The sequence below is a fragment of the Streptomyces sp. NPDC002701 genome (assembly GCF_042889045.1).
GTDB lineage: Bacteria > Actinomycetota > Actinomycetes > Streptomycetales > Streptomycetaceae > Streptomyces.
This window is the reverse complement of sequence record NZ_JBIAQL010000005.1, coordinates 114,849-172,519: the sequence shown is the minus strand read 5'-3', so window position 1 is coordinate 172,519 and position 57,671 is coordinate 114,849. Positions and strand designations below refer to the sequence as shown.

46 protein-coding genes, 2 tRNA genes and 1 riboswitch (1 of these 49 only partly in view) are annotated in these 57,671 nt (G+C 70.6%); of the genes, 24 read left to right on the top strand and 24 right to left on the bottom strand.

The window, feature by feature from the left end; translation table 11 throughout:
* Positions 1 to 8 precede the first annotated feature (8 nt).
* Complete coding sequence (locus ACFYXC_RS16550; protein ID WP_389551980.1) at positions 9 to 1,442, bottom strand: YibE/F family protein; 1,434 nt, start codon at positions 1,440 to 1,442, stop codon at positions 9 to 11.
* A gap of 71 nt (positions 1,443 to 1,513) precedes the next feature.
* Positions 1,514 to 1,670, top strand: a riboswitch (TPP riboswitch).
* Here ACFYXC_RS16550 and thiC point away from each other — a divergent pair.
* Positions 1,663 to 3,537 carry a phosphomethylpyrimidine synthase ThiC gene (gene thiC, locus ACFYXC_RS16545; protein WP_389551977.1) on the top strand — a complete coding sequence of 625 codons (1,875 nt, stop codon included), beginning with the start codon at positions 1,663 to 1,665 and terminating at the stop codon, positions 3,535 to 3,537. Its footprint overlaps the riboswitch before it by 8 nt.
* Before the next feature lie 152 nt (positions 3,538 to 3,689).
* Here the strand turns inward: thiC and ACFYXC_RS16540 are convergent, their stop codons facing one another.
* The 3 genes from ACFYXC_RS16540 to ACFYXC_RS16530 all read right to left on the bottom strand — a co-directional run bounded on the left by ACFYXC_RS16540 (position 3,690) and on the right by ACFYXC_RS16530 (position 7,261).
* The gene (locus tag ACFYXC_RS16540) at positions 3,690 to 4,562 is read right to left on the bottom strand and encodes a hypothetical protein (RefSeq protein WP_388923119.1); all 873 of its coding nucleotides are present in this window, start codon (positions 4,560 to 4,562) and stop codon (positions 3,690 to 3,692) included.
* A gap of 183 nt (positions 4,563 to 4,745) precedes the next feature.
* Positions 4,746 to 5,972, bottom strand: coding sequence for a metallophosphoesterase (locus ACFYXC_RS16535; protein WP_389552806.1), 1,227 nt, complete (start codon positions 5,970 to 5,972; stop codon positions 4,746 to 4,748).
* 176 nt (positions 5,973 to 6,148) lie between these two features.
* Positions 6,149 to 7,261, bottom strand: coding sequence for a LacI family DNA-binding transcriptional regulator (locus tag ACFYXC_RS16530; protein WP_388923116.1), 1,113 nt, complete (start codon positions 7,259 to 7,261; stop codon positions 6,149 to 6,151).
* A gap of 432 nt (positions 7,262 to 7,693) precedes the next feature.
* On the opposite strand from ACFYXC_RS16530, the gene hisC reads away from it, so the two are divergent.
* The 6 genes from hisC to ACFYXC_RS16500 all read left to right on the top strand — a co-directional run bounded on the left by hisC (position 7,694) and on the right by ACFYXC_RS16500 (position 18,114).
* The gene (hisC, locus tag ACFYXC_RS16525; RefSeq protein WP_389551973.1) at positions 7,694 to 8,776 is read left to right on the top strand and encodes a histidinol-phosphate transaminase; all 1,083 of its coding nucleotides are present in this window, start codon (positions 7,694 to 7,696) and stop codon (positions 8,774 to 8,776) included.
* A gap of 389 nt (positions 8,777 to 9,165) precedes the next feature.
* Entirely contained in the window at positions 9,166 to 10,671 is a 1,506-nt protein-coding gene (locus tag ACFYXC_RS16520; RefSeq protein WP_389551970.1) for a cytochrome ubiquinol oxidase subunit I, read from the top strand.
* A gap of 20 nt (positions 10,672 to 10,691) precedes the next feature.
* The gene (gene cydB / locus ACFYXC_RS16515) at positions 10,692 to 11,696 is read left to right on the top strand and encodes a cytochrome d ubiquinol oxidase subunit II (protein ID WP_389551967.1); all 1,005 of its coding nucleotides are present in this window, start codon (positions 10,692 to 10,694) and stop codon (positions 11,694 to 11,696) included.
* A gap of 112 nt (positions 11,697 to 11,808) precedes the next feature.
* Positions 11,809 to 15,303 carry a thiol reductant ABC exporter subunit CydD gene (gene cydD, locus ACFYXC_RS16510; protein ID WP_389551964.1) on the top strand — a complete coding sequence of 1,165 codons (3,495 nt, stop codon included), beginning with the start codon at positions 11,809 to 11,811 and terminating at the stop codon, positions 15,301 to 15,303.
* 58 nt (positions 15,304 to 15,361) lie between these two features.
* Positions 15,362 to 16,942: a GAF domain-containing sensor histidine kinase gene (locus ACFYXC_RS16505; protein ID WP_389551962.1), complete on the top strand. Its 1,581-nt coding sequence runs from the start codon at positions 15,362 to 15,364 to the stop codon at positions 16,940 to 16,942.
* 125 nt (positions 16,943 to 17,067) lie between these two features.
* On the top strand, positions 17,068 to 18,114 hold the full coding sequence (locus ACFYXC_RS16500; protein ID WP_389551959.1) for a murein hydrolase activator EnvC family protein: 1,047 nt from the start codon (positions 17,068 to 17,070) through the stop codon (positions 18,112 to 18,114).
* A 3-nt stretch (positions 18,115 to 18,117) separates the two neighbouring features.
* Here ACFYXC_RS16500 and ACFYXC_RS16495 read toward each other — a convergent pair whose 3' ends face one another.
* The 5 genes from ACFYXC_RS16495 to ACFYXC_RS16475 all read right to left on the bottom strand — a co-directional run bounded on the left by ACFYXC_RS16495 (position 18,118) and on the right by ACFYXC_RS16475 (position 23,676).
* On the bottom strand, positions 18,118 to 19,026 hold the full coding sequence (locus tag ACFYXC_RS16495; RefSeq protein WP_389551957.1) for an HAD-IIB family hydrolase: 909 nt from the start codon (positions 19,024 to 19,026) through the stop codon (positions 18,118 to 18,120).
* A 131-nt stretch (positions 19,027 to 19,157) separates the two neighbouring features.
* A complete protein-coding gene (locus ACFYXC_RS16490; RefSeq protein WP_389551954.1) occupies positions 19,158 to 20,069 on the bottom strand; it encodes an LLM class flavin-dependent oxidoreductase in 912 nt (303 codons plus the stop codon).
* Positions 20,070 to 20,118: 49 nt separating this feature from the next.
* Entirely contained in the window at positions 20,119 to 20,667 is a 549-nt protein-coding gene (locus ACFYXC_RS16485; RefSeq protein ID WP_388923276.1) for an RNA 2'-phosphotransferase, read from the bottom strand.
* Positions 20,668 to 20,915: 248 nt separating this feature from the next.
* Positions 20,916 to 21,860 carry a MerR family transcriptional regulator gene (locus tag ACFYXC_RS16480; RefSeq protein ID WP_389551951.1) on the bottom strand — a complete coding sequence of 315 codons (945 nt, stop codon included), beginning with the start codon at positions 21,858 to 21,860 and terminating at the stop codon, positions 20,916 to 20,918.
* A 46-nt stretch (positions 21,861 to 21,906) separates the two neighbouring features.
* On the bottom strand, positions 21,907 to 23,676 hold the full coding sequence (locus tag ACFYXC_RS16475) for an SDR family oxidoreductase (RefSeq protein WP_389551948.1): 1,770 nt from the start codon (positions 23,674 to 23,676) through the stop codon (positions 21,907 to 21,909).
* 356 nt (positions 23,677 to 24,032) lie between these two features.
* Here ACFYXC_RS16475 and ACFYXC_RS16470 point away from each other — a divergent pair, with 356 nt between their 5' ends.
* The 6 genes from ACFYXC_RS16470 to ACFYXC_RS16445 all read left to right on the top strand — a co-directional run bounded on the left by ACFYXC_RS16470 (position 24,033) and on the right by ACFYXC_RS16445 (position 28,570).
* On the top strand, positions 24,033 to 25,034 hold the full coding sequence (locus tag ACFYXC_RS16470) for an ABC transporter ATP-binding protein (RefSeq protein ID WP_389552803.1): 1,002 nt from the start codon (positions 24,033 to 24,035) through the stop codon (positions 25,032 to 25,034).
* On the top strand, positions 25,024 to 25,953 hold the full coding sequence (locus tag ACFYXC_RS16465) for an ABC transporter permease (protein ID WP_388923079.1): 930 nt from the start codon (positions 25,024 to 25,026) through the stop codon (positions 25,951 to 25,953). Before ACFYXC_RS16470 ends, ACFYXC_RS16465 begins: the two co-directional genes overlap by 11 nt.
* Before the next feature lie 49 nt (positions 25,954 to 26,002).
* Complete coding sequence (locus ACFYXC_RS16460) at positions 26,003 to 26,914, top strand: ABC transporter ATP-binding protein (RefSeq protein WP_389551945.1); 912 nt, start codon at positions 26,003 to 26,005, stop codon at positions 26,912 to 26,914.
* A gap of 11 nt (positions 26,915 to 26,925) precedes the next feature.
* The gene (locus ACFYXC_RS16455; protein WP_388923073.1) at positions 26,926 to 27,645 is read left to right on the top strand and encodes an ABC transporter permease; all 720 of its coding nucleotides are present in this window, start codon (positions 26,926 to 26,928) and stop codon (positions 27,643 to 27,645) included.
* A gap of 303 nt (positions 27,646 to 27,948) precedes the next feature.
* Entirely contained in the window at positions 27,949 to 28,209 is a 261-nt protein-coding gene (locus ACFYXC_RS16450; protein ID WP_388921205.1) for a hypothetical protein, read from the top strand.
* Between the two features lie 274 nt (positions 28,210 to 28,483).
* Positions 28,484 to 28,570, top strand: a tRNA-Ser gene (locus ACFYXC_RS16445).
* Positions 28,571 to 28,696: 126 nt separating this feature from the next.
* Here the strand turns inward: ACFYXC_RS16445 and ACFYXC_RS16440 are convergent.
* The 9 genes from ACFYXC_RS16440 to ACFYXC_RS16400 all read right to left on the bottom strand — a co-directional run bounded on the left by ACFYXC_RS16440 (position 28,697) and on the right by ACFYXC_RS16400 (position 38,832).
* Entirely contained in the window at positions 28,697 to 29,557 is an 861-nt protein-coding gene (locus ACFYXC_RS16440) for an HAD family hydrolase (RefSeq protein ID WP_389551942.1), read from the bottom strand.
* Positions 29,554 to 30,831 carry a serine--tRNA ligase gene (gene serS, locus ACFYXC_RS16435; protein ID WP_389551939.1) on the bottom strand — a complete coding sequence of 426 codons (1,278 nt, stop codon included), beginning with the start codon at positions 30,829 to 30,831 and terminating at the stop codon, positions 29,554 to 29,556. Before serS ends, ACFYXC_RS16440 begins: the two co-directional genes overlap by 4 nt.
* A 545-nt stretch (positions 30,832 to 31,376) precedes the next feature.
* Positions 31,377 to 32,309 (bottom strand): prephenate dehydratase, encoded by a 933-nt coding sequence (gene pheA / locus ACFYXC_RS16430; protein WP_389551936.1) that lies wholly within the window; start codon positions 32,307 to 32,309, stop codon positions 31,377 to 31,379.
* 56 nt (positions 32,310 to 32,365) lie between these two features.
* A complete protein-coding gene (efeB, locus tag ACFYXC_RS16425; RefSeq protein WP_389551933.1) occupies positions 32,366 to 33,739 on the bottom strand; it encodes an iron uptake transporter deferrochelatase/peroxidase subunit in 1,374 nt (457 codons plus the stop codon).
* Positions 33,740 to 33,747: 8 nt separating this feature from the next.
* The gene (locus tag ACFYXC_RS16420; RefSeq protein WP_389551926.1) at positions 33,748 to 35,730 is read right to left on the bottom strand and encodes a copper resistance CopC/CopD family protein; all 1,983 of its coding nucleotides are present in this window, start codon (positions 35,728 to 35,730) and stop codon (positions 33,748 to 33,750) included.
* Positions 35,731 to 35,744: 14 nt separating this feature from the next.
* Positions 35,745 to 36,305, bottom strand: a complete 561-nt coding sequence (locus ACFYXC_RS16415) for a copper chaperone PCu(A)C (RefSeq protein WP_389551923.1) — start codon at positions 36,303 to 36,305, stop codon at positions 35,745 to 35,747.
* Complete coding sequence (locus tag ACFYXC_RS16410; protein WP_389551921.1) at positions 36,302 to 36,976, bottom strand: SCO family protein; 675 nt, start codon at positions 36,974 to 36,976, stop codon at positions 36,302 to 36,304. The genes ACFYXC_RS16415 and ACFYXC_RS16410 overlap by 4 nt, the downstream gene beginning before the upstream one ends.
* A gap of 122 nt (positions 36,977 to 37,098) precedes the next feature.
* Positions 37,099 to 37,851, bottom strand: a complete 753-nt coding sequence (locus tag ACFYXC_RS16405) for a YcnI family protein (RefSeq protein WP_389551918.1) — start codon at positions 37,849 to 37,851, stop codon at positions 37,099 to 37,101.
* Positions 37,852 to 37,980: 129 nt separating this feature from the next.
* The gene (locus tag ACFYXC_RS16400) at positions 37,981 to 38,832 is read right to left on the bottom strand and encodes a hypothetical protein (RefSeq protein ID WP_389551915.1); all 852 of its coding nucleotides are present in this window, start codon (positions 38,830 to 38,832) and stop codon (positions 37,981 to 37,983) included.
* 237 nt (positions 38,833 to 39,069) lie between these two features.
* Between ACFYXC_RS16400 and ACFYXC_RS16395 the strand changes: the two genes are divergently transcribed.
* Complete coding sequence (locus ACFYXC_RS16395) at positions 39,070 to 39,525, top strand: ATP-binding protein (protein ID WP_389551912.1); 456 nt, start codon at positions 39,070 to 39,072, stop codon at positions 39,523 to 39,525.
* 128 nt (positions 39,526 to 39,653) lie between these two features.
* Here the strand turns inward: ACFYXC_RS16395 and ACFYXC_RS16390 are convergent, their stop codons facing one another.
* Positions 39,654 to 41,141: an aminopeptidase P family protein gene (locus ACFYXC_RS16390; protein WP_388921171.1), complete on the bottom strand. Its 1,488-nt coding sequence runs from the start codon at positions 41,139 to 41,141 to the stop codon at positions 39,654 to 39,656.
* Positions 41,142 to 41,251: 110 nt separating this feature from the next.
* The gene (locus ACFYXC_RS16385) at positions 41,252 to 42,763 is read right to left on the bottom strand and encodes a PP2C family protein-serine/threonine phosphatase (protein ID WP_388921168.1); all 1,512 of its coding nucleotides are present in this window, start codon (positions 42,761 to 42,763) and stop codon (positions 41,252 to 41,254) included.
* A 459-nt stretch (positions 42,764 to 43,222) separates the two neighbouring features.
* On the opposite strand from ACFYXC_RS16385, the gene ACFYXC_RS16380 reads away from it, so the two are divergent.
* Both ACFYXC_RS16380 and ACFYXC_RS16375 read left to right on the top strand, forming a co-directional pair.
* On the top strand, positions 43,223 to 43,888 hold the full coding sequence (locus ACFYXC_RS16380) for a bifunctional DNA primase/polymerase (protein ID WP_389551908.1): 666 nt from the start codon (positions 43,223 to 43,225) through the stop codon (positions 43,886 to 43,888).
* Positions 43,889 to 43,995: 107 nt separating this feature from the next.
* Entirely contained in the window at positions 43,996 to 44,709 is a 714-nt protein-coding gene (locus ACFYXC_RS16375) for a hypothetical protein (RefSeq protein WP_389551905.1), read from the top strand.
* Positions 44,710 to 44,953: 244 nt separating this feature from the next.
* Here ACFYXC_RS16375 and ACFYXC_RS16370 read toward each other — a convergent pair whose 3' ends face one another.
* The 3 genes from ACFYXC_RS16370 to ACFYXC_RS16360 all read right to left on the bottom strand — a co-directional run bounded on the left by ACFYXC_RS16370 (position 44,954) and on the right by ACFYXC_RS16360 (position 48,358).
* Positions 44,954 to 45,943 carry a DUF5926 family protein gene (locus ACFYXC_RS16370; protein ID WP_388921159.1) on the bottom strand — a complete coding sequence of 330 codons (990 nt, stop codon included), beginning with the start codon at positions 45,941 to 45,943 and terminating at the stop codon, positions 44,954 to 44,956.
* 836 nt (positions 45,944 to 46,779) lie between these two features.
* Positions 46,780 to 47,322 carry an ATP-binding protein gene (locus ACFYXC_RS16365; RefSeq protein WP_389551902.1) on the bottom strand — a complete coding sequence of 181 codons (543 nt, stop codon included), beginning with the start codon at positions 47,320 to 47,322 and terminating at the stop codon, positions 46,780 to 46,782.
* A 223-nt stretch (positions 47,323 to 47,545) separates the two neighbouring features.
* Positions 47,546 to 48,358: a glycerophosphodiester phosphodiesterase gene (locus ACFYXC_RS16360; RefSeq protein WP_389551899.1), complete on the bottom strand. Its 813-nt coding sequence runs from the start codon at positions 48,356 to 48,358 to the stop codon at positions 47,546 to 47,548.
* Between the two features lie 279 nt (positions 48,359 to 48,637).
* Here ACFYXC_RS16360 and ACFYXC_RS16355 point away from each other — a divergent pair, with 279 nt between their 5' ends.
* Both ACFYXC_RS16355 and ACFYXC_RS16350 read left to right on the top strand, forming a co-directional pair.
* Positions 48,638 to 50,224, top strand: coding sequence for a S1C family serine protease (locus ACFYXC_RS16355; protein WP_389551896.1), 1,587 nt, complete (start codon positions 48,638 to 48,640; stop codon positions 50,222 to 50,224).
* Positions 50,225 to 50,265: 41 nt separating this feature from the next.
* A tRNA-Ser gene (locus tag ACFYXC_RS16350) sits at positions 50,266 to 50,352 on the top strand.
* Positions 50,353 to 50,615: 263 nt separating this feature from the next.
* Here the strand turns inward: ACFYXC_RS16350 and ACFYXC_RS16345 are convergent.
* On the bottom strand, positions 50,616 to 51,482 hold the full coding sequence (locus ACFYXC_RS16345; protein WP_389551892.1) for a bifunctional DNA primase/polymerase: 867 nt from the start codon (positions 51,480 to 51,482) through the stop codon (positions 50,616 to 50,618).
* A gap of 406 nt (positions 51,483 to 51,888) precedes the next feature.
* On the opposite strand from ACFYXC_RS16345, the gene ACFYXC_RS16340 reads away from it, so the two are divergent.
* The 6 genes from ACFYXC_RS16340 to ACFYXC_RS16315 form a co-directional block, all read left to right on the top strand.
* Complete coding sequence (locus ACFYXC_RS16340) at positions 51,889 to 52,200, top strand: hypothetical protein (protein WP_389551889.1); 312 nt, start codon at positions 51,889 to 51,891, stop codon at positions 52,198 to 52,200.
* Positions 52,201 to 52,546: 346 nt separating this feature from the next.
* On the top strand, positions 52,547 to 53,839 hold the full coding sequence (locus ACFYXC_RS16335) for an acyl-CoA dehydrogenase family protein (protein WP_389551886.1): 1,293 nt from the start codon (positions 52,547 to 52,549) through the stop codon (positions 53,837 to 53,839).
* 11 nt (positions 53,840 to 53,850) lie between these two features.
* The gene (locus ACFYXC_RS16330) at positions 53,851 to 54,969 is read left to right on the top strand and encodes a bifunctional MaoC family dehydratase N-terminal/OB-fold nucleic acid binding domain-containing protein (RefSeq protein ID WP_389551883.1); all 1,119 of its coding nucleotides are present in this window, start codon (positions 53,851 to 53,853) and stop codon (positions 54,967 to 54,969) included.
* 1 nt (position 54,970) lies between these two features.
* Positions 54,971 to 56,143 carry an acyl-CoA dehydrogenase family protein gene (locus ACFYXC_RS16325; RefSeq protein WP_389551880.1) on the top strand — a complete coding sequence of 391 codons (1,173 nt, stop codon included), beginning with the start codon at positions 54,971 to 54,973 and terminating at the stop codon, positions 56,141 to 56,143.
* A gap of 17 nt (positions 56,144 to 56,160) precedes the next feature.
* Entirely contained in the window at positions 56,161 to 56,676 is a 516-nt protein-coding gene (locus tag ACFYXC_RS16320; protein ID WP_389552801.1) for a MaoC family dehydratase, read from the top strand.
* Positions 56,673 to 57,671, top strand: the 5' portion of a protein-coding gene (locus ACFYXC_RS16315) for a lipid-transfer protein (protein ID WP_389551878.1). 174 nt of this gene lie beyond the right edge of the window; 999 of the gene's 1,173 nt are visible here — the first part of the coding sequence; its start codon is at positions 56,673 to 56,675; the stop codon falls past the right edge of the window. The genes ACFYXC_RS16320 and ACFYXC_RS16315 overlap by 4 nt, the downstream gene beginning before the upstream one ends.

Here is a 57,671-nt window from a genome sequence, read left to right as displayed (position 1 = left end):
AGTCGTGCTCAGTGCTTGCGGCGGCGACCGCTCCCGCCCCGCAGCGGCGCCCGTGAGCCGGCCTGCGGCTGGGGTTGGGGCGGCGCCTGTTCGACCGGGGTGGTGCCGCCCGGGCGGTCCGCCGACACCACCAGGGCCGCGAGAGCCGTCGTGACCGGCACCGAGGCGACCAGCCCGATCGAGCCGACGAGCGTGCGCACGATCTCCTCCGCCACCAGTTCGCTGTTGGCCACCGTCCCCACGCTGCTCTCCGCGATGGAGAAGAGCAGCAGCAGAGGGAGCGCCGCGCCGGCGTAGGCGAGGACGAGCGTGTTGACGACGGACGCGATGTGGTCGCGGCCGATGCGGATGCCCGCCCGGTACAGCCCTCGCCAGCCCATCGCCGGGTTGGCCGCGTGGAGTTCCCAGACCGCCGACGTCTGCGTCACCGTGACGTCGTCGAGCACTCCGAGCGAACCGATGATGACACCCGCCAGCAGCAGACCGCTCATGTCGATGGACGGGTAGAGCCCGTGGATCAGGCCGGTGTTGTCGTCGGTGTTGCCGGTCAGTGCGGCCCAGTCGATGAACAGGGAGCCGAGCAGCCCGATCAGCAGCAGGGACAGAAGCGTGCCCAGCACCGCGACCGACGTCCGGGCGGAGAGGCCGTGGCACATGTAGAGCGCGATCAGCATGATGGCACTGGCCCCGACCACCGCCACGACCAGCGGGTTCGAGCCCTGCAGGATCGCGGGCAGGATGAAGAACGTCAGGATCAGGAAGCTGACGGCCAGCGCGACCAGCGCCATGACACCGCGCATCCGGCCCACCACGACCACGGCGAGGGCGAAGATACCGGCGAGCAGCGCCATCGGGAGCTTGCGGTTCACGTCGGTGACCGAGTACTGCAGCTCCCTGGGGGCATCGGGTGCGTACGCGACGATCACCTCCTGGCCCTGTTCCAGCTGCCGTGAGGAGTCCGGCTGGACGATCTCGGTGAAGGTACGTCCCTTGTCCTTGCCACTGTCGACCCGGACCGTCGCCTTCTTGCAGGTGCCCGAAGCCTGTTGCTGCGCGGACGAGCCCTCGGCCGTCGAGGTGTCGCCGGTCGGAGTCCCGCCCGAGGCGTTCACCGACTTGCAGTCGACCTTGTCGACCTTCGTCACGGTGGCCTGCTGGGTCTGCCGGTCGAAGCCGACACCCGTGCGCTCGTGCTCGGGGGCGCCGCCGGGCCAGAGCACCGCGAGACCGATCACGACCGCCGCGGCGAAGGGGATCAGTACCGCGGCGATGATCTTGCGCAGGTGCATGGAGACCGGGGCCGCGGGGCCGTGGTTGTGCGAGTGACCGTGCCCGTCGCCGACAGGTCCGTCGCCGCCACCGCCGCCGGGACCATGGCCGTCGGGGCCCTGTCCGTGGGGCGGTTCGGACGGTGGAAGTGGAGGCTGCTGCGTCGTGGTCACCGACCGATCATCGCAAGAACGAGAGGGGCCCACTGTTCACCGCGCCCATTGTGACGCTAGCGTGGAAGCACCTTTGCACACGCGGGAGCTCGGAGCACCGGGCTGAGAGGGCGCTGACCTCCGTATCCGCGATGTTTCACGTGGAACATCGCCGGACGGGAAACGCTGCGTCGACCGCCGAACCTGTTACCGGGTAATGCCGGCGTAGGGAGTAGGTCTCATGACCGACAAGGACGTACGCACGCCTGCCTCCAGCCAGACGAACGGGGCGCTCGCCCCGACCGATGGCACCGAGGTATCCGCCTCACCCGAGAGCGGTGGGGCAACTGCCCCGCCGGAGAACGGCGACGCCGGAAGGTCCATCGGCTGGCACAAGGCGTATGTCGAGGGCTCGCGCCCCGACCTGCGCGTGCCGGTCCGTCAGGTGCATCTCACCAACGGCCGATCGGTCACCCTGTACGACACGTCCGGCCCGTACACCGATCCTGCCGTCGACACGGAGGTGCGCAGGGGACTGGCGCCCCTGCGGGAGAACTGGATCATCGCCCGTGGCGACACCGAGGAGTACCCGGGCCGTCCCGTGCGGCCCGAGGACGACGGGATCAAGCACACCTCACCGCGCGGTGGACTGCGCAACCTCGACGCGGTCTTTCCGGGGCGCCCGCGTCTGCCCCGCAGGAGCCGTGACGGGCAGGCAGTCACCCAACTCGCGTACGCGAGGCGGGGCGAGATCACGCCGGAGATGGAGTACGTGGCCATCCGGGAGAACGTCGCCCCCGAGGTGGTACGCGAGGAGATCGCGGCGGGCCGGGCTGTTCTGCCGGCCAACGTCAACCATCCGGAGATCGAGCCGATGATCATCGGCAAGCGGTTCCTGGTGAAGGTCAACGCCAACATCGGCAACTCCGCCGTCACCTCCTCCATCGAGGAGGAGGTCGAGAAGATGACCTGGGCGACCCGCTGGGGTGCCGACACGGTCATGGATCTGTCGACCGGCCGCAACATCCACACCACCCGGGAATGGGTGCTGCGCAACTCCCCCGTGCCCATCGGGACGGTCCCCCTCTACCAGGCGCTGGAGAAGGTCGACGGGCGCGCCGAGGAACTCACCTGGGAGGTCTACAAGGACACGGTCGTCGAACAGGCCGAGCAGGGCGTCGACTACATGACCGTCCATGCGGGTGTACGCCTCCCGTACGTCCCGCTGACAGCCAACCGCAAGACCGGCATCGTCTCGCGTGGCGGCTCGATCATGGCGGCATGGTGCCTGGCGCACCACAAGGAGTCGTTCCTGTACGAGCACTTCGAGGAGCTCTGCGAGATCCTCGCCGCCTACGACGTCACCTACTCGCTCGGCGACGGTCTGCGGCCGGGTTCGATCGCGGATGCCAACGACGCCGCGCAGTTCGCGGAGCTGCGGACGCTCGGAGAACTCAACAAGGTCGCCAAGCGCTTCAACGTACAGACCATGATCGAAGGCCCCGGGCATGTCCCGATGCACAAGATCAAGGAGAACATCGACCTCCAGCAGGAGATCTGCGAGGAGGCTCCGTTCTACACGCTCGGTCCGCTGACGACGGACATCGCGCCGGCGTACGACCACATCACCTCCGGTATCGGAGCCGCGATGATCGCCTGGTGGGGCACGGCGATGCTCTGCTACGTCACGCCCAAGGAGCATCTGGGCCTGCCCAACCGTGACGACGTCAAGACGGGTGTCATCACCTACAGGATCGCGGCCCATGCGGCGGACCTCGCCAAGGGACATCCGGGCGCGCAGGAGTGGGACGACGCGTTGTCGGACGCCCGCTTCGAGTTCCGCTGGGAGGACCAGTTCAACCTGGCCCTGGATCCGGACACGGCCCGGGAGTTCCACGACGAGACGCTCCCGGCCGAGCCGGCCAAGACGGCGCACTTCTGCTCCATGTGCGGGCCGAAGTTCTGCTCGATGAAGATCAGCCACAGCATCACCGAGCAGTTCGGCGGTACGGCGGCAGCGGGAGCCTCGGCCGAGGAGGTCGCCGAGGGGATGCTCCAGAAGTCGAAGGAGTTCGCCGCCGCGGGCAACCGGGTCTACCTGCCACTGGCCGACTGACCCGGGCACACCCGCCCGCTCCGCCTGTCCGGACCGGGTGACCCCGCCGGCCGCCACGCCGCCGGGGTCACCTCGTCGCCGTTACCGCGGGCCAAGAAAAGATCGACGACGGGTTTCCGTCGTCGATCAGTCTTGGCAGGCGGACCCCTCCCTTATTCGGGAGCGTGCTCCGGCCCCCCGAAGTCCGGGCTGCTGAAGTCCGGGCTCGAGAAACTGGGGCGCGGGCCCGCTGCCGGGCCGCCGTCGGGGCTGCTGAAACCCGGGCGGTTGTAGCCGAGCTGCGGCATCCGGCTGACCGGCGCCGACGGTTTCGTACGACCGAGGGCGGCGGTACCCGGGTCCGCGAGGGCCTCCTTGAGGAACGGCATGATGCCGTGCTCCAGGAGAGCGTCGTGCCAGGCGTGCCTGGCACGGTCGACCTCCTCGCTGTGTTCGCCGTGCACGCCGGCCTGGAGCGAACTGGCGCCGTTGCGCAGGGCGGCGAGCAGCAGGCAGACCGCGGCGACCAGGATCGTGGCCGCCGTGACGGCGCCGAAGACCCATCCGGTGGTGAGGAGGGTCTGGGCGATGCCCGGCTGGGGGTCGAGCATCTTCAGGATGTAGCCGACGAGCAGGAAGATCGCCGCGGCCGTGCCGGCGAGGACAGGGGCGAGCACGGCGACGACCGCGGCGGCACCCGCCCCGGCGGTCTCGGCCACCTCCCCCATGGTGGTGGCGAGCCCCACCGCGCTCGTACCCGGATCCGAGGAACTGGAGGATCCTTCGCGGACGGGTGGGGTGGACGGCGCCGGCTGGCGCAGTTCCTCGCGGACCTTCACATAGTGCTGGTACTCGGTCGCCGCGGCCGCCGTGATGAGTGCGGTGGCGTTGAGCGCCATCGTGCGCAGCTGTTCGGGATTGAGCCGCTGACCCACGGCGGCGAGTTCCGGACGGTGTGGTGCGGAGCGCAGCGCCTCGTCGAGGATCCGCTCGTACTCTTGGCGGTCCTCACTCAGCAGGTGCTGCGGAACGCTGTTCATGTGCATCCCCCGATGCTCCGTAGGGCTGGTGGCTCGGCATGCTGACGAGCCGTCGGGCAGAAACGGAGGGGAGCCTGCTACGGATAATCCGATGGTAGAGCGGTGACGGCACAGGGTGACAGGGGGTTTCCAGAATTTGCCACCGGACCGCACGCGTCCTTCATTCAGGGACACGTGCCCCGTAAACGCTCAACCATCCAGGGGAAGTTGCTGGACCAGTAGCTTTCCGGCCATGGTCACGCCACCGTCCATCGCGATCGCGAGCTTGTCGGCGTACACGTGGGGTTCTTCGACCCGTGGCGTCGACGAGTCCCCGCCGTCCTCCGAACCGACATCGCCGCGGAGGTACGGAATGGGGCTGTGACCGTGGACGATGCGCGAACCGCCGTACGTCTCCAGCAAGGAGCGCACGGCCTGGGCGCCGCCGTCGTCGCGGAACGCGAAGCGCTTGGTGAACTTGCGGAAAAGGTCCCAGCATTCGTCCGCGTCATGGCGGGTGAGGGTTTCCCGGATGGTGTCGTTGACCGCTTCGATGGAGTCGCCGTAGTCGAGATAGGCGGTCGTGTCGGAGTGCACGAGGAGATGCCCGTCCGCCAGTTCCATCGCGTCGAGGCGGGCCATCCACTGCAGATGGTGGTCCTGGAGGCGCTCCATGTCGGTCTTCTGACCGCCGTTCAGCAGCCAGGCGGCCTGGAAGGTGGCGGTACCCGCGCCGGAGTTGACGGGGGTGTCCCCGAACCGCCTGGCGCCGAGCAGCAGCAGTTCGTGGTTGCCCATCAGCGCCTTGCAGTAGCCGCCCACCGCGGCGGCCTCCGCGGACAGCCGCATGACGAGGTCGATGACGCCGATGCCGTCGGGCCCGCGGTCGGTGAAGTCGCCGAGGAACCACAACCGCGAGGTACCCGCCACCCAGCGGGCCTCGGCGTCGATGAGCCCCTTCTCGCGCAGCGCGGCGACGAGCTCGTCGAGATATCCGTGCACGTCGCCGACGACGTACAGCGGCCCCGGCCCCTCGTCGGGCGATGGGGTCCGACCGGCCTCGGGCTCGACCGGCACCTGAACCGTGTCACCGCGGTTGATGACCGGCAGATCGCGCTCCGTCGGCGTGTAACCCTCCGGCACCTCGGCCGGGGCGCCGCCCTCGCCGTGGGGCGGCGGCCCCGCGTACGGGCCGGACCGGACGTACGGGTCGGCCGGCCCGGCGTACGGGTCAGCGGGGCCGACGTACGGGTCAGCGGCCTGGTCGTACGGCTCGGCGGACCGGTCGTACGGCCCGGCCTGTTGCGGAGGTGGTCCGGGCGGCTGCGCGTACGGACCGGCCTCGTGGACGTACGCCGGCACGCGGAAGTCGCGCACCGTCGGCGTCCGCATCTCGGGTTCCTGACCGGCCCCCTGAGTCATCGACCCCTCCACCACCATCGCGCCGCATCTGCACCGCGTCGGACTGCCTGGTCGCAGCGGCCCGCGGTGTCGTCCGCCCATCATAGGAATGCGGATCGCGCCATGTGATGACCCAGGGGTGGTGAATCGGAGCAAGACCCCAGTTCACCGTGGTTTTCTCCCGAATTGGGAGGGCCTTTCCGCGTGGGAGGTCACCCCTCCTCCGGGGACCTCGGCGGGCTGACGGTCGTCCGTGGCGGCCGTCGCTGGGAGGAGGTGCGCACGATCAGCTCCGTCGGTATCACCTGCTCGACCGGTTGGTCCGTTTCGACCCCCTCGATGGCGTCGATCAGGAGCTGGACCACGGCCGTGCCGATGCGGCGCGGTTTGAGCGAGAGTGTGGTGACGGGCGGCTCGGTGTTGGCGTAGACGGTGGACTCGCTGCAGCACACGAGAAGCAGGTCCTCCGGTACGCGCAGGCCGTAGCGCCGGGCGGCCGCGAGGAGGTCGGTGCCGTTCGGGTCGAACAGCCCGTAGACGGCGTCGGGCCGGTCCGGCCGGGCGAGCAGCCGGTCGGCGGCCACCGCCCCCGCGCACGGATCATGCGCGGGATATGCCTCGTACACGGGGTCCTGGCCCACCCGCTCGCACCAGCGGAGGTACGCGGTCGTGGAGAGGTGGGTGTACGTGTCCGTGGTCGTCCCCGTCAGCAGGCCGATGCGGCGGGCCCCGGCGGCGGCCAGGTGGTCGAGGATGCCCAGGACCGCGGCCTCGTGGTCGTTGTCCACCCAGGCGGTGACCGGCAGCGAGCCCGCCGGGCGGCCGTCCGAGACCACCGGTAACCCCTGGCGGACCAGTTCGCTGACGACCGGGTCCTGGTCGGAGGGGTCGATGACGACCGTTCCGTCCAGGGCAACGTTCGACCACACGTCGTGGCGCGAGGTGGCGGGGAGGATGACCAGGGCGTAGCCCCGGGCGAGCGCGGCCGAGGTGGCGGCTCTGGCCATCTCCGCGAAGTACGCGAACTCCGTGAAGGTGAAAGGTTCATCCCCGTAGGTCGTCACCGTCAGGCCGATGAGGCCGGACTTCCCCGTACGGAGCGTTCGGGCCGCCGCGGAGGGGCGGTAGCCCAGCCGGTCGGCGACCTCGCGGACATGGCGTCTGGTGGCGTCCGGAAGTCGCCCCTTGCCGTTGAGTGCGTCGGACACCGTCGTAATGGACACTCCGGCGGCCGCGGCCACGTCTCTGATGCCCGCCCGGCCCGGCCGGCTTCCTCGGCGGGAGGTATCCGACCGGCTCACCTGGTGCTTCCCTGCTGCTGTCATGGCGAGCCGATAGTAGGGCTCATGCGGTGGGGTAGTGCGGACGCATATGCACGCGTTGACAGTCACGTTTCTGCATGGTCATAAATACGCAACTACCTTTGAAAGCAAGGGGGTTGACCAATTCAATGGCAGTACGTCACTTGTCGACGCGCAAGTGCCTGCCAAATGAGCCATGTTTCGAAGAGGTCTCAACTCACCTTCACGAGGGATGCGCGCCACGGCGCGAGCCACCGGCGCGGATTGCGGCGGGCAGCGCGCCCCCTCTTTCGTACGCCTTCGTGCGGTGATGCCCAGGAGTGCGTACGCGGATCCGCGGTGCCGGCCGCGAGGTCGGTCCCGGGCCGTACGCAGTGGGACCGAATCCTCTTAAGGTGAGCAGTATTGGCAGCCGGTGGTGGTGACGAGCCGGAGAAGGTCACGAGGAGGACTGCGGTGAGCGAGACGAGCCCGAAGCTGCGAGCCGAGCTGGAGGGTATCCCCACGTACAGGCCGGGCAAGCCCGCTGCCGCGGGGGACGGCCCGGTGGCGTACAAGCTGTCCTCCAACGAGAATCCCTATCCGCCGCTCCCGGGCGTGCTGGAGAGCGTGACCGCCGCGGCCGGCGCCTTCAACCGCTACCCCGACATGGCGTGCACGGGCTTGATGAGCGAGCTGGCGGACCGGTTCGGGGTACCGCTCACGCATCTGGCCACCGGTACCGGCTCGGTCGGCGTCGCCCAGCAGCTGGTGCAGGCGACCTCCGGACCGGGCGACGAGGTGATCTACGCCTGGCGGTCCTTCGAGGCTTACCCGATCATCACCCGCGTCAGCGGGGCGACGGCGGTCCAGGTGCCGCTGACGCCGGGGGACGTGCACGACCTCGACGCGATGGCGGACGCGATCACCGACCGCACGCGGCTGATCTTCGTCTGCAACCCCAACAACCCCACGGGGACGGCGGTGCGCCGGGCCGAGCTGGAACGGTTCCTCGACCGGGTGCCCGGTGATGTCCTCGTGGTCCTCGACGAGGCGTACAAGGAGTTCGTGCGCGACGTCGAGGTGCCGGACGGTGTCGAGCTCTACCGGGAGCGCCCGAACGTGTGCGTGCTGCGGACGTTCTCCAAGGCGTACGGTCTCGCCGGGCTGCGGGTCGGCTTCGCGATCGCCCATGAGCCGGTGGCGGCGGCGCTGCGCAAGACGGCTGTGCCCTTCGGGGTGAGCCAGCTCGCGCAGGACGCCGCGGTCGCCTCACTGCGGGCCGAGGACGAGTTGCTGGGGCGGGTCGGCGCGCTGGTGGGCGAACGCGCGCGCGTGGTCGAGACGCTGCGCGGGCAGGGCTGGACGGTGCCGGACACACAGGCGAACTTCGTGTGGCTGCGGCTCGGGGAGCGCACCGTCGACTTCGCCGCCGTCTGTGAGCGGGCCGGAGTCGTGGTGCGGCCGTTCGCGGGCGAAGGGGTTCGTGTGACGGTGGGCGAGGCCGAGGCCAACGACATCTTCCTGCAGACGGCGGAGAACTTCCGCAAGGAGTTCTGACCGCCCCCTGCCGAGCGCCCTCTGTCCCCGCTCGCCCTCTGTCCCGGCGTGCTCAGACCGGGCCCTCCGTGCCCGTGGCGGGCCCGCCGTGCCCCGCCCGGCTCGATCCGACCGACCAGGCCCCGGCATCCCGCTCACCCGGGATGCCGGGGCCTGACGTCCATGGCGTAACTCACCTTCCCCTGGCGCGCCTCTGACCTGGCATTTCACGTCGTAGGAGCCCGGCTTCGCGCCGAGCGACCCCCACCTGTCACGTCTCGAACGAGCATGCGGCATAATTGCTTGTGAATGTGAACGCGTTCACAAGCGAGTCCCAGTTACTCCCGTGATGTCCAGGACAAGCGGGACAAACTGCCGCTGTTACGACGGCGACGTAAGGAGATGACGACGTGGAATTGGCTCTGGCGCCGGAAACGGTGGCCCGATGGCAGTTCGGCATCACCACCGTCTACCACTTCCTGTTCGTCCCGCTCACGATCTCGCTCGCCGCGCTCACCGCGGGCCTGCAGACCGCCTGGGTGCGTACGGAGAAGGAGAAGTACCTCAGGGCCACCAAGTTCTGGGGCAAGCTCTTCCTGATCAACATCGCGATGGGCGTCGTCACGGGCATCGTGCAGGAGTTCCAGTTCGGCATGAACTGGTCCGACTACTCGCGCTTCGTCGGTGACGTCTTCGGAGCCCCGCTCGCCTTCGAGGCCCTGATCGCCTTCTTCTTCGAGTCCACGTTCATCGGGCTGTGGATCTTCGGTTGGGACAAACTGCCGAAGAAGATCCACCTCGCGTGCATATGGATGGTCTCGATCGGCACGCTGCTGTCGGCGTACTTCATCCTCGCGGCCAACTCCTGGATGCAGCACCCCGTCGGCTACCGGATCAACGAGCAGAAGGGCCGGGCCGAACTCACCGACTTCTGGCTGGTCCTGACCCAGAACACCGCGCTCAACCAGGTCTTCCACAGCTTCTCGGCGGCCTTCCTGACGGGTGGCGCCTTCATGGTGGGCATCGCCGCGTTCCACCTCATGCGCAAGAGGCACATTCCGGTGATGCGGACCTCGCTCCGCCTCGGTCTGGTCACCATGGCGGTCGGCGGCATACTCACGGCGATCAGCGGCGACACCCTCGGCAAGGTCATGTACGAGCAGCAGCCGATGAAGATGGCCGCCGCCGAGGCGCTGTGGGACGGCGAGGAGCCCGCGCCCTTCTCGGTCTTCGCATACGGAGACGTCGACGAGGGCCACAACAAGGTGGCCCTGGAGATACCCGGGCTCCTGTCCTTCCTCGCCCACAGCGACTTCGACTCGTACGTGCCCGGTATCCACGACACCAACAAGGCGCTGCAGGAGAAGTTCGGGCCCGGTGACTACAAGCCCATCGTCCCTGTCGCCTACTGGGGCTTCCGCTGGATGATCGGCTTCGGCATGGCGTCCTTCTCGCTGGGCCTGCTGGGGCTGTGGCTCACCCGGAAGAGGTTCCTGCTGCCGGCCGCCCATCGGACGGGGGAGGACGAGGTGCCGCATCTGGTGCTGCTGAGGAAGCCGCTCGGGTCCAGGCTCACCCGGCTGTACTGGCTCCTCGCTCTCTGGACGATGGCGTTCCCGCTGATCGCCAACGGGTGGGGCTGGATCTTCACCGAGATGGGCCGGCAGCCCTGGGTCGTCTACGGCGTGATGCAGACCCGGGACGCGGTCTCCCCCGGTGTGTCGCAGGGCGAGATGCTCATCTCCCTGGGCGTGCTCACGACGATCTACGCGATCCTCGCCGTCGTCGAGGTGAAGCTCCTCGTGAAGTACGTCAAGGCAGGACCTCCCGAGCTGACCGAGGCCGACCTCAACCCGCCCACGAAGATCGGTGGCGACCTCCGGGACGCCGACAAGCCGATGGCCTTCTCCTACTAGGCCGAGGGAGCTGCTGAGTCATGGAACTCCACACCATCTGGTTCGTCCTCATCGCCGTCCTGTGGACCGGCTACTTCTTCCTGGAGGGGTTCGACTTCGGGATCGGCGTACTCACCAAGCTGCTCGCCCGGAACCGGACCGAGAAGCGGGTCCTGATCAACACCATCGGACCGGTCTGGGACGGGAACGAGGTGTGGCTGCTCTCCGCGGGAGGCGCGACCTTCGCCGCCTTCCCCGAGTGGTACGCCACGCTCTTCTCCGGCTTCTATCTGCCCCTGCTGCTCATCCTCGTCTGCCTGATCGTGCGCGGAGTCGCCTTCGAGTACCGGGCGAAGCGGCCAGAGGAGCAGTGGCAGCGCAACTGGGAGCATGCGATCTTCTGGACCTCGCTGCTCCCGGCGTTCCTGTGGGGTGTGGCGTTCGGCAACATCGTGCGGGGCGTGAAGATCGACCAGGACATGGAGTACGTGGGCAGCCTCTGGGACCTGCTCAACCCGTACGCCCTCCTGGGCGGCCTGGTGACGTTGACGCTGTTCACCTTCCACGGGGCGGTGTTCGCGGCGCTCAAGACCCTCGGGGACATCCGGGAACGGGCGCGGAAGCTGGCCGGCGGGCTGGGACTGGTGACGGCCGTGCTCGCGCTGGTCTTCCTGCTCTGGACCCAGACGGAGAACGGTGACGGCAAGAGCCTGGTCGCGATGGCCGTGGCGGTGCTCGCGCTGGTCGCGGCCGTCGGGGCGAACATGGCAGGGCGTGAAGGCTGGGCTTTCGCGCTGTCCGGCCTCACCATCGTCGCCGCGGTCGCGATGCTCTTCCTGACGCTCTTCCCGAACGTCATGCCGTCCTCTCTCGCTGACGAGTGGAGCCTGACGGTCACCAACGCCTCGTCGAGCCCGTACACGTTGAAGATCATGACCTGGTGTGCCGTGATCGCGACGCCGATGGTGATGCTCTATCAGGGGTGGACGTACTGGGTGTTCCGCAAGCGGATCGGCACGCAGCACATTGCCGACGCCGTGCACTGAGCTTGATGGGCCTGCTGAATCCAGGGGGCATGTTTCACGTGAAACATGCCTCAATCAGGAGAAGGTGTGTTTCACGTGAAACACACCTGCTTGATCCAAGGGTGTGTTTCACGTGAAACCGATCGACCCGCGTCTGCTTCGTCACGCCCGCGCCACCCGCCTGTTCCTGATGGCGGTCGTCGGCCTGGGAGTCGTCGGGGCGGGGCTGATCATCGCCCAGGCCATGCTCATCGCCGAAGTAGTGGTGGGTGCTTTCCAGCACGGGCTGTCGACGGGCGAACTCCGCACGCCGCTGCTGCTGTTGGCAGGTGTCGCGGTCGGTCGCGCGCTCATCTCCTGGCTCACCGAACTCGCGGCGCACCGAGCCAGCGCGGCGGTCAAGTCGGAGCTGCGGGGACGGTTGCTGGAACGGGCCGGCGTGCTCGGACCGGAGTGGCTGAGCGGGCAGCGGACGGGTTCACTGATCGCGCTGGCCACCCGCGGCGTGGACGCCCTGGACGACTACTTCTCGCGCTACCTGCCACAGTTGGGGCTCGCGGTGGTCGTCCCGGTCGCCGTGCTCGCGCGGATCGTCACCGAGGACTGGGTGTCGGCGGCGATCATCGTCGGCACCCTGCCGCTCATCCCGGTCTTCATGATGCTCATCGGCTGGGTCACACAGTCCCAGATGGACCGGCAGTGGCAGCTGCTGTCCCGGCTCTCGGGGCACTTCCTGGACGTGGTCGCGGGGCTGCCCACGCTCAAGGTGTTCGGGCGGGCCAAGGCGCAGGCCGAGTCCATCCGACGTATCACCGGTGAGTACCGGCAGGCGACCATGCGGACCCTGCGGATCGCCTTCATCTCGTCCTTCGCCCTGGAGCTGCTCGCCACGATCTCGGTCGCCCTGGTCGCGGTCACCAACGGGATGCGACTCCTCCACGGTGAGATGGCCTTGTACGACGGGCTGGTCGTGCTGATCCTCGCGCCGGAGGCATATCTGCCGCTGCGCCAGGTCGGGACGCAGTACCACGCGGCGGCGGAGGGGCTGTCGGCCGCGGAGGAGATCTTCACGGTCCTGGAGACCCCCGTGCGCGAGCCCGGAGCCGGTGCCGTGCCCCCCTCCGGGGAGCTGCGCCTGGAGGGTGTGACGGTCCGGTACCCCGAGCGGTCGTCCGCCGCGGTGTCGGACGTGTCCTTCGAGGTCCGGCCCGGGGAGACGGTGGCCCTGGTCGGCCCCAGCGGCGTGGGCAAGACGACCGTGCTGAACGTGCTGCTGGGTTTCGCCCACCCCACCGCGGGGCGAGTCCGCGTCGGGGGTGCCGATCTGGCGGAAGCCGACCTGGAGAAATGGCGTTCGCGGATCGCCTGGGTGCCTCAGCGGCCCCATCTGTTCGCCGGCTCCGTCGCCGAGAACGTACGGCTGGCGCGGCCGGAGGCGGACGACTCGGCGGTGCGCCAGGCGTTGGCCGACGCGGGAGCCCTGGAGTTCGTGGACGCGCTGCCCGACGGGGCGCGCACGGTTCTCGGTGAGGACGGTGCCGGGCTCTCCGCGGGACAGCGCCAACGGCTCGCCCTGGCACGGGCGTTCCTCGCGGACCGGCCGGTGCTGCTGCTGGACGAACCGACGGCCTCGCTGGACGGGGCGACCGAAGCCGAGGTCGTCGAGGCGGTCCGGCGCCTGGCCGTCGGGCGGACCGTGCTCCTGGTCGTCCACCGGCCGGCTCTGCTGGGCGTGGCGGACCGGGTGGTGCGACTGGCACCGCAGGCCGCGGTGGACCACTCCACGCGGCTCGGCGGTACGGGAACCCCCCGCTCCGGCGCGGTGGCGGTCGTACCCGCGGCGGAGCGGGAAGAGGCGCCGGTACTCCACCAGGGGCGGGGCGGCGTGCTCGCGCGCGTGCGAGCCATGGCCGGGCCCCGCCGCGGACGCCTGGCGCTGGCGCTGCTCCTGGGCAGTCTCGCGCTCGGGAGTGCCGTCGGCCTGATGGCCACCTCGGGCTGGCTGATCTCCAGGGCCTCGCAGCAGCCGCCCGTGCTGTATCTGATGGTCGCGGTGACGGCCACGCGGGCGTTCGGGATCGGGCGGGCCGTCTTCCGGTACGCCGAGCGGCTGGTGTCGCACGACGCCGTGCTGCGGATGCTCGCCGACACCCGGGTCGCCGTGTACCGGCGCCTCGAACGGCTGGCGCCCGCCGGGCTGCGGACCGCCCGGCGCGGCGATCTGCTCTCGCGGCTCGTCACCGACGTCGATGCGCTGCAGGACTACTGGCTGCGCTGGCTGCTGCCCGCCACCGCGGCGGCCGTCGTGTCCGCAGGTTCGGTCGCCTTCACGGCCTGGCTGCTGCCCGAGGCCGGCGCCGCTCTCGCCGTCGGGCTGCTGGCCGCCGGGGTGGGCGTCCCGCTGGTGACCGGCGCCGTCGCCCGCCGAGCCGAGCGCCGGCTGGCACCGGCACGCGGCGCCCTGGCCACCCGGGTCGCCGACCTCCTCACGGGCACGGCCGAGTTGACGGTCGCGGGCGCGCTTCCCGCCCGTACCGCCGAGGCGCGGCGGGCCGACGCGGCCCTGACCCGCATCACCTCGCGCACCGCCACCGCCACCGCGCTCGGAGACGGACTCACCGCTCTGATCTCCGGACTCACCGTCACGGCCGCCGCGTTCCTCGGTGCCCAGGCGGTCGTCGACGGGCGCCTCAGCGGCGTGGCGACGGCCGTCGTCGTCCTCACCCCGCTGGCCGCCTTCGAGGCCGTGCTGGGACTGCCGCTCGCGGCCCAGTACCGGCAGCGGGTGCGCAAGAGCGCGGAGCGCGTGTACGAGGTCCTGGACGCGCCCGATCCCGTACGGGAGCCGGAGCGGCCGGCGAAGGCGCCCGGCTCGCCGTTCCCGGTCGTGGTGACCGGCCTGACCGCCCGGTACGAGGGACAGGAGCGGGACGCGGTCGCCGGGGTGGACCTGGTGCTCGAACGAGGGCGCAGGACCGCCGTCGTGGGACCGTCCGGATCCGGCAAGACGACGCTGGCGCAGGTGCTGCTGCGCTTCCTGGACCCACGCGGGGGGACGTACACGCTGGGAGGCGTGGACGCGTACGGCATGGACGGTGACGACGTGCGGCGCCTGGTCGGGCTCTGCGCTCAGGACGCGCACCTGTTCGACAGCTCGGTGCGCGAGAACCTGGTGCTCGCCCGGAAGGACGCGACCGACTCCGATCTGCGGGACGTGCTGCGACGGGTGCGGCTGCTCGACTGGGCCGACGGACTGCCCGACGGGCTCGACACGCTGATCGGGGAGCACGGCGCGCGGCTGTCCGGGGGACAGCGGCAGCGGCTGGCGCTGGCCCGGGCCCTGCTCGCGGACTTTCCCGTGCTCGTTCTCGACGAGCCCGCGGAGCACCTCGACCTGGCCACCGCCGACGCCCTCACCGCCGACCTGCTGGCCGCGACCGAAGGGCGGACGACCTTGCTGATCACTCATCGGCTGGCCGGACTGGCAGCGGTGGACGAGGTCATCGTCCTGGCCGAGGGACAGGTGGCCCAGCGGGGACCCTTCGGCGAGCTGGTGCGTACGGAGGGGCCGTTGCGGGAGATGGCCGAGCGGGAGAGCCGGACGGAGATGCTGGCTCTCACGCGCTGAGGGCTCCATCGGCGAGGCTCGACTTTCCCTGACAAATGGGACTAACTAGGCTCGGTGCATGTCAGTCGAGCCGGACCCCGGTGCCGCCCCGAACCCGGACGACGTACCGCGGTTGCTGGAGGCGCTGCGGGCGGTCGGCAGCGGCCTGCGGTTGCGGTCCACGCTGGAACGGATCTGCGAGACCGCGGCCGAACTGGCGGACGCCCGGTATGCGGCGGTCGGACTGTCGGCGGAGTGCGGGGACAGCCTCGTCGAGCGCGTGAGCGAGGACCCCGAGGGGGAGGCGGTCCGGTGGATCGGGCGGCTGCCCGCCGGGCACGAGGGACCCCGCCGGCGGCCGGCGGCCGGATTCCTGCGGGTGCCCATCCGCGTGCGGGGGGAGAACCTCGGCACGCTCTACCTCGCCGAGAAGCGCGACGGGGGACCGTTCGGCGGGCACGACCTCGACATGGTGCGCGTACTGGCGCGCGAGGCGGGCATCGCCCTGGGGAACGCGCGGCTCTACGAGGCCGCCAGACGACGTGAGCGCTGGATCGACGGATCGGTGGCCGTCACGACCGCGCTGCTCTCCGGAGGGGATGCCGACGAAGCCCTCCAGGTGGTCGCGGAGCAGGCTCGCCGGCTCTCGGACTCGATGGCGGGACTCGTGCTGCTGCCGGCGGCCGAGGGCGGGCTGGAGATCGTCGCCGTCGCCTCCGAGGGCCCGTCGAGGGCGCTCGGGCTGGTCGTGCCCCCGGAGAACGCGGTGGCGGGCGAGATCCTCGCGGGCAACGGCGTGTTCATCGAGGACGCGGCCTCCGACCCGCGGATGTCCGCCGACCTCGCCCGCGGCTACGGACCGACGATGCTCCTCCCCCTGCAGAGCGGCGGGCGGGTCCTGGGGACCCTCGTCATGGCGCGGGCGGGGGGTGGGCGTCCGTTCACCGGGGTCGAACGCACCCTGGCGACGCAGTTCGCCTCGCAGGCGGCGCTCGCGCTGATGATGGCCGAGGCCCAGCGGGACCGGGAGCGGCTCGCGGTTTTCGAGGACCGCGACCGGATCGCCCGTGACCTGCACGATCTCGTCATCCAACGGCTGTTCGCCACCGGGATGCTGCTGGAGAGCGCACAGCGCCGGTCCGTTCTGCCCGAGGTGCGGCAGGGCGTCGGCAAGGCGGTCGACGCACTCGACGTCACCATCCAGGAGATCCGTACGGCCATCTTCGCGCTGCAGCAGGGACCGGCCGAGTTTCCGACGGGGCTGCGGACGCGCGTACTGCGCGAGATCACCATGGCCGCCGTACCGCTCGGATTCAAGCCGTCCCACCGGTTCGTCGGACCGGTCGACACGGTGGTCGGCGAACTCACGGCCAAGAACCTCATCGCGGCCCTCCGCGAAGCCCTGTCCAACGCCTTCCGGCACGCGGGGGCGTCCCGCATCGACGTCACCGTGGACGCGACGGTACGGCTGCCGGACGAGCGGCCGGGCGTACGGCTGACGGTCGCGGACGACGGCGTCGGCATCCCGGAAGGGGGCCGGCGCAGCGGGCTGAAGAACCTGAAGCGGCGGGCGGAGTCGCTCGGCGGGGACAGTTGGTACGGGCCGGGGGCCGGACCGGACGGTGGCGGTACGTCGGTGGTCTGGGAAGCACCGTACTGAACCCGTCGAACTGGTTGCGGAGAGACCCCGTTCGGCCCAGCGCAGTGCTCCATCCGTGCCGCCCGCTCCCCCAGGTGTACGACGTGAACAGGACCCGGGCGGTCCGTGCGCGGCACGATCCATGGATGCGCTCACGTCGTCGTCGCCCCCTGCTCGTCCCGGTGCTGTCGTGCGCGGCGGCCCTCCTGGTGGCGAGCCCCACAGTGGCAGGGGCGGACGACGACAGGTCGGGGGACATGGGCGCCGAGGTCGTGCGGCTGTACGAGGAGGCGTCACAGGCGACACAGCGGTACGAGGAAGGGCGTCGCAAGGCCGAGACGCAGCGCGATCGGGCGCGGCGTCTGGAGCGGCTTCTCGCACGGGAGCGGCAGGACATCGCGGTGCTGCGCGAGGACCTCGGCCGTATCGCGCGTGCCCAGTACCGCAACGGCGGCGGGCTCCCGCACGCCGCCCGGTTGCTGCTCGCGGACAACCCCGAGGAGCTGATGCGCGGTCAGCGGATCGTGCGGCAGGCTGATCTGGCGGTCGGCAACGCGGTCACCAGGAGCCGCCGGGCCGAGTCCCGGCTCGCCGCCGACGAGGCCGAGGCGGCGTCCGTGCGGCAGGCGCTGGAACGGCGCACCGACGAACTCGCCGAGATCAAGCGGGGGATCGCGCGGAAGCTGCAGGAGGCACAGGAGACGCTCCAGGGGGAGGCGGACGCCTCGGCCGCCGCCGGAGCGTGCCGGGGGTCCGCACGGCACGGCCGGCCGCGTATGACCTTCAGCCAGCCCTGGATCCCGCCGGTGGAGACGTACCAGCTCTCCGCGGGGTTCGGGGGCAGCGGTGAGCACTGGGCGAGCCGGCACACCGGGCAGGACTTCGCCGTGGACATCGGCACGCCGGTGCGTGCGGTGGGGAAGGGACGCGTGGTGAAGGTGTCGTGCGGCGGGCCGTTCGGCATGGAGGTGGTGGTGAAGCACGCGGGGGGTTACTACACGCAGTACGCCCACCTGGCCGGCGTCTCCGTGGACCAGGGGGAGCGGGTGTCCACCGGGCAGTGGGTCGGCCAGTCGGGCACGACCGGTAATTCCACCGGGCCGCATCTGCACTTCGAGGTGCGTCTGACCCCGCAGTGGGGCTCGGCGATCGATCCGCGGAGGTGGCTCGCGGAGCGGGGAGTGCGGCTGTAGCTCCTAGGGGGCGGCCCTTCGCTGCGGGTCGCGTTCCGCGAGTATCCGCTCGATCACGACGGCCACTCCGTCCTCGGTGTTGGCGGCCGTGCGCCCGGAGGCCGCGGCGATCACGGCGGGGTGCGCGTTGCCCATGGCGTACGACGTGCCCGCCCAGGTCAGCATCTCCACGTCGTTCGGCATGTCACCGAAGGCGACGACCTCCTCGTTCGAGATGCCGCGCTCGGCGCAGCACAGCGCGAGGGTGCTGGCCTTCGAGACGCCGGGCCCGCTGATCTCCAGCAGTGCGCTGGGGCTCGACCGGGTCACGTCGGCCCGGTCGCCGATGGCCAGCCGCGCGGTCATGAGGAAGTCGTCCGGGGCGATCTCGTGGTGGTGGGCGAGGATCTTGAGCACCGGTTCGTCGGCACCCGGGGCGTCCGGCGCCAGGAGCTTCTCGGCGGGCGCGAGGCTGTCGGGAGCCTCCAGGTGAAGCTTCGGATACGCCGGCTCCTGGTAGAAGCCGTACGTCCGCTCGATGGCGAACAGGGTCCCCGGAGCTGCGTCCCGCAGCCGCCGTACGGCGTCGAGCGCGTTCTCCCGCGCCAGTTCCCGGATCTTGACGAAGCGGTGGGCGCCGGGGCCGCCGTGCAGGTCGACCACGGCGGCGCCGTTGCCGCAGATGGCGAGGCCGTGACCGTGGACGTGCTCACTGACGACGTCCATCCACCGGGCCGGCCGGCCGGTCACGAAGAAGACCTCGATGCCGGCTGCCTCGGCGGCGGCCAGGGCGGCCACCGTGCGCGGTGAGACGGCTTTGTCGTCGCCCAGCAGGGTGCCGTCGAGATCCGTGGCGATCAGGCGGGGCGGGAGGGGGGAGGCCGGGATCCCGGGCCGTCGGGTCGCTGAGGTCACTTCACCATTGTCGCGCATATGCGCGCACGGGCGTGCGGCGGTCCGCACAGGTGAGTGACGTACGTCTTCACCTGGCCTTATGCCTTGTGCCAGACCCACGGCACGCGTCTTCCGAGGGCGCCGGGAGTTGCGCGAGCACATCACGGGTGTCAGCCCAGTTGCGCGACCGCTTCTGTCGCGATGGTCTCGAAGACCTTCTCGTCCGCCGCGAAGTCCGAGCCCGGGATCGGCCAGTGGATCACGATGTCCGTGAAGCCCAGCGCCATGTGGCGGCCCGCGAAGTCGACGAACGCGTCGAGGGACTCCAGCGGACGGCCGCGGTCCGGTGTGAAACCGGTGAGCAGGACCTTGTCGAGTTCGCGCACATCGCGGCCGGCCGTCTCGCACGCGGCGGTCAGCTTCTCCACCTGGCCACGGAGGGCGTCCAGCGACTGCTCGGGCGTGCCCGCCTCGAAGAGCTTCGGATCGCCGGTGGTCACCCACGCCTGCCCGTGCGCGGCGGCGAGCCTCAGCCCGCGCGGTCCGGTGGCGGCCACCGCGAAGGGCAGCCGGGGGCGCTGGACGCAGCCGGGGATGTTGTATGCCTCACGCGCGGAATAGAACGTGCCGTCGTACGACACGGTGTCCTCGGTGAGCAGCCGGTCGAGCAGCGGTACGAACTCACCGAACCGGTCGGCCCGCTCGCGGGGTGTCCATGGTTCCTCGCCGGCGCGCAGCAGCGTCGTGGCGTCGAAGCCGGAGCCGCCCGCACCGATGCCCAGCGTGATCCGGCCGCCGGAGATGTCGTCGAGCGAGATCAGTTCCTTGGCGAGAGGCACGGGGTGCCGGAAGTTCGGGGAGGTCACCAGCGTGCCGAGGCGCAGACGGTCGGTGACGTCGGCCGCCGCGGTCAGCGTCGGTACGGCGCCGTACCAGGGTCCTTCGCGGAACGTCCGCCACGCCAGATGGTCGTACGTGAAAGCGGTGTGGAATCCGAGCTGCTCGGCGCGCTGCCAGGCGGACCGCCCTCCTTCGTGCCAGCGGAGGTACGGCAGGATCACGGTGCTCAGACGCAGACTCATGCCACAGAGCCTATGCGCCGGCGGGAAGCCCCCCGCCGGTCCGGTCGGGTCAGCGTGCGGCAGGGAACCGCACGTAGTGCGGGGGTACGGCGGCCGTGAGCCAGACGCCATTGGCGCTGACCCTGAAGACATGTCCGTCGCGGTGCATGGCGCCGGCGTCCACGCAGAGCACGACGGGACGGCCGCGGCGACCACCGACGCGGGTCGCCGTCTCCCGGTCGGCCGAGAGATGCACGTCGTGCCGGTTCATGGGGCGCAGGCCCTCGGCACGGATCGCGTCCAGGCTGCGGGCGACGGTGCCGTGGTAGAGCTGCGCGGGCGGGGTCGCCGCCGGCAGTCCCAGGTCGACGTCCACGGAGTGGCCCTGGCTGGCACGGATCCGGGTGCCCTCGATCGCGAAGCGCCGCTTGTCGTTGGTGGCGACCACATGATCGAGCTCGTCCCGAGTGAACCGGAAGCCATGCGCGGTGGCAGCGGCCATCAGTGTGGCGATCTCGACCCAGCCGCCCTCGTCGAGGGTGAGCCCGATCCTCTCGGGCTGATGCCGCAGATGCTTCGAGAGGTACTTCGACACCTTCACGGTGCGTCTGTCGTCCACAGCGCTGCCCCGCGAGTCACTCCCGGCCGCCGTCGCGTCATGTCCGGCCGTGTCACGTTCGAACGCGTCACGTGCTGCCGCGTCACGTCCGGTCGGGCCGCTTCCGGGGAGGTCACTTTCTTTCATCCCGGTAGGGTGCCTGGAGAGACGCTGATCACGCGAATGATTTCGGCGCAGAGGTTTGATCCACAACCAAATGCGTTATCCACAACCCCGGTTGAGGATTCTGTGGATAACTGGCCCCCACATCAGCGCAGTTCGTCAACATCGCCCGCATGCGCACCACTTGTGGAAAGCCGGTCCAACGCCCGCGCCCGTACCTCACGTTCGGCCGCCAGAGCGAAGAACTCGGCCGCGTGCTCCGCGCCGACCAGCCCTCGTACAGCGGCCATTGTCGACGCCGGGACCGTGACGGTACACGTCGTTTCCGTGTCCTGGCGGGGTCCCGCGGCGCCGAGACGACGACGCAGCTCGCGGTGGGCGAACAACCGCATGGCGCGCGCCAGTTCGGCGTCCACCGTCTGCCGGGCGAGCGGCCGCAGCCGTCGTACGAGCGCTGCCGCCTCGTCGGCGTCGGCGTCGGCCTGCGCGTGATCGCCGAGGCGGCGGGCGAAGACATGCTCGGTCGTGAACTCCAGGAAACGCGCCGCGATGTGCTCGACCTGTCCCCTCAACTCCCTGAGGTGGAGCGTGATCTCGGACAGCGGTACGCCCGCCGCGGACAACTCGGCCGCCACCGCCAGTTCTTGAGGGCTCGGGACGAGGAACGTGTCCTCCTCTCCCGGTATCCGCTCCAGCACTCCGAGCTCGACGGCTTCGGCCACGGCGGCCTCGTCCGGGGGGCCGCCGAACCGTTCGTCGAGTTCGGCCCGCGAGATACGGACCGCCTCCTCGTCCGTCCACGGCCCGTCGACCTCGGCGACCAGTCCGAGCACACCGCCCAGGCCCCGTCCCGCGTCCCATGCCTCCAGGAGCTCCTTGATGGACGCCAAGGTGTAGCCGCGGTCCAGCAGTTCGGCGATCTGCCGGAGCCGGGCCAGATGCGTGTCCGTATAGACGTTGGCGCGTCCGCGCCGTTCGGGGCGGGGCAGCAGGCCGCGGTCCTGATAGGCACGGATCGTCCGGACCGTGGCGCCGCTGCGGTGCGCCAGGTCCTCGATCCGGTACGAGGCGTCGGCCGACTCGTCGCTCACTGCTCCCGCCCCTCCGAGCCCCGGGGTGTGACGGCCGATCGTCGCGTCACAGCGGTGGCTCCATCCGGGAGATCGCGCGCAACGCCCCCGGAGTGAAGCGGGACATGAGGCGCCCGCCCCGCGCCTCCGCCGTCACCGGCACCACGGCCTGGTTGCGGACGACGGCCCGCAGAACGGCGGCGGCGACCTTCTCCGGCGGATAGTTGCGCAGCCCGTACAGTCGCGCGGACTTCTTCCTGCGCCGTTCTTCCTCTTCGGCGTCCACGCCCGTGAAGCGGGCGGTCGAGGTGATGGCGGTGTTGACGAATCCGGGGCAGATCGCCGAGACCCCGATGCCCTGCCCCGCCAACTCCGCGCGCAGGCACTCGCTCAGCATCAGTACCCCCGCCTTGGAGGTGCTGTACGCGGGCAGTGCCTTCGACGGCAGATAGGCGGCGGCCGACGCGGTGTTGACGATGTGGCCGCCCTGTCCGCGCTCGGCCATCTGCCTGCCGAAGAGCCGGCAACCGTGGATCACACCCCACAGGTTGACGTCAAGGACCTTCCGCCAGTCCTCCACGGTGGTGTCGAAGAAGGAACCGGACAGCCCGATCCCGGCGTTGTTCACCAGGACGTCGACCACCCCGTACTCGGCGGCGACCTTCGCGGCCAGTTCCTCCATGGCCTGCTCGTCCGAGACGTCGACCGTCTCGGCCCAGGCTTCCGGGGCGCCGACGCGCCGGGACGCCTCCGTGGTGCGCGCCGCGCTCGCCGCGTCCCGGTCGACGGCCACCACGCGCGCGCCGGCCTCGGCGAACGCCAGGGCGGTGGCCCGTCCGATGCCGTTGCCCGCTCCGGTGACCAGCACGAGCTGTCCGCCGAAGCGTTCGGAGTGCGGTCCGCGCACCGCCGGTGTGGGCCGGCCGCTCTCGGTGGTGGTCACGAACTCGCCGATCCAGGCGGCCAGCTGATCGGGCCGGGTCCGCGGAACCCAGTGCTTCGCCGGGAGCGTGCGGCGCACCAGCCGGGGCGCCCACCGCTCCAGCTCGTCATAGAGCCGCTCCGACAGGAACGCGTCCCCCAGCGGCGTGATGAGCTGCACGGGCGCGTGCGCGTACGCGTCGGTGCGCGGACTGCTCAGGCGCGGACGGACGTTGTCGCGGTACAGCCAGGCGCCGTGGGCCGCGTCCGTGGGCAGTGACGCGGTCGGATAGTCCCCGGTCGGGACCTTCTCGAACCGGCGGAGAATTCTGGGCCACTGCTTGCCGAGGGGGCCGCGCCAGGCGAGTTCGGGGAGCACGGGGGTGTGCAGGAGGTACACGTACCAGGACTTCGCGCCCTGGCCGAGCAGTTGGCCGACCCTGCGGGGCGTCGGGCGGGACATCCGCTTCTTGATCCAGTGCCCGAAGTGGTCGAGGGACGGACCGGACATCGACGTGAAGGAGGTGATCCGCCCCTTCGTGCGGGCGACCGTGGTGAACTCCCATGCCTGCACGGAACCCCAGTCGTGGCCCACCAGATGCACCGGGCGGTCCGGACTGACCGCGTCCACCACCGCCAGGAAGTCGTCCGTGAGCTTCTCCAGGGTGAACCCGCCGCGCAGGGGGTCGGGTGCGGTGGATCTGCCGTGACCGCGCACGTCGTACAGCACGACGTGGAAGTGCTCGGACAGGCGCCCGGCGACCTCGGACCACACCTCCTTGGAGTCCGGATAGCCGTGCACGAGCACCACCGTGGGCTGCGCGGGATCACCCGACTCGGCCACGCACAGCTCGACTCCGCCCGTACTCACCCAGCGCTCACGCGCACTGTGAAGGGTCACTCGTCCTCCGCCCATCGCCGCATGTGCGGCGGATCGTCGTCCGGCCGGGACGCACTCCGCCCGGAGCCGGTGAGGGCACCGCCGGGGTGCCACCGTCCGTTCCCGGCCGGCTGCGGTACGCGTCCGTAACGTGACACGGATGAATGTGACAGTTGTCTGCGGCTGCGTCAATGGCGGTCGTCCGGCCTGTGGAAAACCTCGTCGACGGGGACAATCCGGCCAGGCCGGACGGTCTGTCCGTGCCGGGGACAACCCCGGTTGTTCGACCTGAGGGGGACCCTTACGGGCCCGTACGACTGGAGAGTGACGGCGATACAGCTCCCAGGTCTGACGACTGATGTGGCCTGCGCCACTACCTTCGAACCGTGACTGTGATCGCGACCGAAAGCCTGAGCAAGCGGTTCCCGAGGGTGACCGCTCTTGACCGGCTCTCCGTGGACGTCGGACCCGGTGTGACCGGACTCGTCGGAGCCAACGGAGCCGGCAAGTCCACCTTGATCAAGATCCTGCTGGGTCTGTCCCCCGCCACCGAGGGCCGCGCCGCGGTGCTCGGACTCGATGTCGCCACCAAGGGCGGCGACATCCGGGAGCGCGTCGGATACATGCCCGAGCACGACTGCCTGCCGCCGGACGTCTCGGCCACCGAGTTCGTCGTCCACATGGCGCGCATGTCCGGCCTGCCCCCGGCGGCGGCCCGTGAGCGCACTGCGGACACGCTGCGCCACGTCGGCCTCTACGAGGAGCGGTACCGCCCCATCGGCGGCTACTCGACGGGCATGAAGCAGCGTGTGAAGCTCGCCCAGGCGCTGGTCCACGATCCGCAGCTGGTCTTCCTGGACGAACCGACGAACGGCCTCGACCCGGTCGGGCGCGACGAGATGCTCGGCCTGATCCGCCGCATCCACACCGACTTCGGAATCTCCGTCCTGGTCACCTCCCACCTGCTCGGCGAACTGGAGCGCACCTGCGACCACGTCGTCGTGATCGACGGCGGCAAGCTCCTGCGGTCCAGCTCCACCACGGACTTCACCCAGCGCACGGCGATCCTCGCGGTCGAGGTCACCGACACGGACGAGCATCCGGACGGCACCGGCGCACTGCGCGACCAGCTCCACGCGCGCGGGATGGAGACCCACGACGGCAGCGGTCTCCCGGGCGCGGGCCACATCCTGCTGCTCACCGCACAGGGCGAGGAGACGTACGACCTCGTACGGGACGTCGTCGCCGACCTCGGGCTCGGTCTGGTGCGCATGGAGCAGCGCAGGCACCACATCGCCGAGGTCTTCAAGGACAGCGACGAACAGGCCCTCAGGGGCGGCGACGAACAGCGCGGCGACGAACAGCGGAAGGAGGCGGTCGGCCATGGCGGTTGAGCAGCCCCAGGCACATGCCCCGGAGCAGATCCCGGCTCGCGCGGGCGAGCAGACCCGGATCCACAACATCGGCTACCGCAACTACGACGGCGCGCGCCTCGGACGCGCGTACGCCCGCCGCTCGCTCTACTCGCAGTCCCTGCGCGGCGCGTACGGCCTCGGCCGCTCAGTGAAGTCCAAGGTGCTGCCGATGCTGCTCTTCGTGGTGATGTGCGTCCCCGCGCTGATCATGGTCGCGGTCGCCGTCGCCACCAAGGCGAAGGACCTGCCCGTCGACTACACGCGCTACGCGATCATCATGCAGGCCGTCATCGGCCTGTACGTCGCCTCCCAGGGACCGCAGTCCGTCTCCCGCGACCTGCGGTTCAAGACCGTCCCGCTGTACTTCTCGCGCCCCATCGAGACCGCCGACTACGTACGCGCCAAGTACGCGGCCCTGGCCTCGGCGCTGTTCATGATCACCGCCGCGCCGCTGCTCGTGCTGTACGTGGGCGCGCTGCTGGCCAAACTCGACTTCACCGACCAGACCAAGGGCTTCGCACAAGGGCTCGTCTCCGTGGCACTGCTTTCCCTGCTCTTCGCCGGCATCGGCCTGGTCATCTCGGCGGTCACCCCGCGTCGCGGCTTCGGTATCGCCGCCGTCATCGCCGTGCTGACCATCTCCTACGGAGCGGTGTCCACCGTCCAGGCCATCGCCTACGACCAGTCCAGCACCGACGCGATCGCCTGGCTCGGGCTGTTCTCGCCGATCACGCTGATCGACGGGGTCCAGACCGCGTTCCTCGGCGCCTCGTCCGCCTTCCCCGGCGGCGCGGGTCCCTCCAGCGGCGAGGGTGTCGTCTATCTGCTCGTCGTCCTGGGGCTCGTCGCGGGCTGCTACGGACTCCTGATGCGCCGCTACCGAAAGGTCGGCCTGTGACCGCCCGCCCGTCGTCCGCCATCACCCTTCGAAGGAACGGGCCGCGCCCATGAGCACCCTCACCATCGACCACGTCTCACGCTGGTTCGGCAACGTGGTGGCCGTCAACGACATCACCATGACCATCGGCCCGGGCGTCACCGGCCTGCTCGGCCCGAACGGTGCCGGAAAGTCCACGCTCATCAACATGATGGGCGGCTTCCTGGCGCCCTCCACGGGCACCGTCACCCTCGACTCCAGGCCGACCTGGCGCAACGAGGAGATCTACAAACAGATCGGCATCGTGCCCGAGCGCGAGGCGATGTACGACTTCCTCACGGGCCGCGAGTTCGTCGTCGCCAACGCCGAGTTGCACGGTCTCGGCGACAAGGCCGCCCATCGGGCCCTCGCCACGGTCGAGATGGAGTACGCGCAGGACCGGAAGATCTCGACGTACTCCAAGGGCATGCGCCAGCGCGTGAAGATGGCCTCCGCGCTCGTCCACAACCCGTCGCTGCTGCTGCTCGACGAGCCGTTCAACGGCATGGACCCGCGCCAGCGCATGCAGTTGATGGAACTGCTGCGGCGCATGGGCGACGAGGGCCGCACGGTCCTCTTCTCCTCGCACATCCTCGAAGAGGTCGAGCAACTCGCCTCTCACATCGAGGTGATCGTCGCCGGACGGCACGCGGCGAGCGGCGACTTCCGCCGCATCCGCCGCCTGATGACCGACCGCCCGCACCGCTATCTCGTCCGCTCCAGCGACGACCGCGCGCTCGCGGCGGCGCTCATCGCCGACCCGTCGACGTCCGGCATCGAAGTGGACCTCCAGGAGGGCGCGCTGCGCATCCAGGCCGTCGACTTCCCCCGCTTCACGGCACTGCTGCCGAGGGTGGCCCGCGACCACGGCATCCGGCTGCTCACGGTCTCACCGTCGGACGAGTCCCTCGAGTCCGTCTTCTCGTATCTCGTCGCGGCGTAGGAGGCCGAAAGATGTACGACCCCACAGTCGCCCGGCTCACCTACCGCGGCCTCCTCGGCCGCCGCCGGGCCCTCATCCTGGGCGCCCTGCCCGTCCTGCTGATCGTCATCTCCGTGGCCGTACGCGGCTTCACCGGCGCCGACGACCAGGTGGCCGCGGACGTCCTCGGCGGGTTCGCGCTCGCCACGATGGTGCCCATCATCGGAGTCATCGCCGGCACCGGCGCGATCGGCCCCGAGATCGACGACGGATCGGTCGTCTACCTGCTGGCCAAACCGGTGAAGCGCCCCACGATCATCTTCACCAAGCTGATCGTCGCCATCGCCGTCACCATGGCGTTCTCCGCGATCCCGACCTTCCTCGCCGGGATGATCCTCAACGGCAACGGCCAGCAGATCGCCGTCGCCTACACGGTGGCCGCGCTGGTCGCCTCCATCGCGTACGCCGCGCTCTTCCTGCTGCTCGGCACCATCACCCGGCACGCGGTGGTCTTCGGGCTCGTCTACGCGCTCGTGTGGGAGGCCCTCTTCGGGACGCTGGTCTCCGGGGCGAAGACGCTCAGCGTCCAGCAGTGGTCGCTCGCGGTGGCCCACAAGGTGTCCGGCGGGGATCTCGTCACCTCGGACGTGAGCCTCGTCACCGGCACGGTGCTGCTGGTGGTCGTGACCGTCGCGGCCACCTGGTTCGCCGGGCAGAAACTGCGGACGCTGACGCTGGCGGGCGAGGAGTAGTCCCTGCGGCCCGGGTCCGGGGCGGGAGCCGGCCCCGGGACGGGCGCGGGGGGGGGGGGGGGCCCGCGGGGGGGCCCCCGCCCCCGGGAGGGGGGGGGGGGGGGGGGGGGGGGGGGGGGGGGGGGGGGGGGGGGGGGGGGGTGGTGGGGGGGGGGGGGGGGGGGGGGGGGGGGGGGGGCGCCGGCGCGGGGCGGCGCGCGCGGCCCCGCCGGGGCCCCCCCCCCCCCGCGACCTGATCTTGAAGTCGGTTTTACGCGGGTGACGGCAGACTTGTCCGAGGGGATGCGACGGGGAGGAACGGCGATGACAGCGAAGGCACCACGGAGCGACGGACAGAGTCCCGGCGAAGGCCGGGGAGAGGCCGCCGGGGAGGTCTGGGACGAACTCGTCCTCGACGAGGACTTCATACGGTCCGCCGACACGGCCGAGCCGTCCGCGCGTGCCCGTATGCTCACGGCCCGCTGGCGCGAGGGCGCCCCCGATCCGCAGCCCTGGCGCTCCGACGAGCCGCCCGCGGGGTGGTTTTTCAGCAAGGCGCGACGACGCAGGTGGCGGCGCCGCTGACCGCTCCGGGCGTGCTGCGCCGGGCGGGCGTTTATTCGGTGGCGTCCTTTCCGGCTCACCGGCACAGTGGTCATGTCCAGGTCGCCGGATTCCTCCGGTGCCACGGTCCGGGAGAGGAGCACGACGATGCCCGTCAGCAGCAGTTCGTCGAGCTCCCAGCAGGGCAGCGTGCGGGCTCCGGAGTAGTCAGCTCCGTCGAGTCCACCCCCCCACCACGGGGAGCTGCCCGGGGCGGCCGCTTCGAGCGCGCACCTTGGCGCGGGCCGCCCACCCTGGAGGATTGGCCGAGCGGTAAGGCACCGGCTTGCTAAGCCGTGGTCGGGTTCTTCAGCCCGCGCGCGTTCGATCCGCGCATCCTCCGCGGGACGCTGTCGCTTTGACCGGGCGGGGTTCTGGGGTGCCGCTTCGCGGCGGCATCTTCCCCATCCACCCGCCCTTTTTGCGGCGTGAGCCCAGCCGCCTGTGAGCGGCATGAGCCCGCCCGTCCCTATGACGACAGCAGTTTCTCCAGTACCACCGCGATGCCGTCCTCGTCGTTCGACAGGGTCAGCTCGTTCGCCACGGCCTTGAGTTCGGCGTGGGCGTTGGCCATGGCCACTCCGTGTGCCGACCAGGCGAACATCGGGATGTCGTTCGGCATGTCGCCGAAGGCGATCGTGTCGGCGGCCTTCACGCCCAGGCGACGAGCCGCCAGAGAGAGCCCCGTGGCCTTCGACAGACCCAGGGGCAGGATCTCCACGATGCCCTCGCCCGCCATCACGACGCTCACCAGGCTGCCCGCCGCGGCCCGCGCCGCGGACGCCAGCTCGTCGTCGGTGAGACGCGGATGCTGGATGTACATCTTCGTCAGGGGCGCGGCCCAGAGCTCGGCCACGTCGGTGAACGGGACCGCCTGCAGCAGGCCCTGCACCCGGTAGCCGGGACCGATCAGGACGTCACCGTCGATGCCGTCGCGGCTCGCGGCGAGGGCCAGCGGGCCGATCTCCGCCTCGATCTTGGCGAGGGCGAGACCCGCGAGCTGCCGGTCGAGGGTCACCGACGTGAGCAGCCGGTGCGCCCCGGCGTCGTACAGCTGTGCGCCCTGGCCGCACACTGCGAGCCCCTCGTACCCGAGGTCGTCGAGGATGTGCCGGGTCCAGGGAACGGCCCGGCCGGTCACGACGAGGTGCGCGGCGCCCGCCGCGGTGGCCGCGGCGAGTGCCTCACGCGTGCGCTCCGAGACCGTGTCGTCGGAGCGCAGCAACGTTCCGTCGAGGTCGGTCGCGACGAGCTTGTAAGGAAACGCCCCGGCCGGTCCGGCCGCTCCGGTGGAGTGGGGCGAACCGGCCGCCCCCGTGGTGCCGGTCACTTGGCGATCGGCTTCAGCACTTCGCGTCCGCCCAGGTACGGACGCAGCACCTCGGGCACCCGTACGGAGCCGTCGGCCAGCTGGTGGTTCTCCAGGATCGCCACGATCGTGCGCGGGACGGCGCACAGTGTGCCGTTCAGTGTCGCGAGCGGCTGCACCTTCTTGCCGTCCCGCATGCGCACCGACAGGCGGCGGGCCTGGAACCCGTCGCAGTTGGAGGCCGAGGTCAGCTCGCGGTACTTGCCCTGGGTCGGGATCCACGCCTCGCAGTCGAACTTGCGCGAGGCGGACGCGCCCAGGTCGCCCGAGGCCACGTCGATGACCTGGAAGGGCAGCCCGAGGGCGGTCAGCCACTGCTTCTCCCACTCCAGGAGCCGCTGGTGCTCGTTCTCCGCGTCCTCCGGAGCGACGTACGAGAACATCTCGACCTTGTCGAACTGGTGCACGCGGAAGATGCCCCGGGTGTCCTTGCCGTACGTGCCGGCCTCGCGGCGGAAGCACGGCGAGAAGCCCGCGTAGCGCACCGGCAGCCTGTCGGCGTCGAGGATCTCGTCCATGTGGTACGCCGCGAGCGGGACCTCCGAGGTGCCGACCAGGTAGTAGTCGTCCTTCTCCAGGTGGTACACGTTCTCCGCGGCCTGGCCGAGGAAGCCGGTGCCCTCCATGGCGCGCGGGCGGACCAGCGCCGGGGTCAGCATCGGGATGAAGCCGGCCTCCGTGGCCTGCGCGATCGCCGCGTTGACGAGCGCGAGCTCCAGGAGCGCGCCGACCCCCGTCAGGTAGTAGAAGCGCGAGCCGGACACCTTGGCGCCGCGCTCGACGTCGATGGCGCCCAGCGCCTCGCCGAGCTCCAGGTGGTCCTTGGGCTCGAAGCCCTCGGCGCCGAAGTCGCGGATGGTGCCGTGCGTCTCCAGGACGACGAAGTCCTCCTCGCCGCCGACCGGGACGTCGGGGTGCACGAGGTTGCCGAGCTGCTGGAGGAGGCGCTTGGTCTCCTCGTCCGCCTCGTGCTGTTCGGCGTCGGCCGTCTTCACGTCCGCCGCGAGCCGGCCGGCCTTCTGGAGCAGCTCGGCCTTCTCGTCGCCCGCGGCCTTGGGGATGAGTTTGCCGAGCGCCTTCTGCTCGGAGCGCAGCTCGTCGAAGCGGACGCCGGACGACCTGCGCCGCTCGTCGGCGGAGAGGAGGGCGTCGACGAGTGCGACGTCCTCTCCACGGGCGCGCTGGGAGGCGCGAACACGGTCGGGGTCCTCACGGAGCAGGCGAAGGTCAATCACCCCACAAGGCTACCGGTGCGGGGTTCCGGGGCACGACCCGGTATTCCGATCTGTCGCTTCTGTCATGGTTTAGAGGAATTGTGAATTCGCTCGACATGCGTCAAGGAAAAGGGCGCCGCTCCCTGGAAAGAAGCAGCGGGACGCGGCGGGTTGACCCGACTTCCGTGCGCCTCGGGGGACTTGAGGCAGCAGTTGTCCACAGGGAGTCACCTTCCGGAAAAGTTATCCACAGGCTGTGCGAAAGATCTGTGGACACCGGAAGTGATCATTCCTAAAGCCGCATCCCGGGCGGGAAAAGCGCGAGTCAAACCCTCTCTACCCCCACGTTCGGGTGGAAATGGTTCCCTCTAAGGGATTGACCAAGGAAAACAGGTGGACGAAGGGTGACGTGTGGGGCTGTGGACGTAGTTGCGGGTTGTAGGCCGATTTGTCGACCGAGTCGCACGTCGTTGTCGACTTGTCCCCAGGTCGAGAAGCAAACCTGTGGATAACTTCTGTGGACAGAGACAATCTGCAGGTAGGACCGACCGGCACTGACGGGCCGACTAGAAACGGCCGTCCTGGCAGCGCGCCAGCCAGTCCGAGGCCGCCGCGAACTCACTGTCCGACGTACCGGCCCGCGGTGCGCGCATGTCCTCGGGATCGACGTCGGCCTGCGGATAGGAGCCGAGGAACCGCACCTGCGGACAGATCCGCTTGAGCCCCATCAGCGCCTCGGCCACCCGGCGGTCCGCGATGTGCCCCTCCGCGTCGATGGCGAAGCAGTAGTTGCCGATGCCCTCACCCGTCGGCCGGGACTGCAGCAGCATCAGGTTGACCCCGCGGACGGCGAACTCCTGCAGCAGTTCGAGCAGGGCGCCCGGGTGGTCGTCGCGCTGCCAGATGACCACGGACGTCTTGTCCGCGCCGGTCGGCGCCGCGGGCCGGGCCGGCCTGCCCACCAGGACGAACCTGGTCTGCGCGTTCTCCGCGTCGTGGATCCCGGTCTCCAGGGCCTCAAGGCCGTACCGCGCCGCGGCGAACTCGCCCGCGAACGCCGCGTCGTAACGCCCCTCCTGCACCAGGCGGGCGCCGTCCGCGTTGGAGGCCGCCGACTCCCAGATGACGTCCGGGAGGTTGTTCCGCATCCAGTTGCGCACCTGCGGCTGGGCGGCCGGGTGGGCGCTGACCGTCTTGATGTCGGAGAGCTTCGTACCGGGCCGGACCAGCAGCGCGAAGGTGATCGAGAGGAGCACCTCGCGGTAGATCATCAACGGTTCGCCGACGGCGAGTTCGTCGACGGTGGTGGTGATGCCGCCCTCCACCGAGTTCTCGATCGGAACGAACGCCGCCTCGGCCTCGCCGGCCCGGACGGCGTCGAGCGCCGCGGGGACGGACACCATCGGGATGAGCTGGCGGGTGGCCGACTCCGGGAGAGTCCGCAGGGCCACTTCGGTGAAGGTGCCCTCGGGACCGAGATACGCGTAGCTGGCTGGCATGGCCTCACCCTAATAGGCCTCGCGGAGCCCGGCGGCCGCTTCCGGCACCGCCGATCTCACCCCTCCAGCAACTTCTGCCCCACGTACTCCCCCTCCGCCGCCCCGCCCGGCACCGCGAACAGCCCGCTCGACTCGTGCCGGATGAAGGTGGACAGCGCGTCCCCGCGGTCGAGCTTGCGCTGCACCGGGACGAAGCCGCGCAGCGGGTCGGCCTGCCAGCAGACGAAGAGCAGGCCCGCGTCCGGCACGCCGTCCGCGTCGATGCCGTCGTGGAAGGAGAAGGGCCGGCGGAGCATCGCCGCGCCGCCGTTCTCGTCGGGCCGGGTGATCCGGGCGTGTGCGTTGATGGGGACCACCAGTTTGCCGTCGCCGCCGGTCTTCTCCAGGTCCATGGCGGTCGTCTCGGCGCCGCCGGACAGCGGTGCCCCGTCGGACTTCCGGCGCCCGATCACGTCCTCCTGGTCCTTGACCGAGAGCTTCTCCCAGTCGTCGAGGAGCATCCGGATACGGCGTACGACGGCGTACGAACCGCCCGCCATCCACGACGGGTCGCCCGCGTCCGGTACGAAGATCCGCCGGTCGAAGTCGGACTCCGACGGCTTGGGATTACGCGTGCCGTCGATCTGACCCATCAGATTGCGGGTCGTCATCGGGCGGGTGGTGGCGCCGGGCGAGCGGTTGAAGCCGTTCATCTGCCAGCGGACCCGCGCCGCGGAGCCCGCGTCCTGCTGGATCGCCCGCAGGGCGTGGAAGGCGACGAGAGAGTCGTTCGCCCCGATCTGGACCCACAGGTCGCCGTTGCTGCGGGCCTTGTCGAGGTGGTCCGAGGAGAAGTCGGGCAGCGGGTCCAGGGCGATGGGGCGCTGCTTCTCCAGTCCCGTACGGGCGAAGAAGCTGTGGCCGAAGCCGAAGGTGACCGTGAGGGACGAGGGTCCGGCGTCGCGTGCCACGTCCGTGTCACCGCTCCCGGACGCCTCCCCAGCCATCAGCCGCCGCGCGGTCGTCGACCAGCGCCGCAGCAGGGCGGCGGCCTCCTTGCGGCCCGCGCCCGCCGAAAGGTCGAAGGCGACGAGATGGCCACGGGCCTGGAGGGGGGTCGTGATGCCCGGCTGATGTTTCCCGTGAAACATCACCTCGTCCGCGCCCACCGAGCTCAGGAGCGCGGTCCGGTCGGCGGAGGGTGCGGCGGCGTACCCGGCGGCTCCGCCGGCCGCGCCGAGCGCGAGGCCCGTGGCGCCGGCGGTGCCGAGCAGACGCCGCCGCGAAACGATGCCCCTGGAGAGGGCCTTTGGGGACTCCGCGGAAACAGCCTCCCCAGGAGGGGCCTTTTCGGCACGGTCACTCCCGGAACCGGGAACGGCCCTCTTCGGAGACGCCCCTTCACGAGAGACGTCCGGGGTGGAGGTCTTCGGAGCGGACTGTTCAGCCATGGTGTCGTTCAGCCGATCTGCGCGTTCTTGTCCACGGTCACCTGGTCGATGTCGGAGGTCCGTACCGTCACCGCGATCTGCCAGTTGCCCGCCATGGGGATCTGCACCCCGCTCGCCGTCCAGTGTCCGGTGGCGATGCGGTCGGGGACCACGGGCAGCGGCCCGATGTCCTTGGCCTTCAGGGTGAAGGCGATCTTGACCTCGGGAATGTCGAAGGCTTTGCCGTTCGCCCGCTCCACGAAGACGTGCATGTCGTTGCCGCCGACGCGGGCCGGGTCCAGTTCGACGCGGGCGATGCCCTTGCCGTCCTGACCCCCCGTGTCGAACGGGATGTCCAGGGACAGCGCCCCGCCGGTCTCCTCCGAGGTGGCGGCGCTGACGGCCTTGGCTTCTTCCTCCGTACGCCCGGGTTCGGTGGACGTGAGCACGGTGGTGACGGCCAGCAGGACGACCGCGACGCCCGCCTCGGCGAGCACCGAGCGGCGCAGGCCCGAGCGGAGCGGGTCGGAGTCCCGCAGACGCTTCTCCCGCGCGGTGGCCACCGCGGCCCGCTGCCGCGCCAGCTGGGCGGCCCGCTTGCCGTCGCCCCCCTCGCCCGTGGAAGCAGGTTGCCTCTTGTCCTTGTCGGCACGCCCCTTGGCGGCCTGCTTGGCCCCCTTGGACCCGTTCGAAGCCTTCGATGCCTTCGCCACGGCCGATGTCGTCGATGCCTTCGACGCCTTCGACGTCGAAGCCCCGACCGGGACCTTCGCCGACTCCTTGGCGGGTGCCTCCGCCAGCCGGCCGGTCCAGCGCCGCGAGATCCACGCGATACCGACGAGGACGACCACCAGGCCGATCTTGATCAGCAGCAGCTGCCCGTACCAGGTCCCGGTCAGCGCCGACCACGTGCCGACCTGCCGCCACGACTGGTAGATCCCGGTCACGACCAGCACGGCCACACTGCCGAACGCGAGGCGGGAGAAGCGGCGTACGGCCGACGATTCGATCGACGGGGTGCGGTAGAGCACCACGAGCAGCGTCGACAGCCCGCCGAGCCAGACCGCGACGGCCAGCAGGTGCAGCACGTCGGCGGGCATCGCGATGCCCGTCTGGAGACCCGTCGAGGCGTGCTCGGCCATCGCCCAGGTTGCCGCGAGCCCGGCCGCCACGACGAACCCGCCGATGGCGAGCCCGAAGGTCAGGTCGCCCTTCTCCTCCTCGTCGTCACGCTTCTCGTACGCCCCGAAGAGCACGGCGATGAACAGCGCGGCGGCGGCGAGCAGCAGGAGCCGCGACACCAGGGCGGCGCCCGTCTTGGTCTGCAGCACCTGGCTGAGCAGGTCCAGGTCGAAGATGTCCCCGACCTTCCCCGAACCGGTGTACGACCCGCGCAGCAGCAGCATGGCGAGCGTGGCCCCGGTCAGGGCGAGCCACCCCGAGACCACGAGCCGCTGCACCGCCCGCACTCCGGAGCCGCCCTGCCAGCAGGCCAGCACGAAGGCCGAACCGCCGACGAGCAGGATGAATCCTGCGTACGACACATAGCGGGCGAAGCCGTAGAGCCCGCCCACGATCCCGCCGCCGGCCTCCTGGTCGGACACGGCGACGGACGTCTTCGAGGGCGCCCCGATGGAGAAGGTGAAGGCGCCGGCGACGGGGTGGCTGTCCGCCGACACCACCTGGTAGGTGACGGTGAACGTGCCGTCGGGCAGGCCGGAGTGCAGCTTCACGGCATACGTGTTGCCGCCCAGCCCGGACGTCTTTCCGGTGTCGACCCGCTCACCCTTGGGGTCGAGCACGCGCACCGAGCCGTCGGACATCGCGACCTGCTCGGAGAAGGTGAGAGACACCTGGGCGGGTGCCTCGGCGACCACCGCTCCCTGCTGGGGATCGCTCCCGGTCAGTGCGGCGTGCGCGGAGACGGGCACGGCTCCCGCCAGCAGCGCGCCGGTGACGGCGAGAAGCAGCAACAGCAGCGTCCGGACACGGGGAGCGGTGGTCTGACTCAACGGAGGTCCCTCCCTCAGTGGTGCGACGGCGTGGACGACAGTGCGGACGACCGGACGGATGACTCGCCGGACGACTGGCCGGGCGACCGGGCGGACGACCGGGCGGACGATTCCATGGCCGTCGACGGCTGGTAGGTGGCGGACTTGACCGGCATCTCGACCTTGATCGGCTCGGACTTCGTGAAGCGCAGCTCCAGGGACACCGTGTCGCCCTCCTTCGGCTTGCGCTTCAGCTTCTCGAACATGAGGTGGTCGCCGCCGCTCTGAAGGACGAGCTTGCCGTGGGCGGGGATGTCGAGGTCCTTCACCTGCTCCATCGTCTGCCCGACGGTGGCGTGGAGGGTGACCTCGCCGGCCACGTCGCTGGTGACGGAGGCCAGCCTGTCGCCCGCCCCGCCGTCGTTGGCGATGACCAGGAAACCGGCCGCCATGGAGTCCGAGACCGGCTGCGGCATGTAGGCGGAGCCCACGGACAGTCCGCCCTCCGACCCGCCGGAGTCCGAGTCCCCGCAGCCCGCCAGGGCCAGCGCTGCGGCCAGCACGAGGGCAGCCGCGGATGCCGTACGACGGGTCACGGCTTCGCGCCCTTGATCAGCGCCGGGAGGTCCTTGGTGTAGTCGTCGACGGTGGCGTCCTCGCCGTACAGCACGTAACCGGCGTCGGTCTTCGGGGAGAACGCGATCACCTGCGTGCCGTGCATGGAGGTGACCTTCCCGTTCTTGTCCTTCGTCGGCGCCTCGATGGAGATGCCGAGGGTGCGGGCGCCCGCCTGGACGGTGGCGAAGGAGCCGGTCAGACCGACGACGTCCGGGTCGATGCCCTTGAGCCACTTGCCGAGCGCGGCGGAGGTGTCGCGCTCCGGGTCGGTGGTGACGAAGACGATGCGGAGCGAGTCCTTCTCGGCCTGGGACACCTGCTCGTCCTGGGCCAGCTGCTTCTTGGCGACGGCGATGTTGTTCATCGTCAGCGGGCAGACGTCGGGGCAGTTGGTGTAGCCGAAGTAGATCAGCGTCGGCTTGCCCTTGGTCGCCTCGCGGAGGTCGTACTTCTTGCCCTGGGTGTCGGTGAGGACGAGGTCCGGCTTTTCGAACGGCTTGTCGAGGACCGTGGCGGCCTTGTCCGAGCCGGTGTCGGTGGACACCTCGGCGACGGTGTTGCCGGTGTCGCCGTCACCGCCGCCACAGGCGGAGAGGGTCAGGACGGCCGAGGCGAACAGAGCGGCCACGGCGTAGGTCTTCTTGCGCATAGTGCATTCTCCCGGGGACGCCGCACCCGACTGCCGACGAGGCACGGGCCCGGAGCCCCGGCCGCGGAACGATCGGCCGGGAGTCCGGTGGGGCGTCCGACGTTGGGTCGGTAGGACTGGACTTACGCGGTGGTACGCCGACGGCCGGCGAGCACGCCGAACGCCACGCCGGCCACGCCGACGACGATGCCCACGACACCCAGCACGCGGGCGGTGGTGTCGCTGCTGTCGGTGGAGGCGGCCTCGGTGGTCGAGGTGCTGGCGGCGGCCTCCGCGTCCTCGCTCTCGTCGGCGTCGGCGTCCGCGTCGTCGGAGGCGGCGGCCCCGTGGTGATCGTCGGTGGCGGCGGACAGCGCGAGCACCGGCGCCGGCGTCTCCGGCTCCTCCTCGCCCTTCTCCTGCGTCTCGATCCAGCGCACGACCTCCTTGTTGGAGTACGTCTGGATCGCCTTGAACACCAGTTCGTCGGCGTCCTCGGGCAGGGCGCCGATGGAGAGCGGGAACTTCTGGAAGTAGCCGGGCTGGATGCCCTTGCCGTCCGCGGTCCAGGTGACCTTGGTGATGGCCTCGTTGATCTTCTCGCCGTGCAGTTCGAGCGGCTTTTCGAGCTTGGACTTGGTGACCTTGACGTTCCAGCCGTCGACGGGCTGCGGCATGACCGAGGCGAGCGGGTGGTCGGCCGGGAAGTTGATCTCCAGCTTGGTGGTCGAGGCGTTGTCGCGCTCGTTCGGCACCTTGAAGTTGACCGTCGCGTAGCCGCCCTTGGCGGCGGTGCCCTCGGGCTGCACGCTGACGTGCGCGAACGCGGGACCGGAGAGTACGAGGACGGCGGAGGCGGCGACGACACCGGTCGCGGCGACACGAGAAGCCTTCATGGCAGGAAACACATCGCTTTCAGCACTGGTTCGGTGAAGAACGGGGGATTGCGCGCGTGGAAGAACGGACACGCGCGCGTGCCGCACGACGGCACCCCCGGAGTGATACGTCCGAAGCGGTGCGTCGTGTCAGGCGGCGAGGACGAGAGCCCCGCCGGCCGGCGGACCGCGCCGGACGACCGAGTGCTGAAGAGCGGTCGGATGCGGGACCGGGGACGCGTACTCCCAGGAGCGCGGGGCGCCCGGCGCCGACGGGGTCGCGCCGGGGAGCCCCGCCAGCAGGGCGCGTACGAGCGCCAGGGCCCCGCGGAGGGAGACGAGCGGCCCCTCGGCCACCTGGTCCGCCGAGAGCCGCATGAGGCGCCGCAGGGCGATGTCCCCGCGGCGCAGCAGCCACCCGGTGGCCACGGCGGCGAGAAGGTGGACGAGGAGCATCGACAGCGACGGCAGCACCGACGCCGGGGCCCCGACGGCGGCCGGCAGGGCACCCGCCTGCCCGTGCAGGGCGTGGGCGCCGCCCGCGCCCGTTCCCGTACCGCTCGCGCCGCCGCCCGTACCGAGTTGCGCGTCGGCGAGGATCCGCTGTGCCTGGGCGGGGCTGAGTGTCGACACGGACGCGCCGCACACCAGCCGCGCGGCCCTGGCCACGAGGGAGGCGTCCACGGACGAGGCGTCCACGCCCGCGGAGGCGGCGGCCGACGCCGTGCCGTGCTGCCCCAGCCCGAAGAGCGTGTGGAGCACCGTCTGGCCGGTCGCGAGGAGCACGGTGATGCCCGGCAGCGAGCGCTCGCGGCCCGCGAGCGGGGCCGCGACGGCGAAGACGGCGAGAAATCCCGCGCCGAGTGACCACAGCGGAACCGTCGCGCAGGAGGCGATGGAGTGACCGGCCGCGGCCAGCACGACACAGACCGCGGTGAACACCGCGGCCCTCAGGAGCCGGAGTTCACCTCCGGTGCGCGCGCGCTGGTGGGGGGCAGTCATGGCGGGCTCATCATCGCACTGGCCCCGCCCGCCCGACACGGCAGGTCCACAAGATGGCGTACGGTCCGGAAGCTCATGTTCTGGGAGGAGTCGCCCGCACATACACCGGCAGATGGCGTCGGCGCATCCCCCTTATGGGCGGCGTCACGGTCAGGACACGCTTACTTTCGGTGTTCGGTGGCAATACGTATCGGTATGTCGTAACGGTATGTCGAGCCGCGGCCAGGAGGCTGGCGCATGAGCATCTGGTGGTCCCTCCATCTCCGGCGTGAGGCGGCGAGTGTTCCGCTCGCCCGGCGCCTGCTGATCGGCACGATGGAGTCGGCGGGGGTGGACCCGGACATCTCCTACGACATCTCCGTCGCGCTGAGCGAGGCATGCGCGAACGCCGTCGAACACGGAGGCGACACGGTCCGGGGAGAGCCCACCGAGGCGTACCGGGTCACGGCCTATCTGGACGGCGAGAAGTGCCGGATCGAGGTGACCGACTCGGGTCCGGGGTTCCCTTCGGGACGGAGCCGAGCGTCCCACCGGCCTTCCCGAGGCGACGCGGAGCACGGCCGCGGCCTGTGGCTGATCCAGGAGCTCGCCGACCACGTCCACATCGGCAACAGCTCCGTCAGGGGCGGAGCCGTGATCAGCTTCGACAAGATGCTCAAGTGGCGCGAGGGCACGCCACTGGCCGCCTTCTGACGACACGACGTCCGCCCCTGGAAGGGGCGCGGGGAACTGCGCGACAAGCCACGGACAACCCGCACGGATCACCGCAGACGCAGACGCAGACGGCCGGGCACCCTTCAGCGCCCGGCCGGAACTCCGTGTCAGCCCTTCAGAGCGGCCATCCACGCCTCGACCTCGTCCGACCGCCGAGGAAGCGCCGCGGACAGGTTCCGGTTGCCGTCCTCCGTGACGAGGATGTCGTCCTCGATACGGACGCCGATGCCCCGGTACTCCTCCGGCACGGTCAGGTCGTCCGCCTGGAAGTACAGACCCGGCTCGACGGTCAGGCACATGCCCGGCTCCAGCGTGCCGTCCACGTACGTCTCCGTCCGGGCGACCGCGCAGTCGTGGACGTCCATGCCGAGCATGTGACCGGTGCCGTGCAGCGTCCAGCGGCGCTGCAGTCCCAGCTCCAGGACCCGCTCGACGGGACCCTCGACGAGCCCCCACTCGACGAGCTTCTCGGCCAGCACCCGCTGGGAGGCGTCGTGGAAGTCCCGGTACTTGGCGCCCGGCCGCACGGCCGCGATACCGGCCTCCTGGGCCTCGTACACGGCGTCGTAGATCTTCCTCTGGATCTCCGAGTACGTGCCGTTGACGGGCAGCGTGCGTGTGACGTCGGCCGTGTAGAGGGTGTGCGTCTCCACGCCCGCGTCCAGCAGGAGCAGGTCCCCGGAGCGCACCGGACCGTCGTTGCGCACCCAGTGCAGCGTGCACGCGTGCGGGCCCGCCGCGCAGATCGAGCCGTAGCCGATGTCGTTGCCCTCGACCCGCGCGCGCAGGAAGAACGTGCCTTCGATGTAGCGCTCGCTGGTCGCCTCGGCCCGGTCCAGGACCCGTACGACGTCCTCGAAGCCGCGCACGGTCGAGTCGACCGCCTTCTGCAGCTCGCCGGCCTCGAACTCGTCCTTGACCAGCCGGGCCTCGGACAGGAAGACGCGCAGCTCGGCGTCGCGCTCGGCGGTGACCTTGTCGGTGAGCGCCGCCTCGATCCCGGCGTCGTGACCGCGCACGACCCGCACCGGGCCGGTCGCCTCGCGCAGCCTGTCGGGAAGTTCGCGGACGTCCGAGGCGGGGATGCCGTACAGCTGTTCGGCCTCGGTCAGGGAGTGGCGGCGGCCGACCCACAGCTCGCCCTGCCCGGAGAGCCAGAACTCACCGTTCTCGCGGTCGGAGCGCGGCAGCAGGTAGATCGTGGCCTTGTGGCCGTCCGCGGTCGGCTCCAGCACCAGGACGCCGTCCTCGGTGAGGTTGCCGGTCAGGTACGCGTACTCGACCGAGGCGCGGAAGGGGTACTCCGTGTCGTTCGAGCGGGTCTTCAGGTTGCCCGCGGGGACGACCAGGCGCTCGCCCGGGAAGCGCGCGGAGAGCGCGGCACGGCGGGCGGCGGTGTGCTCGGCCTGCGCGATCGGCTCCAGGCCGTGCAGTTCGGTGTCGGCCCAGCCGGACTTCATGCTCTCGGCCAGCTCGTCCGACACGCCCGGGTACAGGCCGTTCTTGCGCTGCTTGATGGGCTCTTCTTCGTCCGCCTGGTCGGCGGCATCGTCAAGCACGGCTTCCGGGGTCTCCGGGTTGAGCGCCTCCGACACGGTCTGCCTCCTCGATACGACTCTGGACGCCCACCATCGTACGGTCGTACGGAAGGACGCCCAGGGCCGGAAGACCTGACGGCGTACGGCTCACCCCACCGACGCGCGACTTACTCGAACCGGGCCGCGAGGATCACCACGTCCTCGTCGCTGTCGGCGTCGGCGAGGCCGTCCGGCAGCATGTTCCGCAGGACGTGGTCGGCGACGGAGCCCGGGTCGGCGCGCAGCGTCCGGGGCACGCTCGCCGCGGCCGCGTGCAGCCGCGAGAAGGCCCGGTCCATGGGGTCGCCGGTACGGTGCAGCAGCCCGTCCGTATAGAGCAGAACCGTCTCTCCTGGCTCCGCCTGGAACTCCACGCTGGGCGCCTCCCAGCAGGCGAGCATCCCCAGGGGCGCCGAGAGCGACGTCTCCACGTACTCGGTGCGCCGCTCGCCGATCACCAGCGGCGGGCTGTGTCCGGCCCCGGCCAGGGTGATCTTGCGCGGGGCGGGCTCGCAGTACGCGAACAGGGCGGTGGCGGAGCGGGCCGGTTCGGTGAGCCGCAGCAGCAGTTCGAGGTCGGACAGGACGGCGACGGGGTCCTCGCCCTCCATCACCGCGTACGCCCGCAGGGAGGCCCGCAGCCGGCCCATCGCCGCGACGGCGCTGGGACCCGACCCGGTGACGGACCCGACCGCGAGGCCGAGCGCGGCGTCGGGCAGCGGCAGCGCGTCGTACCAGTCGCCGCCGCCGCGCGGTCCCGTGCGGTGCCGGGCGGCGAGCTGGACCCCGGGGACCCGGGGCAGCCGGGAGGGGAGCAGTTCCTCCGAGATGGTCGTCATGCACGCGCGCGTGCGTTCCAGTTCCACCAGGCGGGTTAGGTGCTCGGCCGCGTACCCCGTGTAGAGGCCGATCAGGTGCCGCTGCCGCTCGACGGGCTCGGCGGGTTCGTCGTAGAGCCAGACGGCGGCGCCCAGGCGGCCGGGGGCTTGCGCGCACAACGGCAGCGCGTAGCTGGCGGCATAGCCGAGCCGGGCGGCCACCTCGCGGTGCCGCGGGTCGAGCCCGTCCTCGGAGAGGAGGTCGGGCTGGGCGATCTCGCCCTCGCCGCCGGGAAGCCCGTCGAGGATCTTCCCGTACGACATGGAGCTGCGCGGGACGGTCTCGATGTGCCCGAGGTCCGCCCGGGCGAGGCCCAGGCCGATCGTCGTGTCCGGACCGAGTCCGTCGCCCGGCTCCAGTACGACGAGACCGCGTCGGGCGCCCACGAGGGCGGCTCCGGCGCGCAGCAGTTCCTGGAGCGCGTCCGCCAGCGAGGCGGTGCGTGCCAGGCGTTCGGTGAGCTCGTGCAGGGTGGTGAGGTCGGAGACCCAGCCTGCCAGTCTGTCCTGGAGAACGGCGCCGGGGGCGTGTGGAGAAGTGGCCGATGGGGAACCCGGGGTGGCACGTGTCGGCGCGACAGTGTGTGCGGGCGAGGGAACCGTTGAATCGATTCCGGCCACTTTCGGGAGGTGAGGGGCGTTCATGGCGTCCGGCTTTCCGACCGGTGCGTATTGCTCGATAGCATCGCAAACCCCCATGTCATTCTGCGCCGCTAGCAGTGTCTCCACATGTACACGCACTCGTAAGGGGATGTCCAGCATTGTCCTGCCGGGTTTCCCGGTGTCCGTGGGACCGCTGCGGAAAGGTAAAGTTGGCTTAAAACTGACTCGAGTCACGGCGTATTGCGGTCGACTGGCCTTGCTCGACAGAGCGTCACAGCGGTCGTGATGGGTACGTACTCGGAGAAGGCCAGGTGTGGTTGGGATCCTTCCGGAACCTGGCGACGGACCCGGGCGTCTTAACCACCGACGACCGTGCCCCATCCTCCCGTGGCGGAGGCGGCGAGAAAGACGCGGGACAGCAAACGCCAGGCGCCGCCACCCCACGCCAGCCCGCTTTTTTGGACAGAGCAGTGTGGACGCGGACGAAGCCGACGCTCGGCCCGCAGGGACCCCTTGTCCGAGACGGGGGTGTGATGCGCCAGTAGGTACGCACAGTGAAGTGATCGACACATGGTGTGATGTGGCCCCTCGGCGTTCAACGGAAAGGAACGAGCGCACATGCGCGAGATCCTCGGAAGGCGACGCAGGCTCCTGTCCAGGCGAAACGACGGGAGGTCTGAGATGCTCAGCGCGGCCCTGACCTTCGCGACCGCTTGGCAATGGCCCGTACTCCCGGGTGTGGCCCCGGATCCGCAAGGGCGGGCCCGCTGCGCGTGCCCCGACCCGGAGTGCACGGTGCCGGGTGCCCACCCCTTCGACCCCGGCCTGCTCGCGGCCACGACCGATGAACGCATGGCGCGCTGGTGGTGGACGAACCGGCCGGCGGCGCCGATCATCCTCGCCACCGGCGGGACGGCACCGTGCGCGGTGAGCCTGCCCGCCCCGGCCGCCTCCCGCGCGCTCACCGCGCTCGACCGCATGGGGATGCGCCTCGGCCCCGTGATCGCGTCCCCGACGCGCTGGGCGCTGCTCGTGAAGCCGTACTCCCTGGAGCAGTTGGGCGAACTGCTCTACGCCAAGGACTACGTGCCCGGTTCGCTGCGTTTCCACGGCGAGGGCGGTTACGTGGCCCTGCCCCCGTCCAGGACCGGGCAGGGCGAGATCCGCTGGGAGCGGGCTCCACTGCCCGGCTCGGCCGCCCCCTGGGTTCCCGACGTGGAGGCCGTGGTGGATGCCGTGGTGGAAGCGCTCACTCGTACGGGTGTGAGCGCCCCCGAGTTGTAGGGGATTCGGGCGCGCGGGGAACCGCGCGCCCGCCCTCGCTCGTTATCGTCCCCTTCATGCTGCGTCATTCCGGGGGACGACCCCTTGACCCCCGAAGAGTCCGCCTGATGGTGCTGACAGGCATCGTCGTCCTCACGGTCGGGCTGCCGCTGGCCGTGGCCTCGGCGGGGCCGGTGGACGGTGAGGTGCCTGCCTCCGCCACTGGTGACCGTAAAGCCGGTGATGCCGCGTCCCGCGATTCCGCATCCGGCGCCCGCGATTCCGGCGGCCGTGGTGCCGGTGATCCGGCATCCGCCGACCGTGGCGTCCGTGGTTCGGCATCCGGTGGCCAGGGCAGCGAGGGCCGTTCGTCCGGCGAGTCGCCCGTCTCCGATCGGGCCGACGACAGGGGGGCCGGCTCAGGGCCGGCGGGCGCCGCTTCAGGGGCTGCGGGCTCCGCGGGGCCGAGGAGCCCCCTGACGCTCGGCGTGGGGCTCGCCACCGCCGCCCGCTGCGGTCCGGAACTCGCCTCCCCCGACGGCATCGAGGCGCAGACCTGCGTACTGACGCAGGGGCGGGACACCTGGGCGCGTACCTACTACCGCAACGCGACCGGTGACGATCTCACGTCCGTACTGACTCTCATGGTGCCCGGCGACCGGACCGTACGGATGCACTGCGCGCTGGGCGCGGACGACGAGCCGGGGGTGTGCGAGACGCCGCGGGAGCGCACGGTCGAAGATGCGTCGGCGTACATGGCCGTCGCCGAGTTCGCGGAGAGTGCCGACGGGCCGCTGCTGTTGCGCTCGGGGAGCAACTCGCCTACGCAGAAAGGGCGTTGAGGACTTCGCCGACAACCGCCGCGCATCCGGGCATGAAAAGACCCGGTTGCTGACGACGGGGGATGCACCAGCAACCGGGCTACTCGAACGGTAACAAGAGATCGGCGGTTCGCAAATTCGATCTCGGCTATTCAGACACCGATCGGCTTGCCACGATGGGGAGTTGTGACAGGAGTCACCCACTCGGCACACCTGTCGTCCGACTGGCCGGTCGGTCAGCCGGACGACGCGTGTCCCCCGGGTGTCAGCTGAGGGTGACCTGTCGGTTGGTGAGGCCGCCGCGGGCCCGGCGTTCGTCCGCGGTGAGCGGTGCGTCCGTGGCCAGGGCGGCGGCGAGCCGCTCGGCGAATTCGGAGGCGGGCTTCTCGACGTCCTCCGCCGTGACACCCGTCGGCAGGTCCCAGACCGGGACGGTGAGGCCGTGGGCGCGGAAGGAACCCACCAGCCGGGTGCCTTCCCCGAGGCTCGACCGGCCCGCCGCGTGCAGCCGCGCGAGCGCGTCCAGAAGTTGCTCCTCGGGGTGCGGCATGACCCAGCGCAGGTGGTTCTTGTCCGGCGTCTCGCACCAGTACGCCGCGTCGACGCCGGTGAGCTTCACCGTCGGGATGGCGGCGGCGTTGGCGCGCTCCAGGGAGGCGGTCACCTCCGGCGTCGCGTTCTGCGCGTCCGGGACCCAGAATTCGAAGCCCGTGTGCACAACTGGCTCGAACGCGCCTTCGGGGTCGAGCACATCCTGCAGTCGCACGCCGTCGCTCGGGGCGCGACGGCCCTGCACCGGAGTGCCGGGCTCGGCGGTGAGCGCGCGCTGGAGCGTGTCTGCCAGGTCGCGGCTGATGTCGCCGGACGCCGTGTCGTTCTGCAGGCCGATGAGGACCGAGCCGTCCTCGCGGCGCAGCGCCGGCCACGCCATCGGCAGCACCGTCGCGAGGGTGACCGACGGGACACCCTCCGGGAGCGGCTCCTTCAGATGCAGCTCGACGGTGGCCGCGGGGACCAGCTCGCGCAGCGCGACCCAGTCGCCCTCGCTGGGCAGGCCCTCGAAGGGCCGCTGCACCAGCTCGGTCACGGCGTGCGCGGCGGCGCGGCCGTGACATGCCTTGTAGCGGCGGCCGCTGCCGCAGGGACAGGGCTCGCGTGCTCCGACAACCGGAACGTGTCCGTCAGCGCCGGCGGCGCGGGCCCCATCCTGCGGCTGCGGCTGCTTGGCCTTCGTCTGGGGTCGCTTCTTGGCCATCGTGGAGGTCTCCCGGTTACGGCTCGACTCGTACGGGCGCGAGCCTAGCCGCTCGTACGAGGACCCACGGGACCCTGTGGACAACGTGCCCGGTCGTACCCGCGACGGCGTTTCGGTTCGTCCCGGAACCGGCACGTCCGCCTGCTTCGGCCCCGATCCCGCGTCCGGTGGTTTCCGGCCCCGGTTCTCCGGCCTCCGCCTCCGGCGCCCGATGCGGCTCGGCTCTTGGTTTCCGGCCTTCGGCTCACGGCTTCGGCCCGGCTCTTCGTTTCCGGCCTTCGGCCTCCGGCTCACGGCTTCGGCTCGGCTTTCGGTTCCGGTCTTCGGCCAGGGCTTCGGTCCGGCTTTCGGCTTTCGGTTTTCGCTCGGCGGTCTTGGGCTTCGACGCGCGACCGACGCCGGTCTGTCACCTGTCGCTCACACTCGTTGCTCGCACTCGTCGCCCGTCGCACATCACGCGGTGCTTGTTGTTGGCTTCGGGCCCCGTCAGGTCACGCGGCCGTTTGGCTGCTCGGCCGTTCGGTCTGTTCCGGTTCGGGTTCCGGTCCCGGTAGGCCAGCCTGGTCCGCTGCGGGCCGGCTGTCCGACCCCTTCCGGGACCGCTGCCGCTATCCGTTCCGGACCGTTGTTCGATCTCTTCCGGAACCGCTGTCGCGATCCGCTCCGGACCAGCTGGTCCGATTCCTTTAGGGACCACCCTTTGCGATCCGTTCGGGTCCTGCCCTCGCGATCCGTTCCGGGTCTGCCCATGCGATCCGTTTTCCGGGCCGCCGTCGTGGCGATTCGCTCCAGATCCGCCGGAGCGATCCGCGCCGGCCCGCCGGCTCCGGCCTGCTTCAGTCCAGCCCGTCGAAGGCGTCCCCGAAGCCGAGGTCGGCTGTCGCGGACACCGCGGGGGCCGTGACCCGCGTGGCGAAGTCGTCCCGGCGGCGCACGGCGTGCGCCTCCTTGTGTACGACCGCCCACACCGTGACCTCACCGCGGTGGTCGTCCCGGACGCCCCAGTCGTCGGCCAGCGCAGTGATGATGTTCAGCCCGCGACCGCCGTGTGCGGTGATCGAGGGCGTGGCGGGAACCGGACGGGTCGGACCGCCGCCGTCCGTCACCTCGACGGTGAGCCTGCCGGTCGGTTCGACGCGCCAGGCCGCCCGGACGTCACCGTCCCCGGCCAGGGCATCACCCAGTGGCCTGCCGTGCCGGCAGGCATTGCTCAGTAGTTCGGAAAGGATCAGTACGGCATCGTCGATGACCGTTTCCGCGACACCGCCGGTGCGCAGATGCGCCCGCATCCGGTGTCTGGCTTCGCCCACGCCGGCAGGGCCGTGGGGTACGGCCATGCTCGACGACGCAGGCACCTCCTGTGCCACCACCAACGCCACCCCCGAGACCTCCTTTGCCCCACGCCACGGTGTGGATGCCCTCCTGGACTGAGCCGGAAACCGGCCAATGCCCGTGCGGTGACGCACTCGCAACGATCGAATACGCTTCGAACGCGCCGGAGCACTCCCTGTAGTCGCATGGCGCGAAATCGGTGACTTGTCCGAAACCGAACATCGGTGTACGAAACCCGGGGGACCTGCGGGGGCCGTGTGAACGCTGGTTTCAGCGGCCCAACTGGCGCAATACCGCCCGTGGCCGATTGGTGATGATGGCGTCCACGCCCAGGCCGACGCAGAGGTCGACGTCGTGGGACTCGTTCACCGTCCACACGTGGACCTGGTGACCGGCCCCTTTCAGGCGCGCGACGTATGCCGGGTGATTGCGCACGATCCGCAGCGAGGGGCCGGCGATACGGACGCCCGGGGGCAGCCGCCCGTCGCGCAGCCGGGGTGAGACGAACTGCAGCAGGTAGACCGTCGGCAGCGTCGGTGACGCGGCGCGGACCCGCTGGAGGGAGCGTGCCGAGAAACTCATGACGCGTACGGGCGACTCGGCGGGAGAGGGCGGTGCGTCGAGACCGAAACGCTTCAGGAGGACGAGCAGTCGCTCCTCGACCTGGCCGGCCCAGCGCGTGGGGTGCTTCGTCTCGATGGCGAGCCGTACGGGGCGGCCGGCGTCGGCCACGAGTTCGAGCAGGCGCTCCAGTGTGAGGACGGACTGCTGCTCCCAGGAGGGGGGCCGCTGCTGTTCCCAGTCGGGCGCCTCGTCGCGGTTCTTCCAGGAGCCGAAGTCCAGGGTGGCGAGATCCGCGAGTTCCAGGGCGGAGACGGCGCCGCGGCCGTTGGAGGTCCGGTTCACGCGGCGGTCGTGCACGCAGACGAGATGCCCGTCCGCGGTCAGCCGTACATCGCACTCGAGGGCGTCGGCCCCGTCCTCGATCGCCTTCTCGTACGCGGCCAGGGTGTGTTCGGGGGCGTCTTCGGAGGCCCCGCGGTGGGCGACGACCTGGGTCGGGTGCTGTCGTGCGTGGGTCACCGCGTCATGGTGCCATCGCAAGTGGGTAGGCGTGCGGACGTCGGCGCGGAACCTACAGTGGTTTTGTCAGACCTGTCCTATATAAATAAAGATCCCGGAGTCACAGGTCCCGCTTATGGTGCCCTGACGTCCCGGGGGAGAAGCTGACGGCATACAAAAGCACATGCGCAGCTGAATCGTGCCGGTTCCCGAACACGCGTGAGTTGAGTCCTGAACACACGCGTCCGAACGTGACCGAATGTGAACTGACTGAACAGCCGTGGATCGAGAGGAAGAGCTGTGAGCACCGAGAACGAGGGCACCGCAGTACCCCCGGCCCCGTCTGCACCTCCCGTGCCGGTGGACACTCCCGCTGCTTCCGTGCCTCCGGAACAGGCGGCTTCGCCGGGAGCGGACTCCGTGGGCCCGAACCACGGCGCGTCCCACCCTCCGGGGCAGGGCCCCTTCCAGGGAGACACGCCGACGGCTTCGTTGCCTCCGGTGCCGCACGGGGGTCCCGGGTCCCCCGAGGCTCCTTACGGCGCCTCTCCCGCTCCCCAGGCGGGTTCCTGGCCGCCGCCTCCGCCGCCGACCACGCCCGCGTACGCGGGTGAGGGAAGCCCGGGCCCGTACGCGGGCGGCGGCGACGGCGGCTCCGGGCCGTACGGGGGCGCAGGCGGTCCAGGCCCGTACGGGAGCGGGGGCGAAGGCGGCTCCGGGGACGTGTGGGGCTCCTCGTACCAGCAGCCCGCTCCCAAGGGGAAGTCCAACGGACGCGGCGGTCTGGTCGCCGCGGTTCTCGCGGCCGCGCTGCTCGCTGGCGGCGTGGGCGGCGGCGTCGGCTTCTGGGCGGCGGACCGCAAGGACGACTCCTCCGGTTCGACGACGGTCTCCGCGTCCGAGAGCGGCGGCGACCTCAAGCGCGACGCCGACTCGGCCGCGGGCGTGGCCGCCAAGGCGCTGCCGAGCACGGTCACGATCGAGGCCGAGGGCAGCAACGGCGAGGGCGGGACGGGCACCGGCTTCGTCTTCGACAAGCAGGGTCACATCCTGACCAACAACCACGTGGTGGCCGAGGCGGTCGAGAGCGGCAAACTGTCGGCGACCTTCTCGAACGGCAAGAAGTACGACGCCGAGGTGGTGGGTCACGCCCAGGGCTACGACGTCGCGGTCATCAAGCTCAAGAGCCCGCCGGGCGACCTCAAGCCGCTGCCGCTCGGCAACTCGGACAAGATCGCCGTCGGCGACTCGACCATCGCGATCGGTGCCCCGTTCGGGCTGTCCAACACGGTGACCACGGGCATCATCAGCGCCAAGAACCGCCCGGTGGCCTCCAGCGACGGCAGTTCCAGCAGCAAAGCCTCGTACATGAGCGCGCTGCAGACCGACGCCTCGATCAACCCGGGCAACTCCGGCGGGCCGCTCCTGGACGCCAAGGGCGCGGTGATCGGCATCAACTCCGCGATCCAGTCCACGAGCGGCGGCCTGGGCGGTACGAGCCAGTCGGGCTCCATCGGCCTGGGCTTCGCGATCCCGATCAACCAGGCGAAGACCGTTGCCCAGCAGCTCATCAAGACCGGCAAGCCCGTCTACCCGGTCATCGGCGCCTCCGTCGCCCTGGAGGAGGGCACGGGCGGCGCGAAGATCAGCGAAGAGGGCGCGGGCAACTCCGACGCGGTCACGCCGAACGGCCCCGCCGACAAGGCCGGCCTCAAGCCCGGCGACGTCATCACCAAGCTCGACGACCGGGTGATCGACAGCGGCCCGACCCTCATCGGCGAGATCTGGACCCACCAGCCCGGCGACACCGTCAAGCTCACCTACACCCGCGACGGCAAGCAGCGGACGGCGGAAGTCACCCTGGGCCAGCGCGAGGGCGACAGCTGACCCGTTACTCTTGTCCCCGCGCCGATCTCTCAGCGGCGCGGGGTGGGTTGCCCGAGCGGCCTAAGGGAACGGTCTTGAAAACCGTCGTCGCAGCGATGTGACCGTGGGTTCAAATCCCACACCCACCGCAGGTGAACGGCCCCTGACCAGGCAGACCGGTCAGGGGCCGTCGTCGCGTGAGATCTCTGCTGGTCACTGGGGGTCGCGTTCTTCCGTGTGTTTTCGGTCTGTCCTGTCGGGCGCGGATGGGGTACGGGCGGGCTGCTGGGCCGCCCAGTCGGTGTCCCCTCGTGGCGGCGGCACTGATCTACGTGCCCTGGTGGCGGAGGCGACGCGCCCCTTTGAAGCCGGAGCCCGGCGAGAGTGACGACACCCTGCGGGTTGCCGTGGGTCACGGGTGGTGGATTGTCATGCGTGAGGCCGATGTGATGGTCGAGCGGGCCTCGCGTTCGGTGAGGCCCGTGCGGACGGCGGCGTCCACCAGGGCCTCGGTCACTTGCGGACCCAGGCCGTTCTCGTACGCACGGCAGGCCGCCCAGAACAAGCGGGTGTTGCGCTGCCCCTCATGGGCGGCGAGCACGAACTGGACAAGGCCCTGACCCTGCTGGTTCGCCGAAGAGCTCGTGAGGGTGTTCGAGCGGGGCGGTGGTGTCAGGAGGCGCAGCAAGGAGGCCGGGCAGGGCGCGGGCGCGAGCCGGCCGGTGCCCGGAGCCGTGCTGTAGACGCCGTGTTCGGTGCGGGAGCCGGGGCCGACGAGGTAGCCGCCGGCGCCACGGATGTCGATGCCCGGGGCCAGGCGGCCCGCGGAGTTGGGGACGACGATGTCGGGCGGTCCGCTCAGCCAGAGGTGACGGCCACCGCTGGGGGTCAGCACGACCACCGTCTCAGGGATGGTGAACAGGTGGCGCAGCGCCAGTTCACGAAGAGCCGCGGACGAGTCCGTACCCGACTTGGTGTCCAGGTCGATGCCGATGAGGTGGTACGGGTCCAGGCCGCAGGCGATGCCGTAGCCGGTGGCCCAGGGAGCGGCGGCGAAGAGTTCACGTATGCGGTGGGGGTCGGTCGAGGCGTCGTACACGCCGTGCCCGAAGCGGCCGCACCCGCCGTGGCAGGGCGGTGCCGTCGGGTCGTCGCGGTGCGGCGAGCGCAGCGCCGGGAGTTTGGTCCGGGACAGCGGGATGACGGCCAGTCCGCGTTCGGCGGCTGACAGGGCGTGTGCGAGGGCCAGCGTCGTGGCCTGCCGATCGATGGTGGCCATGCCTCTATGTTCGTACGAGTGTTCGAAAAAGGGAAGGGGTCGTGCGGTTCGCGGGGGCGCTCCGAGGCGGTCGGCGGGGCTGCGGTGCGCTCCAGGGGCGGATGTGAGAACCCGCCATCGACATTGGCCGAAAAGGTGACGGAACGCTTCATCTGTTGCGGCGCGCGGGATCGAGATGTCCGCACCCTCCCGAACCGAGGTTTTGGAATGATGAAGGGGGTTTATCGACATGTCCTCACGCTTGCGAGCGAATAGCGGCTTCCGGGGTGGTTCGCCGGGGATCGGTGGGCAATTCTGATCTTGCGACGTCGTGCACGAACACCGAGGCGGTCGGCCAACTGCCCCGGATCCAGCCGTACTCAGCCGGTCCGACCGGCACGTACTTCTCGCTCCTGGAGGAACAGACATGGCAAGCATCCGTACTGCCCGCGTTCTCGCCGCCGCGGCAGCCCTGCCGCTCGCCGCCGCCCTCTTCTCGGGTGTGGCGATGGCCAACAGCGGCTCCTTCGCGGACAACGGATCGAACGCCGCCGCCGCGACGGTCGGTGGCAGCGGTGTCGGTGGCGACAACTTCGGCACCTCGTCCACGACCCAGCAGCAGGCCGTCGGCTCAGGCGCCTCGAACCAGAGCAACACGGCTCAGGTGAATGGTTCCGGGTTCACGGCCATCGACCAGTCGAACGAGAACGTCGCCGTCAACTTCATCGCCCTCTGGTGAGCCGGCGGCCGCCGGGGACTGGAGGCCCCCGACGGTCGTGAGCCTCTTTAATGGGGTGCTTTGTGGGGTGATGACACGCCTGCGCGGCGGTGCTTCGGTGCCGCCGCGCAGGCGTGTCTGGTACTTGGTCATTGGCCACTGGTGCTTGGCCATTGATGTTTGTTGTGTGATGTTTGATGTTTTGTCGCGTGTGGTGCGCCGCGTCCCGTCACTGTGCTCGCGTGCGTCGTACCCGCGTGCCTTGGGTCCGCCTGCGTCGCGCCGTCTATCCCTTGACAGTGCGGTGGACCTGACGGACAGTCAGAAACTCCTGTCCGCACGAGGTCAGTCCGGGAGGGTCGCCGTCGTGCACCTCGCCCCCACCGAGCGCCAGCGCCGGCTGCGCGCCGAACTCCGTACGTACTTTCGCGAGCTGATGCCGGACGGGCCGTCCGCGGCCGGGCACGAACGGCGGCGCGCGCTGCTGCGGCGGATCGGCTCCGACGGGTGGCTTGGGCTCGGGTGGCCGGAGAGCTACGGCGGGCAAGGGCGGGGCGCCGAGGAGCAGTTCGTCTTCTTCGACGAGGCATGCCGGGCGGGCGCCCCGGTGTCCATGGTCACGTTGAACACCGTCGGGCCCACGCTCATGAAGTACGGGACCGAGGAACAGAAGGACTACTTCCTGCCGCGGATTCTGCGCGGGGAACTCGTGTTCGCGATCGGGTACAGCGAGCCGTCGGCGGGGACGGACCTGGCGTCGCTGCGGACGCGGGCCGTGTGGATCGGCCGCGGGGGAGCCCATGACGGCGGCGGCGATGGAGGGCGGGATGGAGCCCGACCCGACGGGGACGGGCCTGGCACGGGCGAACTCGGTGAGGACGGGCCCTGCGGGGACGGGTCCGCCGGTGACCGGCCCGGCGGTGGCTGGCTTGTCGACGGGCAGAAGGTGTTCACCTCGAACGCTCAGCACGCCGACTGGATCTGGCTCGCCTGCCGTACGGATCCGGACGCGCCGAAGCACAAGGGCATCTCGATCCTGCTGGTCCCCACGGACGCTCCCGGGTTCTCCTGGACGCCCATCGAGACCGTGGGCGGTCTGACCACGACGGCCACCTACTACGACGGGATCCGTGTACCGGCCTCCCGTCTCGTCGGTGAGGTGAACGGCGGCTGGGGGCTCATCACCGACCAGCTCAACCACGAGCGGGTCGCGCTCGCGGCCATCGGTATGCAGGCCGAGGACTTCTTCGCGGCCGCGCTGGCTGCGGCCCGCACACCCGATCCAGTGACTGGACGGCGCAGGGTTGACGAGCCGTGGGTGCGTTCCAGGCTGGCCGAGGTGCATGCCCGCCTGGCGGCAACACGCCTGCTCAACTGGCGTCTGGTGGGTGATGTGGGGGCCGGCCGGCTGGCACCCGGAGATGCCAGCGGCGTGAAAGTCGTGGGAACCGAATCAGCCGTCGCGGTGTATCGAATGTGTCAGGAAATCGTCGGATCGGACGCGCTGATCCGCCGCGGTTCGCCAGGTGTCTTCGAGGACGGCGAGCTGGAGCGGATGAACAGGGCGGCACAGATCAACACATTCGGGGGCGGGGTGAGCGAGGTGCAGCGGGAGATCGTGGCGACGATGCGGCTCGGGATGACCAGGGGGCGGCGGTGAGCGAGAGGGCCATGTCGAGCGAGAGCGCCGTGCCGAGCGGGGCGGACCCGGAGGGCGCGCCGGGCGCGGCGGGCGCGGAGCGGGAGAAGGGCGCGACGGGAGGGGCGGGGGCGACGGCGGCTGCGGATGCGACCGACGGCGGGCACGAGGACGTCTACGCGCGGCTGAAAGCGTACGAAGGGCGGGCGGCCGCCGTGGGAGGCGTGGGCAAGGACCTGGTCAACGAACCGATGATCCGGCACTGGTGCGAGGCGATGGGAGACACGAATCCGGCGTACGCGGGAGCAGGCGCCATCGCGCCGCCGACCATGCTCCAGGCATGGACGATGGGGGGACTGTCCGGACACGGGCACGGGAACGGGCATGGGCACGGGGGACGTTCGGGGGCGTACGACGAGTTGCTCGGGCTGCTCGACGGCGCCGGATACACCTCGGTGGTCGCCACGGACTGCGAGCAGGAGTATCTGCGGCCCCTGCGGCCCGGGGACCGGATCACCTTCGACGCGATGATCGAGTCGGTCTCCGAGCGCAAGACGACCAAGCTGGGGACGGGGTACTTCGTCACGACGCGGATGGATGTACGGGCAGAGGGCGAACCGGCCGGGACGCATCGGTTCCGGATCCTCAAGTACATGCCCGCGGGGCGGCACGGCAGAGACGGCACGGCCGGTGGAGACGGCACGGCGGCGGAAGCTGCTGCTGCCCGCCCCGAGGGTTCCCGCGTCGAGCGGCCCCGCCCCGTCGTCAATCGGGACAACGCCGGTTTCTGGGAGGGCGTGACCCGGCACCGGCTGCTCATCCAGCGGTGCGGGGAGTGCGGGACGCTGCGTTTTCCCTGGCTGCCGGGGTGCAACGCCTGTGGATGCCTGGAGTGGGACACGGTCGAGGCGGCCGGCGAGGGGACCGTCTACTCGTACGTGGTGATGCATCACCCGCCTTTCCCGGCCTTCGACCCTCCGTATGCCGTGGGACTGGTCGAACTCGCCGAGGGCGTGCGGATGATCAGCAACGTGGTGGGGGTGCCGCACGACCGCGTGCGGATCGGGATGCCGGTACGGCTGGAGTTCGCGCGCGTGGACGAGCAGCTGGAGTTGCCGGTCTTCCGGGCCACCGGGGGGAGCGGTGGCTGACATGGACTTCACACCGACGGAGGAGCAGGCGGCGGCCCGCGATCTGGCCGCGCGGATCTTCGGCGATCTCTCCACGCACGAGCGCCTGGCAGCCGCCGGGACGGGGAGCGACGGGGAGTTGTGGAAGGCGCTGTGCGAGGCGGGCCTGCCTGCCGCCGTGCAGGACATAGGACTCCTCGGACTCGTGCTTCTGCTGGAGGAGCAAGGGCGGACGACGGCCCAGGTGCCGTTCGCCGTGAGCTGTGTCTACGGACTGCTGGCGGTGTCGGCGCACGGTTCGGCGGGGCAGCGGGAGCGCCTGCTGCCGGGCATCGCCGACGGCACGGTCGTCGTGACCGGCGCCCTGCCGGAGACCGCCGTACGGGCGGGCCGGCCCGGGGAGCCGAGTGGGGTGGCCCCCGTGCCCCCCGTGGCGCACGGGGAGCTGAGCGGGGCGGTCCCCCTGGCGCACGGGGAGTTGAGCGGGGTGGTCCCCGTGGTGCCGTGGCTCCGCGATGCCACGCACGTGCTCGTCGCCGACGACGAACACCGGTTGTGGCTCGTACGGACCGTCGACGCACGGTCCGAGCCCGTCGAGTCGACCGCCCCGTGGTCGGCCGGACGCCTGACCCTGAGCGCGACCCCGGCCGAGCGGCTCGGCGCCCCTGAAGAGGAAGTGGGAGAGGGCGGGGACGGAGAAAGGGAGGACGGCGGCCTCGGTGGCGGGGGCCGTGCCGCGGCCTACGACGACGTGCTCGCCACCGCGCGCACCGCCTTCGCGGGACTGCAGGCCGGGGTGTGCGCGGGTTCGGTGGCCAGGGCGGTGGCGTACACCAACACCCGCGAGCAGTTCGGCCGGCCCCTCGCGGCCAAACAGGGGGTCCAGCTCCGCGCGGCCGACGCCCACATGGACACCGAGGCGATACGTGTCACGGCGTACGAGGCGGCGTGGCGGAGGGACGAAGGGCTGGACTACACCGCGCAGGCGCTGACCACCGCCTGGTGGGCGTCGGAGGCGGGGCACCGCGTCGTCCACGCCGGGCAGCACCTGCACGGTGGCATGGGTGCCGACCTCGACCATCCCGTGCACCGGCACTTCCTGTGGGGACGGCAGCTGGACGCGTATCTGGGATGCGGGAGCGAACTCCTGCAAGAGCTGGGGGAGTTGCTCGTGCAGGGTGAGGGGGACGGATGACGACCGAGGTCGAGCCGGTGCGGGCCGGTGACGCGCTGCCGCCGCTGGAGATCGAGATCACCCGCACGCTCGTCGTCGCCGGGGCGATCGCGTCGCGCGACTACCAGGACGTGCACCATGACGCGGAGGCGGCACGGCAGAAGGGTTCGCCGGACATCTTCATGAACATCCTGACGACCAACGGGCTCGTCGGGCGCTACATCACGGACCACTTCGGTCCCGGGGCCGTGCTGCGGAGAGTGGCGATCCGCCTGGGTGCGCCCAACTACCCGGGCGACACGATGGTGCTCACCGGCGTGGTGGAGGACGTCCGGGGCGACACGGCGACGGTGCGGGTCGTCGGCGCCAACGGTCTCGGCAGACACGTCACGGGGACGGTCACCGTCACCGTGCCGCGGTGGCCGAAGACCGGCACTGTCCCCAAGGCGGTTGGCAGTGTCCCCGAGGCGGCCGACACCGTCTCCGAAGCGGCCGGCACCGTTCCGGAGGCCGCCGACGGTGGCGCGGTCCGGCGTGCGGAGGGGCGGTCGTGAGCGTACGGGCCAGGGACAGTCTCGGCGGGCGGGCGGCCGTCGTCGGGATCGGGGCCACCGAGTTCTCCAAGGACTCGGGGCGCAGCGAGCTGCGGCTCGCGGTGGAGGCGGTGCGGGCCGCGCTGGACGACGCGGGGCTCACGCCGGGAGACGTGGACGGCGTGGTGACGTTCACGATGGACACGAGCCCCGAGATCACCGTCGCCCAGGCGGTCGGCATGGGCGAGCTGTCCTTCTTCTCGCGGATCCACTACGGCGGCGGGGCGGCCTGCGCGACCGTCCAGCAGGCCGCGCTGGCGGTGGCCGCGGGGGTGGCCGACGTCGTGGTCTGCTACCGGGCGTTCAACGAGCGGTCGGGGCGGAGATTCGGCTCGGGGGTCCAGCGCCGGGAGCCGTCGGCGGAGGGGGTCGCGCTCGGTTGGGCGTTGCCTTTCGGACTGCTCACGCCCGCGTCCTGGGTGGCGATGGCGGCCCAGCGCTATCTGCACACGTACGGGCTGACGGCGGAGGCGTTCGGGCAGGTCGCGGTCGTCGACCGGAGGTACGCGGCGACCAATCCGGCGGCGTACTTCCACGGCAGACCGATCACGCTCGCCGATCATGCCGCGTCGCGCTGGATCGTCGAGCCGCTGCGGCTGCTCGACTGCTGTCAGGAGACGGACGGCGGCCAGGCCCTGGTCGTCACCTCGGTGGAGCGGGCGCGCGACCTCCCGCATCCGCCCGCCGTGGTCGTCGCGGCCGCCCAGGGTGCGGGGCGGGCGCAGGAGCAGATGACCAGCTTCTACCGGGACGACCTGACGGGGCTGCCGGAGATGGGTGTGGTGGCGCGGCAGCTGTGGCGTACGTCGGGACTGACGCCGGCCGGGATCGATGTCGGGATCCTGTACGACCACTTCACGCCGTTCGTGCTGACGCAGTTGGAGGAGTTCGGGTTCTGCAAGGCGGGTGAGGCGGCGGACTTCGTCGCGGAGGAGCGGTTGCCGCTGAACACCCAC

Bases quoted from the DNA above. Each gene is read 5' to 3' on its own strand.
- thiC (WP_389551977.1), top strand. From the start codon at position 1,663: ATGACCGACAAGGACGTACGCACGCCTGCCTCCAGCCAGACGAACGGG.
- ACFYXC_RS16540 (WP_388923119.1), bottom strand. From the start codon at position 4,562: ATGCACATGAACAGCGTTCCGCAGCACCTGCTGAGTGAGGACCGCCAA.
- ACFYXC_RS16530 (WP_388923116.1), bottom strand. From the start codon at position 7,261: ATGACAGCAGCAGGGAAGCACCAGGTGAGCCGGTCGGATACCTCCCGC.
- cydB (WP_389551967.1), top strand. From the start codon at position 10,692: ATGGAACTCCACACCATCTGGTTCGTCCTCATCGCCGTCCTGTGGACC.
- ACFYXC_RS16505 (WP_389551962.1), top strand. From the start codon at position 15,362: ATGTCAGTCGAGCCGGACCCCGGTGCCGCCCCGAACCCGGACGACGTA.
- ACFYXC_RS16500 (WP_389551959.1), top strand. From the start codon at position 17,068: ATGCGCTCACGTCGTCGTCGCCCCCTGCTCGTCCCGGTGCTGTCGTGC.
- ACFYXC_RS16495 (WP_389551957.1), bottom strand. From the start codon at position 19,026: ATGCGCGACAATGGTGAAGTGACCTCAGCGACCCGACGGCCCGGGATC.
- ACFYXC_RS16490 (WP_389551954.1), bottom strand. From the start codon at position 20,069: ATGAGTCTGCGTCTGAGCACCGTGATCCTGCCGTACCTCCGCTGGCAC.
- ACFYXC_RS16475 (WP_389551948.1), bottom strand. From the start codon at position 23,676: ATGGGCGGAGGACGAGTGACCCTTCACAGTGCGCGTGAGCGCTGGGTG.
- ACFYXC_RS16465 (WP_388923079.1), top strand. From the start codon at position 25,024: ATGGCGGTTGAGCAGCCCCAGGCACATGCCCCGGAGCAGATCCCGGCT.
- ACFYXC_RS16460 (WP_389551945.1), top strand. From the start codon at position 26,003: ATGAGCACCCTCACCATCGACCACGTCTCACGCTGGTTCGGCAACGTG.
- ACFYXC_RS16455 (WP_388923073.1), top strand. From the start codon at position 26,926: ATGTACGACCCCACAGTCGCCCGGCTCACCTACCGCGGCCTCCTCGGC.
- ACFYXC_RS16450 (WP_388921205.1), top strand. From the start codon at position 27,949: ATGACAGCGAAGGCACCACGGAGCGACGGACAGAGTCCCGGCGAAGGC.
- pheA (WP_389551936.1), bottom strand. From the start codon at position 32,309: ATGCCAGCCAGCTACGCGTATCTCGGTCCCGAGGGCACCTTCACCGAA.
- efeB (WP_389551933.1), bottom strand. From the start codon at position 33,739: ATGGCTGAACAGTCCGCTCCGAAGACCTCCACCCCGGACGTCTCTCGT.
- ACFYXC_RS16410 (WP_389551921.1), bottom strand. From the start codon at position 36,976: ATGCGCAAGAAGACCTACGCCGTGGCCGCTCTGTTCGCCTCGGCCGTC.
- ACFYXC_RS16405 (WP_389551918.1), bottom strand. From the start codon at position 37,851: ATGAAGGCTTCTCGTGTCGCCGCGACCGGTGTCGTCGCCGCCTCCGCC.
- ACFYXC_RS16400 (WP_389551915.1), bottom strand. From the start codon at position 38,832: ATGACTGCCCCCCACCAGCGCGCGCGCACCGGAGGTGAACTCCGGCTC.
- ACFYXC_RS16395 (WP_389551912.1), top strand. From the start codon at position 39,070: ATGAGCATCTGGTGGTCCCTCCATCTCCGGCGTGAGGCGGCGAGTGTT.
- ACFYXC_RS16385 (WP_388921168.1), bottom strand. From the start codon at position 42,763: ATGCTGGACATCCCCTTACGAGTGCGTGTACATGTGGAGACACTGCTA.
- ACFYXC_RS16380 (WP_389551908.1), top strand. From the start codon at position 43,223: ATGCGCGAGATCCTCGGAAGGCGACGCAGGCTCCTGTCCAGGCGAAAC.
- ACFYXC_RS16375 (WP_389551905.1), top strand. From the start codon at position 43,996: ATGGTGCTGACAGGCATCGTCGTCCTCACGGTCGGGCTGCCGCTGGCC.
- ACFYXC_RS16370 (WP_388921159.1), bottom strand. From the start codon at position 45,943: ATGGCCAAGAAGCGACCCCAGACGAAGGCCAAGCAGCCGCAGCCGCAG.
- ACFYXC_RS16345 (WP_389551892.1), bottom strand. From the start codon at position 51,482: ATGGCCACCATCGATCGGCAGGCCACGACGCTGGCCCTCGCACACGCC.
- ACFYXC_RS16340 (WP_389551889.1), top strand. From the start codon at position 51,889: ATGGCAAGCATCCGTACTGCCCGCGTTCTCGCCGCCGCGGCAGCCCTG.
- ACFYXC_RS16330 (WP_389551883.1), top strand. From the start codon at position 53,851: ATGTCGAGCGAGAGCGCCGTGCCGAGCGGGGCGGACCCGGAGGGCGCG.
- ACFYXC_RS16325 (WP_389551880.1), top strand. From the start codon at position 54,971: ATGGACTTCACACCGACGGAGGAGCAGGCGGCGGCCCGCGATCTGGCC.